This is a genomic window from Clostridium gasigenes (genome assembly GCF_900104115.1).
GTDB classification, from domain to species: Bacteria; Bacillota; Clostridia; order Clostridiales; family Clostridiaceae; genus Clostridium; species Clostridium gasigenes.
In genome coordinates, this window is record NZ_FNJM01000004.1 from 115,344 (window position 1) to 173,014 (window position 57,671).

The following is a 57,671-nucleotide window of genomic DNA, read 5'->3' on the forward strand; positions in this document are numbered from 1 at the left end:
AAATGAGTGAAGGAAGGGTTGTAAAATATCGAATTTCAGATGAAGGTAAGAGTTATGTTGAGAAAAATGCTATAGTATACGAACAGCAAGAAGAACTTGAAAAAAATAAAAGAGTAAATGAACCACTATATAAGGCTGAAGAAATATTAGATGAAATAGGGGTAATGAAGAAAAATATAGAAAAACAAAAGGATGATTTTGATAATAAAATATTAAAATATGAAAAAGACATGGATAAATTAAAAGAAGGCATAGAAAAAGTAAAAGAGATGACAGAAAATTTTTATGGAAAAATAGGTGAAATAATAACATTATTAATAGCTTCAATATCAATTATCGTATTTAACATAAAGGTAATGGAGAGCACTAAAATAGATTTTACAAAAGGATATAAGGAAGCATTTTTAAATATAATGGCTATTGATTTACCCTTGATAGTATTGTTGGTAGTAGCAACTGTGTTGTTTCATTATATTATTGGTAAGGAATTAAAATTAAGAAGGTTAATAAGTGTAATTGTAATAATAATTGCATGTATGTTTATATTATTAATTTAAAGGAGATGGATAGGATGAAAAAATACATTTTTACTAACTTAAAGAATGGTGAAATGTCATTTATTAAGGCTGGAGATGAAGAGGAAGCAATTGAAAAGATGGCATTTAAACATATAAATATGGGGTTAGGTGGAATTACATATGGAATGATAAAAGACCATTATAAAATAGAAGAGAAATTATAAGGAAAAGCTTCATGATTTAAAACATAGAGCTTTTTCTTATTGGGATAAAATAAATTTAAAAGCTAAAGTTATTAAAAATATTCGGTTAGGGTTTAATTTTAAATTAATGAACAAATGTCTATATTATATGGTTAAATATGTTAAAATTAACTTGATAAGTATATAGTATCAATTAATTTTTTGATTTTAGAGGAGAAGTTTATGAATAGGAAAAAAGAGTATATGGGGTATTGGTATTTACCAGAGAACAAAGAAAATGAAATATATGGAAGTTTGGTCATTGATGATAAAAATAATATTAAATTAAATTTATGTGGGTATTTCAGTGAACTTACAGAAATATTTAAATCTAATAATATTAATATAATAAATGGTTTCACAAAATGTGGTAAAAAAATTACATTAGCTAATTGTTTATCTGGAGGTATAAGCATAAATATGCCGGGAATCCCAAGTGCAGAGTATATACCTTCATATGTAATTATTGGTGGAGCATATGATAGCTTAGATTTATGTATGGTTACTGAAGTAGAAGCAGATTTTACCGGTTTAGATAAATGGCTTAATATAGATTCATTTGAGTTTGAAATAAATGATACAGATAAAGAGTATAAAGTTTATTATAAATTGCCAGAGAGAAGAAGCTATAGTTGTGAAAAATTTGATTTTTCTATAGGTTTTGGTGGGAAAATAAATGAAGATAAATTAAAAAGTGTTGAAATAACACAAAGAACTTATATAGAATTTAAATTTAATGAAGAAGTATCTCTAATTAAAAGTTTAGAGTATATCAATGATTTTTCAAGATTTTTAACTTTATGTTTAGGAGAAGAAGTCAATCAAAGCAATATAAAACTAAAAAATGGTGAGAGTAAGGACATATCAGTATTTTGGAATAGAATGAATGAGGAATATATTTCTAAAAAGAAAACACATGAAATTTTGATACCGTATAACTTGATAGAAGATGATTTTGGACAAGTTATACAAAATTGGTATGACGTTAAGGATAGATTAGAACCAATAATAAACTACATTATAGATGGGTACGAGAAAGTATTTCATATTCCAATGACTTTTCTAAAGATAGTACAGGCTTTTGAAGCTTTTTCAAGGAAAATGAGGGAAAATTGTAAAGAAGAAGCAATTGTATATGATGAAAAAATAAAATATATATTAGAAGCAGTAGAGAATACTGAATATAAAAAATGGTTACAAGATACATTGAGATATTCAAATGAACCAACATTAAACAGTAGAATAAAAGATTTATATACTGAATTGGACTTTTTCTTGAAATTAACTGGTAGAGAAAGAAAAAGCATAGCAAATAAAATAAGTTTAACAAGAAACTATTACACACATTTTGATGAATCAAATAAAAAAAATGCGATGACAAGCGATGAAATATATTACTCAACAATTATAATGCAATTAGCATTAAGAGTTTTAGTAATGATGGAACTTGGAGTTGATAGAAAATTAATAGAGAGTCAAATCATAAATTGTGAGAGTTATAATTTAAGTAATTTTAAGAAGTATTTTAAAAGGAACAATCAAGATTAAATTCATAAATAGTAAGGAGAAAATTTACAAACTTATTGTAAATAGATAGTTTCAAAAACAAATGATTTAGGTACTTTTATAAGTACCTAAATTTTTTTGTATTTTTAAAGAATAATAGCACCAAAAGTATTACCTAAATCAAAATACCTAAACTACATATAATTTATGTTTTTGGTACAAAATAATGATGGAGGTGAAGAGTATGATTTTTGGATACTCAAGAAATAGCACTCACAAACAGGATTTACAAAAACAAAGAGAACAACTAACTAATGCAGGTTGTGAAAAAATATTTGAAGAGGTAATGTCGGGGGGGATATTAAATCGACCCATTCTGAATTCTATGTTAGAACAATTACGCCTCGGCGATGTGATAGTGGTGTGTGACTATAGTCGAATCAGTCGTGGAGGAATTAAGGATATGTTCTCTTTAATAGAAACTATTGAAAAGAAGGGGGCTAATATCAAATCGTTAAAGGAATCATGGATTGATACAATAAATCCACAGGGAAAATTTTTATTTACTGTTATTGCAGGGGTTAATGAACTTGAAAAAAATTTGGTCAGCCAAAGAACTAAAGAATCATTAATGGTTGCGAGGTCAAGGGGGAGGATAGGTGGACGTCCTAAGAAAGATAGTAAGAAAATAGAGATGGCAGTTAAAATGTATGAAAGTAAGGTACATAGTATAAAGGAAATAACAAATGCAACAGGAGTTAGTAAGACTACATTATATAGATATATGAATAATAAAATAAGAGATTTAAATAATAATAAATATAAAAGTTAATTCTAACTATATATGTTTGAATAAACACTGTAGGAATCTTTATAAGTATTGAACACCAAGTAGTAATTAGTATATAAAATTAATCAAAACATATATACTAAGAAGATATATTTGTTTTAAAAGAAATATTTACATATAAAATAGCAGATATTATTACTAAGTAGTTAAATTCAGCAGAGCGGGATAAACTAATAAAAATTTTAAATGATGGTAAATACAGCGTATAGGTCTAAATAGCAAATTAGGTTTATGTAGTGGGTTATATTTACAAAAAATGCATTAATATCTACTATTAATGCATTTTTTATAATATTTATTTGTTTTTGTAGAGCAAGTCCTTTTTTATTAGAATGGTAATAACATTATCATATAAAGGTAATTCTTTATAAATTGTATATGTCCATTTTTTATTAGCTAATTCATCTTTCTTACTGTTTCCACTCATTAAGAATTCAAAATTGAACTTTTTAAGTGAATAAACTACCTCATTAGTTTCGCATTCATTTACTTTAGCAACATGGTCTATTAAGTTATATAAATAATCTTCTGATAATTGACCTTTTTTTATAAGAAGTTGAATTCTTCCTATATGCTCAACATCATGGCATTTTCTACAAATCATCTCTAAACCAGTTAAATTAAGTACATAATTAGTCTTATCAATATCCCATTGCTCATGTAGATGAAAGTTTTTCTTGTCAGCATCATCTTTAGGAACAGCTCCACAAGTAATACAATTACATTCATTATTTAATAATACTTCTTTTCTTAGTTTGTTCCAAATATAAGGGCTTACACTTCTTAAGTTATTACCATGCATATAAACAGGTAGTGCACTAAAAGTTAATTTAAACTCTTTTATAAGTTCCTCATAATACTCATCCTCAGCAAATAACATCCAATTCATAACTAAGACCTCCTTTGTATTTCTAAATATAGTTTACCTTTAATTGTAATTATAGGCAATTGAATTAATCATTGAATATGGAATGGTTTAGATTTATGAACATAAAAATAGAATAAGTTCTTTAGTAAATAAAATAGATTTAGTAGTTAATTTAATAGAGTATAGCACTTTAATTACTATCTATTTTCATTTTATAACAAAATTTAGGGAGTTTATGTTAATATTAATTATATGATATGAAAGTTAATTGGTAATATAATTAGGGGAGTGAGAACGTGGAGAAAATTCAGATAGGTACATCGGGTGTTAAAAAGTCATTAAACAAGTATACTCCAACTAAGTCGTTAGTAGAGTACATATGGAATGGGTTTGATGCTAAGGCTACTATAATAAATATTGAATATGATTTAAATGAGATGGATACTGTTGTTGGTATTAGAATAAAGGATAATGGCTATGGAATATCAAAAACGAAATTAAGTGAAAAGTTTAAGCCGTTTTATGAATCACAAAAAGAAATAAACCCTGATGAAGTTAGAGATAGGTCAGCGGTGCATGGGAAAAATGGAATAGGAAGATTAACCTTCTTTAAGTTTGCAGAAAAAGCCATATGGACAACTGTATATGAGGAAGAAGGAAAAAAATATAAATATGATATAGAAATAGAAAAAAATAATCTTGAGGGGTATAGAGCAGATAAGGAAATAGAAACAGAAGAAGAAACTGGTACAATTGTTACATTTATAGGTATTGATGAATTTTCAACTGTAAATGAAATAAAGGATTGTATTGCAAAAGAGTTTTGTTGGTTCTTAGAGCTAAATGATAAAAGAGGATATGAAATATTAATACATAAAGAGATAATAGATTATTCGCATTTAATAGAAAAAACGGTGCTTGCTGAATATGAGTTTGGCAGTATAAATTTCTATGTAAAGTATGTTGTATGGAAAGAAAAGTTGAATAATGAATATTCTAAATATTATTTTATTAATTCAAGTTCACAAGAAACTATGAAAGAAAATACTTCATTAAACAATAAAGGGGACAAGTTCTATCATAGCGTATATATTACAAGTAATATATTTGATGAATTTCATAAAAATAAAGATAAGAATCAAATACCTTTGATTGGCTATAGTTATGTATCGTCTGAATTTATTTTTATTAAAGAAAAAGTTGAGAAACAACTAAAAAATATCAGAAGACCATTTATTGAAAGATATACTAATAAAATTATAGAAGAATTTGAAAAAGAAGATATATTTCCTCGTTATGATAGAACAAATATGTTAGATAATTTCAAAAAAACAGAAATAGAATCAATGGTTAAAAGCTTATATAAAGCTCAACCACAAATATTTAATGGATTAAATAAGCAACAAAAGAAAACTTTTGTAAGGTTTTTAGATTTAATTATGCAATCAGGGGAAACTGATAATTTATTTAATATATTAGACGAAATAATAGATTTAGATTGCGAAGAAAGAGCAGAATTAAGTGATATTCTTAAGAAAACTAAATTATCTAATGTAATAAAAACAATGAAACTAATAGAAGATAGATATAAGGCAGTTGAACAACTAAAGGAATTAGTATTCAACAAAGAATTAGGTGCAAATGAAGTAAAACATATACAAGGTTTTATTGAAAGTCATTATTGGTTATTTGGTGAGCAATATCATTTAGTAACTGCGGCCGAACCTAAATTTAAGGAAGCATTAAAAAGATATCATTATATGTTAACAGGAGAAGTAAAAGATTTTGAAATTGAGCATCCAGATAAGAATAGAGAAATGGATATATTTGCAGTGAGAGAAGAAATTAATACTGATACAAAAAAATGTATAGTGGTAGAATTGAAGCATCCAAGAATTAAATTAGGATATAAAGAAATTATACAAGTTAAAAAGTATATGAATGTAATTCAAAGCCAAGAGGAATTTATTGGAGATAATATTTTATGGGAATTTATTTTAGTAGGAAATAGTTTTGATACTTCTGGAGCTATAAAAGGTGAAATAGAAAGTAATAAATATCATGGTGAGCGTTCTCTTGTTCATAATGCTAATAGATGTAAAATATATGTTAAAACATGGTCAGAGATATTTACTGAATTTGAAATAAAGCATAATTTCTTAAATGAAAAATTGAAATTAGAGAGACAAGGTTTAATGTTAAATAATAATAGTGCAGATGATATATTAGAAGATGCTAAAAATAATAATACTGCTATTCAACCTAAAGAAATAATAGTAAAACAAGTTAATTAATGAGAGGTGAAATAATGAATGATAAAGTATATTATGGTCAACGAAAGAACTATGTAGGTGTGAAAAAATTAGAATTAGATGAAGCTTTAAGATTGTTTAGAAACAAGATAGACTTAATGATTAGTGAACTATACTTTCTTGAATCTACTGGATATCATTGTACTGATAAAGCGAGAGTAGTAGGAAAATGGGGAAGTGATATAGAAATATTTATATATGATAAGATATATTATGAACAAATATGGCCAATAAAGGAGTATTATTCAAGTTATACAGAGGAAATCTTATTTACTGTAATAGAGTTTTTATATGATTATGTTTCAGAGCCTATTGATAAATGGTATCATGAATGGAATAATTGTGGATGGCATTGTAGTAAGTTTGATAAAGAAGCAGGTCAAGAAAAATATAGAGTTGATATTAATAACATATTAAATAAATACGGTGAAGGATATATTTTATCAGAAGATGGAGAAGTTCAAAGATTAGCTGATACTGGTTTTGAAAGTTTGGTATATGAAAAAATTAATACTGAAGACAAAGATAATATTGATAATAGAGTTAATGGAGCTATAAATAAGTTTTTACACTATAAGTCTAATCTTGATGATAAAAAAGGAGCTTTGTTAGCCTTATTTGGAGTGTTAGAATATTTAAAAACTTGCAATAAGAAATTAGATGGAAAAGATAGCAGTGATTTGTTTAATATTATGAATGGGTTTGATTTAAGACATCATCAAAAGGTTCAACAAAAAGATTATCAAAAAGATGAATGGTATGAGTGGCTATTTTATACTTGCTTATCATCTATTAAATTATTAGTAAAATTAAAGGAAAGTTAATATTTAAGAGGTATTGAAATTAATTGTTTAGTTTCAATACCTTTTTTATTTATAAACATAAAATAAAAGGAAGTAATAAATAAATTTTAAATATATAAAACATTACATATATTTAATGAGAAAAATTTCCAGCAATTCCATAGTTTACTTTGGTGTTTAATTAACTATACTATTATCAGGAGGTGAAGAGAATGAATAATAAAATAAAAAAAGATAAAGAGGAATTATTGGAAAGTGCTATTATGCTATATTTAAGTGTAGTTGAAGATGCATGTGCATTAAGAGAGGTGGATGTAGTGAGTATAGCTCATGACTCAATACATAGAGACAATTATAAAACAGAAACGGATTACTATACAGCTCTTACAGAATATATTATTGCCAATTTATAAAACAATAATAAGTAGAGCATACACATTGAAAACTTTAGTATTCTATAGATTAGGTGGTGATATAAAATGACTTTAAAAGTAACTTCATTCAGTTCTAAAGGGCGTGTAACAAGAATTAGTAGCTCTAAATGTAAAGAAAAAATAGTTCATTTACAAAGTGATAATCAGCTTAGGTTGTTTCTAATGCTTGAATGGGATGAAGATGTTGTAGATATAAAGGTAAATGTAGAGCTAAACGATTTAGAAAAAAACTTATCTAATATAGATAATCTGAGATTAGATAAGTTTAAGGATAAAAAAACAGAAAAGCAATTTCTTTTACATACTAATTTTTTAGTAAGCTTTAAAAGGTATAGAGGAATAGAGGAGTTAACAGCTATTAGCGTTAAATCTACAAGTGAGTTGAAAAGGAAAACCGTAATTGAGAAGCTTGAAATAGAACGCAGATACTGGGAAGCAAAAGGAGTTAGATTTGCTATTATAACGGAGAAGGAAATAGATAGGCAAATGGCAGATAATATTCTGTGGGTTAGGGAGATGAGGAGCGACAAGTCTCTCAGAAATAAGGAGGAGTTGGCTGAAAAATTATATTACTTAATAGAAGAAAAAAGGATGAAAAGAGTAAATGAGATATTACAGGAGTTTGATAAAAGAGAAGATATTAAAGAAGGGACAGGATTATTTCTATTTAGATATTTAATAGCAGATAAGCAAATAGTAGTAAATATGAAAAAATGTATAGATTTAAGTGAAAAAATCAACAAATTAATAACTTTTTAAGCTTATTGAGGTGAAAACTATGCTTTTTAAAGAAAATATGATTTTTGAATTAAATGAAATACAATATAGAATTATTGGCTCAGATGAGAAGAATGAAGATATTTTTATAATAGAAATGAAGAGAGGGTCGCATTGGAATAATGTTATTAATAGAAGCAAATTAGAAGATTATTTCAATAAGAAATTAGCTAAAGAAGTTTTAACTGATAAATATTCAGTTGCATATGAAACTGAATTATCAGAGAAAGCATTGAAAAAACAGCGACTTTATAGAGAAATAATAGCATTTATACTCAAAAATAGCATGAATAATGAGATTTTCTATAGTAATTCAAGAAAATTGATAATAGATACAACTATATCTAAATTCAATATTAGTGAAAGTACAATAAAGAGAGTTTTTAGTAGATATTTAAAAAATGGAAAGGTGATAAGTAGATTAGTCAATTTAAATAATTGTGGAGGAAAAGGTAAGGAGAGAAAAATTACATATAAAGATGAAGATATAGTTGCAGTAGATGAACAGTTTAGAAAGGTGTTTAAGCAAGGTATTAATAAATATTATAATACTTCAAAAAAGAATAGTATTAGAGTTTGTTATGAATTAACTATAAGAGATTATTTAAGACAGAATAAAGATGCTAAGATACCGAGCTTGAAACAGTTTTACTATTGGCATAATAAACTAATAGAAAATGATAAGAAGAGTGTAATCACTAAAAGATACGGAGATAGAATCTATCAACAAACTGGAACTGCAATTGTTGGCAGTTCGATGCAAAACACATTAGCTCCAAGTGACCTATATGAAGTGGACTCCACCATATTGGATTTATATATCGTTAGTAGTATGAATAGGTCTCTTATTCTTGGACGCCCGGTTCTATACATGTGTATTAACGTGTACAGTAGATTAATAGTATCAGTTAACGTTACTATTGAGCCGTTCAATAGCTATACAGGTATGCAAACTTTATTGGTAAATGCTTTCACTGATAAAGTTAAGTACTGTAAAAGCTTCGGTATAGATATTAAGCAGGAAGAGTGGGATGTAAAATGTATTCCTAATCGTATCCTTACAGACCGGGGCGAATTGTTAAGTGGAAATATAGAAAATGCTATTACAAATTTAGGCATAATTATACAAAATACGCCACCATATTCTGGGCAGAAAAAAGGGATTATAGAAAAAAGCTTCGAAAGGATGCATTCTTTAATACGACCTTTCCTTGAAGGCTGGGTAGAGAATAAATTTAATAAAATAGAAAGAGGTAATGTTGACTATAGACTAAGAGCAAATGTAAATTTATCAGAGATAACTAAAATTATTATAAAATGCGTATTATTTAATAATAATCATCATGTTTTAAATTTTTATGAAAGCGACGGATTAGATATAGAAAATGATATTGCTAAGATACCAAGATTAATATGGGAATATGGCGTGAAACAGAAAAAGGGGTTATTAAGAGAATTGGCTGAGGACGTAGTTAAAATTAATTTGCTTCCGAATAGAGAAGTAACAGTAACTGCTAAAGGCGTGAGGTTTAATAAATTATATTATGTTTCTTCTTATTCATTAGAACAAGGATGGCATCAGAAGGCGAGACTTGATGGTAGTTTTAAAATTAGGATTAGTTATAATCCTAATGACTTGACAGAGATTTATTATATAAAAGAAGATGGAATGACTGTGGACACTTTAATTTTAGTAACACATCTAAGTCATTACAAAGGCTTATCAGAAGAGGAACTAAATAAAATAATGGAGTATGAAAAAACGTTAAATAAGAAGGCAGAAGAAGAGGAAGTAAATGCTAAAATAGAATTATATAACGAAATTGAAAATATAGCAGGAAAAGCTAAAATAGAGCAGGAAAGAACTAAGGACAAAAGTATAAGTAAAACTGCAAGGTTAAGAAATATAAGAGATAATATGGAGGTGGAGAGGGAGCATTATCGTAAAGATAATGCAGATTCAAGGGAGTGTAATATTGATGAAGATGATAATGAATTAGGATTATTTGAAGATATAGCTAATGAGTGGGGTGATGAGTATGAGTAAAGAAATAATATTGCCAAGTGGGGTCATTGGTGTAGAAGCAGAATATAAAGAACAGATATTAGATGAATTTAAAGGTAATCCTTTTATAGAAGCACTTCCAAATTTAATAATAGAAAGAGAGGAAATAGTAAAAAGGTTAGCTTTTAAAGTTCCTATAAAAAGGGAGGAGATATTATTACCTAAACAATTGAAATTGACAGCTTTAAATAGAGTTTATAAAGTATTCCAGCCATTACCTGTTCATGTTGAAGTATTTGAAATTTTTAATTCATTAATAACACAAGGATATATTCCTCGTAATCCATTTAATCCAAGTTATATACAGTATATAAATAAGACTGGAGAGGCTATTGTTAATAAAAATTTTAATGTTGATAGCAATGAAAATTTTAGAACAACAGTGCAATGTGGATTAATAATCGGAATTTCTGGAGCAGGTAAAACTTCAACGGTACAAAGATGTCTTTTGCAAGTCCCACAAATAATAGTACATAATAAGTACAAAGGAATACAATTTTCTAATATACAAGTGACTTGGCTAAAGTTAGAAGCTCCTGCAAATGGAAGTATTAAAGCACTTACGCTTCAGTTTTTTCACAAGTTAGACCAATTATTGGGGACAAACAATGTGGATAGATATGTATCAAAACATTTATCGGTGGATAGTATGATTCCAATAATGGGGCAAACAGCAAATTCAATTGGATTAGGATTGTTAGTAATTGATGAATTACAACATTTAGATAAGAATTTTAAACAAGTAATTAGTTATATGGTCATGCTAATGAATTCCTTCGGTGTAAGTTTATTGCTAATAGGCACAGGAGCTTGTTATGAGATGTTGCAACAAAATTTGAGAATAGCTCGTAGAGTAACAGGAGCAGGAGCAATATTTTTTAATCCGATGAAAAATGATAAAGAGTTTGAGATATTTTTAAAAGGAATTTGGAAGTATCAATTTTTAAATAAAAAAGTAAAGTTAACTAAAGAAATAATAGAAGTATTTTATGAAAAAACGCAAGGTATAGCAGATTTAGTGGTCAAATTATTTGTAAACACACAACGATTTTCTTTGAACAAAGGGGTTGATGATATAACAGTTGAAATGATAGAAAAAGTTTGGGAAAAAGAATTTAGTATGGTAAAACCAATGGTTGAAGCTATTAAGAGTAATAATAGAGTAAAGAAGATGCAGTTTGATGACATACAGGAGTTTGGTGTTGCTAAATCTAACGCAGAGTTAAAAGGAGGTACTAACAAAGTTAGTACAGATTCAAGGAACAGTGATAATACAGTTATCGTTAACAATAGTGAAGTAGTAAAGCAAGGAAAAGATACTAAGATAAAGGTTTCAGGTTTAAAGGATAATGATATAAGAAAAATTGTTATTAAAGGTAATAAACATGGCATGAATAATTATGAAAGTTTAAAAGAAGCAGGGTTAATAACTACATTAGAAGATTTATTATTAGATATTAGAAATGCTTAATTTCTTTCCGAGAATTTATGAGGGTGAACTTTTATATAGTGTTATTTCAAGATATAGAATTAAGGCAGTAATAGTTAATAAAAGAGCATTGATGAAAGATTTATATGGAGAAGAAGTAACGTTAAATAGTGTTTATTTCCCTGTACATATAAAGAAAGTGGTTAAAAGTCTACCTATAAATACCTTAGTAAATGCAGATGAGATAATAAAGAAGAATACTCTGTTCAAGGTATTTACAGCATTTTTAGATAAAGAGAGAAAAGATATTGTTTATAAAGGGATGTTAGAATGTAAAAAGTTTAATGCATATCAGCCGTTAGGTATTGTTACAGGAAATATTACAATGAAAGATAAACTGTATTTTTGTGAAGAATGTTTAAAAGAAGATATTTTGAAATATGGAGAAAGTTATTGGGGAGTTATTAATCAAGTACCCGGAGTCTATACTTGTAATAAACATAAAGTAGCGTTAATAGAATCAGAAGTTTCATCATCAAATAGTAGGGTTGAATATAGTTGCTTAAATAAAGATATAAAAGGTAAAAAAGTAGTAGAAAGATTTGAATTTATAAACATAAATTTAAAGTACACTAATATGGTTGAAGATTTATATAGGTTAGAGTTAGAAGTTAAGGATAAAGAATTTTTTGATTCATTTTATATAGATAGATTAAGGGAAAAAGGTTTTACAAGTAAAAATGGAAGTATAAAGTTGATAGAATTAGAAGAAGCTTTTATAGATTTTTACTCACAGGAGTATTTAAATATAATGCAAAGCTCTATTAAAGTAGGTAGTAGTTGGTTAAGGCTATTTATAAGAACTTCGAATAAACAGAAGCATGTATTAAGACACTTATTAATGATACATTTTTTAGGATTAACAATAGAAGGTGTATTTAATACTAAAGAAGTAAAAGGAAAAGTCGAGTATATTTATATTCCTAATCCGAGACTCGATAGAGATATACAGAGGGAAAGATGGTTGCAGGTTTTAAAAGATAATCCGGGACTAAATAAGAGTGGATATAAGAAAATAGGAAAAGGATTATATAGTTGGATGTACAAAAACGACAATATATGGTTCGAGAGAACTACTCCTAAAAAGTATACAAAATAAAAGAAATAGGCAATACTTATAAAGTAATAATACAAAGAGTAGAAGGATTATAGCATGAATAAAAATGAGAAATATATATTAGATATTTATGAATATCAAAATTCAAAGCTTATAGCACTTAAAAAGTATCCAGATGTTCTTTTAGATGTGGAATTCATAAGAGAAAAATATTGTATTACTTTTGATGAAGAAAGCTATAACTATGGAGATAAGATAAATTATTGGCATTATCAATCACAAACTTATTATGACGCAGTAAAAAACTATGATGAATTTATTATCAGCTTAAAGGAAGAATTACTTATAAATTTTGATACTATAAGTAAATATGATTACTTAGTAATAGTACATTTTTTAATATTTAATGATATTATATCTCCACATAAGTTAGTATTATATGTATCACCTGTATATATTAATAAATGTATAGTACCATTTTTAGACTATAGTAGATACAATCACGCTATATCAAAAATCGAAAAAATAAAAGAGAATACTTGTTTAATAGAGCATATTAAAGAGAAGTTTAATATTGAAAATTGTGATACTATAGAGAACATTATATATAATTATAATAACTTTGATAGATATTTAAGCTGTTATGAAAGTTTATATTTAGAAGAATTTTTAGTTGATATAAAATATATATTAGATAAATATGAAGTGTTGAGTAGTTCTAATGAATTAGACTACTATACAATTTTAGAGTATATATTAACAGATTCTGAATTAAGCTTAAAGGTAGATTCAAATGATTATGACATTGCTAAATTATGGGGAGGAAAGCTACAACAAATAAAGATAGGGTTATTTCCAAGTATTTGTGAAGTTTTAAATGATAACAAGAAAATTGATTATAAAAATAATTATTATATAAAAATAAATAGAAGCATACCAAGTAGGATTACAAAAAAAGCCGTTTTTAAATTAATAGATGAGATAAATAAAGAGAGCGATGAAAAAATAAATGCATTAGAAAATTTTTATAGAAATAAGTTTATTTATGAGACAAAGACTAAGAATAAAGAAATGAAAAATATAGATATATTAAAAAATATTGTTAGCAAGTATGAAGAAGTAGAAGAAGGGTTAGCAGATAAAGTTGATAGAAATTTAAAGTTGCTTCTAAATGAAGATAATAATGGGATTAAATCTTATGAAGATATAAATGATTTTTTAAAAAAAGCAATAAAATCATATAAAAGAAATAAAGATAAGTTTTTTAGGGGGAACTTTTAAATTAAAAGGTTACCCTATTTTTTATTGTAAAGTAAATGTTAAACTTTGTTTATAAAAATTTATGCGAGGAGGGTATATTATGTTTGATTTAAATGAGGTATTTAAAAAAGGAGGATATAAAGGTATTTCAGCAGGGGTTGGTATGGTAGTTGGATATCTGGTGACAGAAGGACTTATATATTTAGGAAAGGATGGAAACTTGTTGAGTGAATTAAGAAAAGATTGTGATGAATACGATAAAAAGAGAATAGCTGATATTGAAAATTACGAATTTATAGATGATGAATTATAAAAATAATGTATATATATTATTTTATAAGATTATGTAGACGTAAAAAGCTTAAGATTATAATATATATTACAATTTAAATTATATGGGGAAATTAATATAATTTAAACTGTAGTAATGAAATAATACAGTTTAATTTAAGTATTATTTATAAAGATAAGAAAAGAGGTTATACAAGTAGTGATTGAAAATAATAATCCAATAAAAAAAATATATTTAACAGAATTATTATCTATTGATAAAAATTCTGTTAATTATGAGTCAGATGTAAATAAACATATGAAATATTATAAAAAAATTTCTTGTGAAGTAAAGTTAGAGAGCTTTACAAGAGAGGCAGATATTATATATAAATGGTTGTATGATAGTAATAGATATTTATCTGAAATAGTTGCTAAGGGGAGAAAAATTGAAGAAATAGAAGAAGATTTAAAAATAATCTTTAATGAACAAAAAGATTATTATAATAACTTTATAAAAAAAGCTATATATGAAAAAGCTATGAGGGAATGCCATAGCATATCTGATGTACAGATTGTAATATCAGAAGGAGAATATGAAAATTCAATTAATACAGAAAACTTTATTTATAATATTAATGAAAAATTATTTCATGTTGAGGAGTTTACTAATAAGATAATTATGCTTTTTTCACAGAAGGTATTAGGTAAGTTAAATAGTATATCAACTAATATTGATAAGTTTGAGGTGATGATAGAAGAAGCCATCCATAATTATGAAGAGGTTAAAAAAAACTATTCTAATATGAAGGAACAAAGGCAATTAAATCCATACTTAAATTTATATATGTATATAATGGGATATTTATTAAAAAGAAAATATTCTATAGAAAAGTTAGAAAGTTATATTCAAATTAATAATATAATAGTAGAACAAAAGAAAACGTATGGCATTGAGGATGCAGTTTTATACTTATTAAAGTTAGATATTAAGTATAAAGATTATAAAAAAGTAAAGCAAAATATGTATAAATGTTTTGAAAATATAGAAGCTATGAAGAAATTTAAAAAAAGTAATATGTATGTATTTCCATATTTAAGTATACCAGTGGCATATTATTTATATTTTTCAAGAAAGAATATTGATTATACTATGATAAATATAAATAAAGCTGAAAGTAGAGTTGAGCCAATTATAAGGTGTTGCATGTATGGAAAATATAAAGAAATGAATACATTGTATAAGTTATTGAATTATATACAGGTAGAAGTTGATGGAATATTTAATTCAATTAATCATAGATATGAAGAATCCATGTTAGGATTTCTTTCAGAGATTCTTGTAAATGCATATTATAGAACATTTGGAATAGATGAAGATATTGTATATTGGAGTTTAAAGAAGTAGAATATTCTAATGAAAATATTTCCTCGAAAATATAATGGTATTCATATATCCTTATATTATAAGTTAAATTAAGGAGGAAAAATAATGTTGGACTTAATAAAAGAAACTAAAAAGTATCAAATTTATGAAAGAGAGGGATTTTTAATAAAAATACCTAAGGTTTATGATGGATATTGTTATGCTAATAATAGTTACTCAGACTTTAATCAATTTAGTACGTTAGTAATTGAAAGTAAAGAAAATGGAAAAAAATCTTCCCAAAGATACTATCAAGCAGATAATGAGATTATAGAAAGATTAGATAATGATATAGATTTACTTAATGAGGGAAACATAAGAGATTTACATTTTAAAAGAGCATTTTTAAGTATTCTGTATGATAATAATCAAAGATACAACTTTATAAATAATAATAATGAAGTTGTTGAAGGGATATTTTTAGGAAAGAATTCTTTTAATAATGATTTTTATATTAAGGTGGATAATGAAAAATGTATAATAAATAATTATAAGAGCGAAGTTTAATAATTGAATTAATAGAAATGTAAGAGTTGAGCAGAGAATTGCTTGACTCTTTTTTTGTTAATGTATGTTAAAATATAGGAGTGGAAATTTAATGAGGGTAGGTGTGGGTATTGACAGAAAAAGAAATAAAAGAAGAACTTATGTCATTGTATAAAAGAGTTTCAAGGGTCAATAAAGCATCCAAGTTCTATAAATGTGATTTGCATATTCATACTCCAGCATCTTTGGATTATCAAAGATGTTTTAATAAAGATGAAGAAGAACAGGAATATCATCTTTTCTTAGAACATTTTATAGAGAGTGATGTTGATGTAATAGCTATTACAGACCATAATACAGTGAATGGATATTATAGAATACAAGAAATTGTAGAAAAAGATAATGATTTGAAGATGAAATTAGGAAATAAGCTTATATTGCCGGGGGTTGAGATAACTTGTTATGGAAAGCATTTTTTAGCTATTTTTCCGAAAGAGTATAAGAAGAGCAAATTGGATGCGTTACTTATTGAAGCAGGTATAGATATGGATGAGCAAGGAACAGAAAATGTATCAGCAGATAGATTATCGCCATTAACGTTATGTGAAAAGGTAGAAGATTATGGTGGAATAGTGATAATAGCTCATGCTGATTCTGATAATGGATTATTACAGGAGTATTTTAAAAAGAGAAATGGAGACGTAACTGTTAGAGGAAAATCCATAGAAAAAACGCTAAAGTCACAAGCAGTACATGGTATTTGCTATAATTCAGAGAAAAATTTAGACAGATTAATAGATTTAAGAAAAAATTTTAATGTAGAGAATATATCTTTTTTAAGAGCATCAGATTCACACTCAGTTTCTGAAGAATATATGGCATCAGGTGTTCCTTTAGGAAGTAGATGTAGTTGGATAAGTATGGGGAAGCTATCATATAATGCTTTGAAGTTGGCACTAAAAGATGAAGGGTCAAGAGTAATTAATGAGTTGCCACCAAAAAAGACGTATCCTAATATCTTAGGTCTTTGTGTTAAAGATGGATTTATAAAGGATATTAATGGTAATGAGTGGGCAGTTGTTCCATTTTCGAATGCATTAAATTGCATTATTGGAGCAAGGGGCACAGGAAAGTCAACAATGATTGATATTTTAAAGTTTTTGCTTAATCCACAAAATGAAGATTTGGGAGATAGTATTATTGGCAGATTTGATAAGGCGATTGTATTTATTAATATTGATGACAACGTATATGTTATTAGAATGAATGCTCCAATATCGATGAACAGATTAAATATTACATACTATTATTTGAAAGGTAATAACTTCATAAAAATTTCTAAAACATCTAAGTTTAAAACCAACAAAGGAGCAGTAGTATTAATATCTGATTATTTAAATGCCTCAGAAATTCAAGGGTTCAGGCAAAAAGATATATTGGAAATATCAAAATTAGAATTAGGACCAACAATGATGGTAAGGAGCCTATTGAATTTAGAGCATAGAGAAAGAATGGCACAACTTAGAAAAGAAGAGGAAATAATTAAAAGCAGTATAAAACAACAATGTAAAGAAATAAGCAAGTATAAAAGTGTAGATAAAAATGCTGATTTAACTTCGGAATATTTGAAGCAACAATATAGTAGGTATATTGGAATACAAAAGGAGATAAATGGATATTTAGAGGGGATAGTAAAACGATTAAATAAAGAATTGAAAGATGAATTACAAATTGTATCTAAAACATATATAAAAGAAAGTGTATATGAAGAGATGATTGATAGATGGTTAAGGATACATAGAGATAGAACGTATGCGTCATATGATATTATTGTTAAGTATAAAAAATTATTAAAAATAGTATTTAATAATAATGATAATGATAATTATGAGTTGATGTATAATTTATTTGCATATGAAAGTGAAAAAATTGCAGAGAGATATAGTATTTCTTGTAGTGATGCAGGGCGTTTATGTGATTTTTGCAATGGTAAAATAAATGATGCAGAGTTACTTATAGTTCCTCAAATGATTATAGACTATGAGCTGAATGTAAATCATGGTATTTCAAATAAAAAAGTTTTTGTAAGAAGAAATAGACTTTCTTTTGGGCAAAAAGCAGTTGGAATGTTACTACTTATATTAGTAGGAGCAACTAAATTAGGTGAAATGAGACCTTTAGTTATAGACCAACCTGAAGATGATTTGGATAATTCGTATATTTATCATACACTTGTTAAACAATTTAGTTTAATTAAGCATTGTAGGCAGTTAATAATAGCAACCCATAATCCTAATATACCAATTGCAGGAGACTCAGAGAATATTTTAGTTATGAAGAGTGATGGTATAAATGGATGGGTAGACTTATCAGGAAATATAGATAACGAAAAGGTCGCTGAAAGAGTGTTGCAAATACTTGAAGGAGACATAGAGGCATTTGAGAAGAGAGCTGAGAAATTTGGGTACAAGCTTGTTAAAATAAATAATTAGTAGTATAACAGTATCGTTTAATAGACTAAATAAAGAATATAAAAGGTTGGTAGGGAGTATTTAGAATGAATAATGGAAATAGGCAGAAATTACGATGTCAAATATATTACCTTGAGAATTTAGGTAGAGATATAGATATTATAGAACTTGATAATATATTGGATGAAATAGAGAGGGTAAAAGAAGAAGAGGAAAATTGTTTCGAAAACTTAAAGGACGGATTAAAGGAATTTGAAACTGGAATTGAAATTCAAGATAATATAGACGTGTTTATAGAAATGTTTGAAATGGTAGAAAAGTTAAGAGAATATAGCGTTAACTTAAATGAAGCAATAGAATATATAAGGGAGTCAATTTAGGAGAGGATAAATAGTATGAATAAAGAAAGAAGAGAAGAGTTGAAAAATATATTAGATAGATTACAAGGTATTAATACTAAAATAAGTAATAGCGATTTTACTATAGTAGATGATGTTATTTGTGATTTAAATGACATTAAAGATGATGAAGAGAATAAATTAGATAATTTAACAGGAGGGCTAAGAGAAACAAACAATGCATATAATATGGAAAGAGCTATAGAAAATTTAGGCGAAGCTATAAATAAGTTAGAAGATTTTGATATGAATAGTGTAGAAGCTTTAATTTATAAATTAGAGGAAATTAAATAAATATATATTGAGAAATTGTGAATAATAACCCTGAATCTGTATGATAGCTAAGGCTATTATACTATGTAATCTCTCGCAATAAATTAACTCTCTCCGAATAAACACTGCCGATTCTAATAAACAATGACCGGGGGCATCTTTGATGCAGAGTTAAGGTTGAAGATTTAGAGGAAAGTGTCAACTAAAGTTGCAGAGTTAAGGGAGAAAGCTAAAGCAAGGTAAATACAGGGGTGATGGTTGTTTTTTCAACCGTTACTTCTTTTTTTATACCCTTGAATCTGTAATGCGTTAGCATTACCCCAGCATTACCCTTTAGTCAAACTTTAATCAGAATCCGAAGAAAGAGTGACTAACAAAATGGTATTAAATACGATTATTTTTCGGGAATTATGAGGGGCAAAGTTTAATCGGAATTTTTTAAGAATGGGGAGTTTAGGGTGGTTTGGAAAGTCGTTTTATTGTCGGAGAGTACAAAAATAGGCTGTTTATAAATGTCTATATTTATTTGAATTAATTCTTTTCCACCTTCCTTATACCCTTGGGTTTAAGTGGGTGGAATTTTTTAATTGCTTTTATTAATGGAAAATGGATTTATGATACAACTAATAATTGTTAAGTAATATATACTCTGAAAATTATTTAATATAATTCGTGTAATATTTACATGAATTATTAAGTTAGTAAAGGGAAATGATATAAGAGTAAAGATATATTGACTGGAGGGTTTATTAATGTTTGAACATAAAAAACAATTATTACATGAAGTAAAAGTAGAAAAAGCAAATCCACAATATGCAGTATTAATGCAAGAACAATTAGGTGGAGGTAATGGAGAATTAAAGGCAGCAATGCAATATATTTCTCAAAGTTTTAGGATAAAAGATCCTGAAATAAAAGATTTATTTTTAGATATTGGAGCAGAAGAACTAAGCCATATGGAAATGGTAGCTCAAACAATAAATCTATTGAATGGTCATGATGTAGATAATTGTAAAGTTACTAGTGGAGAAATCCAAACACACGTACAATGTGGATTGTCACCTGTATTAATTAATTCATCAGGAGCACCTTGGACAGCAGATTATGTCACTGTTACTGGAGATTTAGTTGCAGACTTATTATCTAACATAGCATCTGAGCAAAGAGCAAAGGTAGTATATCAGTATCTATACCGCCAAATTGAAGATAAGGAAGTAAGAGCAACAATTGACTTCTTGCTTAATAGAGAGGAAGCTCATAATGCTTTATTTAGAGAAGCACTTAACAAGGTACAAAAGACAGGTTCAAATAAAGATTTTGGAGTTACAGAGGACTCTAAACTGTACTTTGATTTATCCACACCAGGACCATCACATGAAGCCCCAAATCCAACACCACCATCATTTGAGAACACAAGAAGATAAGCATTAATTCATTAAATAATGACACGATTCACTTGTAAAATTGAATAAATCTTCACGGAAGGGTGTAATTCCCTACCGGCGGTAAAGCCCGCCAGCCTTAGTGGCAGATTCGGTTATATTCCGAGGCTGACAGTAAAGTCTGGATGAAAGAAGATAAAATATACAGTATAGTAATCTTAAAATAACTATATTTATTTAGTGTATTTAGCTTTGAAATATTATATATTTCAGAGCTTTTTTTACATTAAAATTACTATATTTAAATTGTATAATTATAATAAGTATATCTCTATTTAAGAATATTAATAAAAAATTAGGTAGTGTAAAAGATGTAAGATATCAAAGTTACATTACCTATAATCTAAAAAAATATTGCATTATATTTAGGCTATGATTCTTTAGAAAAAATACCTAACTATGATGCTATAAATAACTTTTTGAAAAACTTAGAGGTAATAAAATTAGAGATTATATGATAAGGGAATTATTCAAAAAAGATCATTAGAGAAGTATAGGATATTAGATAAATACTGGTGTATTGAAATTGATGGCGCGCAACTATTTTCTTTTAAAGAAAGGCATTGTGAACCTATGTATAAACTATAGGACGAAAATATAGGTTCAAAGAGAGAATGTAAATCCTCGTGTGTATGCTATTAATAACGGAGGAACATGTTGCTTTTGGCATTCGTATTGTTCCTGCAATCAATATATATATATATTGATTGCATAATAGGGCTTATATTGATTTAGGGAAATAATATATCAATATATATAATAAATTTATTGGTAAACAATAAAAAGTGTGATATTATATAATCAATAATTAATTAAGGAGGTTCAAATTGGAAAATATCGTTTAATGAAAAAATATCTTTTAGCATTAATACCATTTATTATAGGAATAGGTTGTATGATAACCTATTCCATCATCGGATCTGAGGTCGCTCCAGATGGTACTTTTGTGGAAGCATTTTTTAAAATGCCAATAGGTTACTTATTCTTGGCTATTGGTATAATTATTGGATTAGTAGTAAGTATAATGTCATTATATCGTAACACTAAAAAAAAATAACTAGTCATATTCTAGTTTATTCTGTGCTAGGTTTCATAATCACAACCTTTATATAGTTCGCTATAATCAGGTTATTGTTCTTGGCCTAGTGCAAATTAATACTTAAAAATAAGGAGGTTCAATATGGAAGCAAAAGCTATAGTACAAATCAAGAATGTCACAAAGAAAATTGGTAAGAAGGTAATAATAGATGATCTTACTTTTGATGTGTTTTCAGGGGAGGTTTTTGGATTCCTCGGACCAAACGGATCAGGTAAAACTACTACTATTAAAATGCTTTTAGGACTGATGTCTATTACTAAAGGCGAAATGTATATTGATGGATTCGATGTTGAGAAAAATTTTGAAAAGGCTGTTGCCAAAGTAGGTGGAATTATTGAAAACCCAGATTTATATAAATATTTAACTGGATATCAAAACCTTGTTCATTTTTGGAGAATGTATCCAGATATAAAAAAGGAACGTATTGATGAGGTTATAAAAATTGTGGGTCTTGAAAAAAGAATACATGACAAAATAAAGACATATTCTCTAGGTATGCGTCAAAGACTAGGGGTTGCACAAGCGTTACTTAATTCTCCAAAACTATTGGTACTAGACGAGCCTACCAATGGACTAGATCCAGCTGGTATTCATGAATTGCGTAATCATTTGAGGACTCTTGCAAAAGAAGAAAATATTGCAGTAGTTGTATCAAGTCATTTACTTTCAGAAATGGAGCTTATGTGTGATAGAGTAGGAATAATACAAAATGGGAAATTGGTTAGGATTCAAGATATGAAGGAAATGCTTGAGGATAACTCAGACTCAGTTATAGCTTTATCTGTTCAACCAATTGAAAAAGCAAAAGCATATTTAGAAAGTCTTAGTAGTGAATATAATTCTAAAATAAATAATAATGAAATTGAAATTATAGAAAATATAGAAAATGTTCCTGAGTTAGTTGAAAAGCTTGTGAAACAGGAAATTAAAATTTACGGAATTCGTAAAGTGCAACAAAGTTTAGAGGGCAAATTCTTGGAAATGACGGAGGGAAAAGAAATTGAATAAGATGATTAACTTAATTCGTAATGAAAATATGAAACTTGCGCATAGTATTAGTACATGGATAATGATGGGGCTGTTGGTTATTATAATAGTAATAATGGGGCTTATATCTAAATTTGGAGACAATACTCCACCTAAAAATGATTGGAAAGAAAATATAATCACCCGAAATCAGTCTATTAATGAAAGCTTAGCTAACATAGATAATATAGAAATGTCTAAAATGGAAAAGGATTCACTTAAAGATGAGGTTCAAACTAATGAATATCGTCTTAAAAATGATATACAACCTATACAATGGAACTCTTTATGGGGATTTGTAGAAGGAATAGCAAGTATGCTAATATCCTTAATTGCTCTTTTTGCCATTGTAATGGGTGGCGGAATAGTAGCAAATGAGTTTTCGGGGGGTACAATTAAACTATTATTAATTAGACCTTCAAAGAGGTGGAAAATTTTAGTGTCTAAATACATTTCTGTTATAACATATACTTTTTTTATGGTTTTGATACTTCTAGTAGTGTCATTTTTAATAGGAGGAATATTGTTTAGCTTCAAAGGGGCTAGTGCACCATTCCTTACAAATTCTAATGGGCAAATTAATGAAGTTAATATGATAGTGCATATTATACAGCTTTGTGGACTTAAGTGTATAAGTTTAGTTATGATGGTCACTTTAGCCTTTATGATTTCTACAGTTTTCCGTAATAGTGCAATGGCTATAGGAATCGGAGTTTTTCTTTTAACAGTAGGGAATGGTATAACAATGATACTTTCTAGATTTAATTGGTCAAAATATATTTTGTTTTCAAATACAGATTTGACTCAATATAGTACTGGTAAGCCATTAGTTGAAGGAATGACTATAGAATTTTCAATTATTGTGCTTATAGTTTATTTTGTAATTTTTAATGTTATTTCATATATCGGTTTTACAAAAAGAGATATAGTAGCCTAATGTTACAAATAAAAACTATAGATGGGGTAATTTAACCAGTTATTCTATTTTTAGAATAAATTTCAATGTTTGCAATATAATATGATTTGAAGCTATCTTCTAGTATAAGGATGTAACTGACCTGAAGAAATATAACTAATTGTTGACATATAGAAAAAAATAATGATACAATATAATTATAAAATTGAATAAATCTTCAGGGCAGGGTGTAATTCCCTACCGGCGGTAAAGCCCGCGAGCCTTAGTGGCAGATTCGGTTAGATTCCGAGGCCGACAGTAAAGTCTGGATGAAAGAAGATAAAATATACAGTATAGTAATCTTAAAATAACTATATTTATTTAGTGTATTTAGCTCTGAAATATTATATATTTCAGAGCTTTTTTTACATTAAAATTACTATACTTAAATTGTGTACTTATAATAAGTATATCTCTATTTAGGAATATGGAAAAATATACTAGAGTATTAGACTAGTTGTTTTTTAAAATTCCTTGAATAAAAAGGGATAGAAAACTTTATATAACAGTATACTAAAGCCCTGAGGTCTTTGACTCAGGGCTTTTATTTTTGAAAAAATACTGAAGGTTTTATTTGAAAAAATATTAGGATTGTGAGGTGTTTTGAGTGGATGAAAATTATATGAAATTAGCTTTAGAATTAGCTAAAAATGGGATGGGGAAAGTTAATCCTAATCCTATGGTTGGAGCAATTATTGTTAAAAATGGAAAGGTAATAGGTGAAGGATATCACGAGGCATTTGGGAAGGCGCATGCAGAAGTAAATGCTTTTAATAGTCTTATTGAAGATGCCGCTGGAGCTACTATCTATGTTACTTTAGAGCCTTGCTCTCATTATGGGAAAACACCACCTTGTGTAGATAAAATTATAGAAAATAAAATTTCAAGGGTTATAGTTGGAGCATTTGATCCAAATCCTGTAGTTTCAGGAAAAGGAGTTAAGAAGCTTAGAGATGTAGGAATAGAAGTTATAACAGGTGTTTTAGAAGATGAATGCACAAAAATTAATGAAGTATTTATGAAATATATAGTTTCGAAAAAACCTTTTGTAATTTTAAAGTCAGCTATGTCTTTAGATGGAAAGATAGCTACATCTAAAGGAGAGTCAAAGTGGATAACAGGAGAAAAATCAAGAGTAGAAGTTCATAAGTTAAGAAATGAAGTTTCTGCAATAATGGTTGGAGTTAATACAATTATTAATGATAATCCACAGCTTACATGCAGATTAGAAAATGGAAGAAATCCTATAAGAATAGTTGTAGATAGTACACTAAGAATTCCTATTGAGTCAAAAGTTATATCTGATATTGATGAAGCTAAAACAATTATTGCAACAACAGATAAGGGGAGTAGTGATAAGATTTTAGAACTTACAAATACAGGAGTAACAGTATTAATTATTAAATCAAAAAATGGAAGAGTAGATTTACAGGAATTAATGATTAAGTTAGGAAATCTAAATATAGATAGCATTCTTTTAGAGGGCGGTGGGATATTAAATTTTTCAGCCTTGGATCAGGGAATAGTAGATAAGATACAAATTTATATTTCACCAAAAATAATTGGAGGAGAAAAGTCTAAAACTCCAGTAGGTGGAAATGGAATAGAGATATTAAAAGATGCTTTTAAAATACAAGGGTTAACTTCAAGATCCGTAGGAGAAGATATATTGATTGAAGGATATATCAAAAAGGGGTGAAGATATAGGTGTTTACAGGGATAATTGAGGAGATAGGAATAGTTCAAGGAATAAAAAAAGGAGAAAAATCTTCAAAGCTTCTAATTAAAGCGAATAAGGTTTTAGAAAAAACAAGGTTAGGCGATAGTATTTGCACCAGTGGCGTATGTCTTACTGTAACAAATATAAGCGCAAATACATTTGAGGCAGATATTATGGCAGAAACACTACGAAGAAGTAATTTAGGAAACTGTAGTATTGGAAGTCAGGTTAATTTAGAAAGAGCTTTAAGTTTAGAAACTAGGCTTGGAGGTCATATAGTAAGCGGCCATATAGATGGGGTAGGAGAGATTGTTTCATTTGTTAAAGAGGACAATGCAACTTGGATAACTATAAAGGCTAAAGCAAAAATATTGAAGTATATTGTTGAAAAAGGATCTATTGCCATAGATGGAATAAGCTTAACAGTAGCTTATGTTGATAGTGAAGTTTTTAAAGTATCCATAATTCCACATACAGGAGAAGAAACAATATTACTTACTAAGATGATTAAAGATACAGTAAATCTTGAATGTGATGTAATAGGTAAGTATGTTGAAAAACTTTTAGGAATAAGAGTTGATACAGAGGAAAGTAATAAGACTTTAATAAGTGAAGATTTTCTTAGGAATAACGGATTTTTATAAAAGAGGAGGAATTTATATGATTAAATTTAATAGTATTGAAGAAGCAATAAATGATATTAGAGAAGGGAAAATAGTTATAGTTATTGATGATCCAGATAGAGAAAATGAAGGGGATTTATTAATGGCCGCGGAAAAGGTTACTGGTGAAGCTATAAATTTTATGGCTAAGTTTGGTAGAGGGCTTATATGTATGCCAATGGAAGAAAAAAGACTTAAGGAATTAAATATACATCCAATGGTAGAAAATAATACAGATAATCATGAAACAGCATTCACAGTATCCATTGATCATGTAGAAACTACAACTGGAATTTCAGCTTTTGATAGAGCAGTAACAATACAAAGAATTTTAGAAAACAGTTGTAAAGAAGACTTTAGAAGACCAGGTCATATTTTCCCATTAATAGCTAAAGAGGGAGGAGTTTTAAAAAGAATTGGTCATACTGAGGCAGCAGTAGATTTAGCTAAATTAGCTGGTTTAAAGCCAGCAGGGGTTATATGTGAAATTATGAGTGATGATGGTACAATGGCAAGAACTCCAGAATTGATAGGATTTGCAAAGGAACATGCTCTCAAAATTATAACTATTGCAGATTTGGTTTCCTATAGAAAAGAAAAAGAAAAAGAAAATAGCATTGAGCGAGTAGTTGAAATAAATATGCCAACAAAATATGGCGACTTTAAGATGTATGGTTTTGTTAATAAATTAAATGGCGAGCATCATGTTGCATTAGTTAAAGGTGAGATAAAAGAAGGGGAAGAAATACTGACTAGAGTTCATTCAGAGTGTTTAACTGGAGATGCATTAGGATCAAGAAGGTGTGATTGCGGTGAGCAATATGACGCAGCTATGAAAAAAATTGCAGAAGAAGGCTCTGGCATATTGTTATATATGAGGCAAGAAGGTAGAGGAATAGGTCTTATAAATAAATTAAAAGCCTATGCATTACAAGATGAAGGTCTTGACACAGTAGAAGCAAATATTAAATTAGGATTTCCAGCAGATATGAGAGAGTATAAAACAGCAGCAGATATACTTAAGGATTTAGGAGCAAAAAAAATTAAACTTATGACAAATAATCCAAGTAAAATAACTGGATTAGAAGAATATAATATTGAAATAGTTAAGAGAGTTCCTATAGAAATTAGTCATAATGAAAATAATAAATTTTATTTAGAAACTAAGAAAAAAAAATTAAGTCATATGTTATCTAATTAAAATAAATAATAGCTAAAGATACAGTGTATATTGAATAGTTAGTTTAAAAGATTATTAAATAATAAAAATACAGGAGGAATTAAAATGAAAATAATTGAAGGAAATTTAATCGCAGAAGGTATTAAGGTTGGAATTGTGGTAGGGAGATTTAATGAATTTATAGTTTCTAAATTATTAGGGGGAGCATTAGATGGGTTGAAAAGACATGGTGTTGAAGATGATAATATCGAAGTTGCTTGGGTACCCGGAGCTTTTGAACTCCCTTTAGTAGCTAAAAAAATGGTGAAGAGTAATAAGTATGATGCTGTAATATGCTTAGGGGCAGTTATTAAAGGATCAACTCCACATTTTGATTATGTATGTGCAGAAGCCGCTAAAGGAATTGGATCAGTTTCATTAGAAACTGAGAAACCTGTAATATTCGGAGTATTAACAACAGATTCAATTGAGCAAGCTATTGAAAGGGCTGGAACTAAGTCAGGAAATAAAGGTTATGATGCAGCTGTAACTGCTATTGAAATGGTAAATTTATTAAAGCAATTTTAATATTAAAAGATGTTTAAAATAAACTAGTGGATATAATAATTTGATTTATAGAATGTTTTATTTATGAAGCTCACTGATGGTAGCACTATTAGTGAGTTTTATATTTTTGTTCTGACTAGAGAAATATAAATATATTGGAGTGTTATCGTTTATATAATTAAAGTAATTATAAGTTTGTTCGATAATATAAGTAGTAAAAATAAAAAAATAATATTGTATAATATTATTTGGGGGGATTCTATGAAACTTATAAATTTAAGAAGTAACACATTAAAAAAAAGAACTTTAATAACAATACTTCCAATAGTTATAATATCAATGGTGATTTTAACAGGTTTAAGTATTAGAGAGTCTAGAAATATAATCGATTCAGAAATTAAGAGCAAGATTGATAATAAATTAGGTGAAAGTAGTGAATCAATTCAAAAAAACTTAATGAAACATAGTCAATTAACGCAGTCCTTATCAAAAAATATTGAATCGTCTTATAAATTAGTTAAGAAAGATAATTATATCTCAATGGTGAGTAAGAGTATTTCAACTAATGAAGAAACATTAGGCGCTGGAGTGTGGTTTGATCCATATAAATTTGATGCTAATAAAAAATGTTTTGCGATATATGAATATAGAGAAGGTGGACAAATTAAATATGCTCCAGAATATAGTGACGACAGTAATAAATATCATGAAGAAAGCTGGTATAAGGTAGGTATAGATAGTAAAAAGGCAATAGAATGGAGTGACCCATATATAGATAAAGTAACAAAGATATCTATGGTAACCTCTACAAGTCCATTTTATGATGAAAATAAAAAGTTTTTAGGGGTGACAACTGCAGATATTGGATTAGCAACTATGCAAAAAATGGTCCAAGAAATAAAGGTTGGTAAAGATGGAAATGCATTTTTAATTGAGAAAAATGGTATATATATATCTGATAAAGATCAAGAAAAAATATTAGAACAAAAGATAACAGAAGATAGTAATAAAAGCCTAGCAGAATTAGGCAAAGAGATGATAGATAAAAAGAATGGACAAAAAACTTATGATGAAAATGGAGAAGAAAACCTTGTATTTTACAAGAGTATTCCAGACGTAGATTGGATAATAGCAATTAGAATACCAACAAAAGAATTATATCAACCTATTACACAATTAATGATTAAATCTATAGTAATTAGTTTAATAGCTATAGTATTAATTATTATAGCTGTACTAATATTAGCTAAATACCTTACTGTTAATATAGGGAAAGTTAATAAAATTTCAATGGCAGTAGCAGAAGGGGATTTAACTAATTATTTAGAGATTAATTCAGAGGATGAAATTGGACAAATGTCTACACATATAAACAAAATGACTGATAACTTAAGGACTGTAGTAAAAATGATTTCAGATAATTCAAAGTTAATAAGTTCAGGGAGTAATGAATTAGCTGTAGCTATGAATATAATGAATTCTAAAGCTCAAAATATTAGTTCTACAGTAAATGAAATATCAAGTGATGCACAGGAATCTAGTGCAGTTACAGAAGAAATTAGTGCTTCAGTTGAAGAGGTTAATGCAAGTCTTGAAGAACTTGCATCTAGAGCTCTTAATGGCAGTGAGAAATCTAATATAATAAGCCAGAGGGCTATAGGCGTAAAAGAAAGAGCTCAAAAATCAAGTAGTGATACTAATGAATTATATAAAGAAAAAGAAATTAGTATTGTAAATGCAATAAAAGAAGGAAAAGTAGTTACGGAGATAGTTGCTATGGCAGATGCTATTGCTAATATTTCTAAACAAACAAATCTTCTGGCATTAAATGCGGCTATTGAAGCGGCTAGGGCAGGAGAAGAAGGAAAAGGATTTGCTGTTGTAGCTGATGAAGTAAGAAAGCTTGCAGAAGAAACTTCTATGGTGGTAGTTAAAATTCAAGATACAATAAAGAAAGTTCAAGTATCCTTTGATAATTTAGCTATGAACGCTTCAGGAGTATTAGAATTTATTGATGGAAAGGTAATAAAGGATTATGAACTTTTAGTTAATATTGGAGAAGAATATAATAATGACGCTATATTTGTAAATAGTATGTCAGAGGATATTTCATCAATGGCAGAAGAAATTAACGCTACATTTGTAGAAGTAAGCGGAGCAATACAAAACATGGCTGAAAATTCACAAAAAACCGCTGATAATACAGGGAATATATTAGAAAATATAAATGAAGTAGCAGATAGTATAGAACAAGTAAGTAGAAAAGTTAATGGTCAAGCTGAAATTGCTGAAAAGTTAGATTTGGTGATAACAGGATTCAAAATATAAAGAAATATAAGCTTTATTATAAGACTACAGGTTATATAATTTATGTTATTATGGATGTTAAGAAGCTTAGAGTAATCTAAGCTTCTTTTATATTTATTGATAGTGAAATTATGGATATAATATAGGGATATATTACAATAATACTATCAATGAATTTTATTTCATTGTAGGGCAAAACATATATGGCAACGTGAACTGTTATTTTTTATGACCTAAGTGTTATTTATATTAAAGCAAAGGTAGAGAGGTGTTTATAAGTATGTTAATAGAAAGTAAAAAAAATATAAGTAAATTTATAAATATTATTTTAGGATTATGTATAACTTTATTTTCAATATGTTTTTCAGTAATATTAGTTTTAAATTTAACATTTATTTATAAAGTTTCTATAGAGAAATTTAATTTAGTAAAGGATACAGGCGTATCAGCAGAAGATTTAATGATTAATTATAAAAGTATGATAAATTACATTAGAAATCCATTTATAGAAGAGTTGAAATTTAAGGATTTTGCCATGAGTTCATCTGGACAAATACATTTTGAAGAAGTAAAAGATATTTTTATGAATTTATATATTATGATGTTTATTTCAATGGTTATATTAATATTGTTTAAAGTAATAAAAAAAGTTTTAGTTAATATTAGTTTAATAAAAGCTTTAAATTATTCATCTAATATGATATTTATATTGTTTGGAGTTATAACCACAATGATAGTAGTAGATTTTTCTAAAACGTTTGTTATATTTCATAATATATTTTTCGATAATAGTTATTGGATTTTTGATCCAATAACAGACCCTATAATAAATGCATTACCTGAAATGGTATTTATGATATATGCATTAATAATAATTATGTTTTTATTAGTAGAGGCTATATTATTTAAGGTTATTTATTATAAAAAAAGATGAAAAATAGTAGTAAGGGGGGATATATTATAAAACTAATGAGAAAAATTGCACTAATATTTATTACTGTAACAATAATAAGCTCCATATTATACTATGCTTTAGGGAAAAAAATAATTAATGTAGCTAGTTCAGGAGAATTAGATCGTGGGCCGGGTAGAACAAATGCAGTTATTAAACAAATTGAGGGAGAAATAAAAAAAATAACATCTCAAGCGAGGGAATTTGGTGAAAATTTTGAAATAACGGATAAAATAGATAATGAATATGGAGTTGAAGAGAGAAAAAGAATAATAAATATTGAAAAGAAAATAGAAAAAGCTTCAATAACAAATATGTTAATAGTAAATAATAATTTTGAAGTAAATGATATAATAAAGGGAACTAATTTAGATATAAATAATATTGATACTCAAGATATATTAAATCAAGCTAAAGATATAATGAATAAAAAAGAAAATAAGGGAAAAGGATTTTTTGGTGGCGTAATTACTACAAAAGAATTGTCTAATATAGTTGGAGTAAAAAGAATTAATACAGAAAATAGTAAAGATAATACATACACAGTAATAATAAATCCTATTAATGAAGTATTTATGGAAAATATAAATGAAATTACAGGAAGAAATATTGAGATAATTAAAGATAATGAAAGTATTAAAAATGATAAAAAAATAAAGAAAGTAACCTTATATGGAAGAGATTTTTATTGTAAGCTTAATGAAGAGTCTATAGACATATTTACCAAATTTGAAAGTTTAGGAAATGGACCAGAGTATTATATAAAATTAAGAGATGATAGACAGGTAAGAAATAATGCAACAAAAAACATAAGTACACTTATTGGTATTATAATGATTTTAACTATAATATGTAATGTATTATTATACATATTTATAAAAATAAAAGTTTTAGCAAGAATTATAAATATAAATAATGTAGTGAATAAAGTTACTAAAGGAACAGATTTAGAAATAGAGCTTCAAAATGATATATATAATGATGAAATTTCAGTCTTAACTGGAGATTTAAACAAGATGTTTGGTAGATTAAAAAAATATGCTAATAACCTAGAATATATAGGAAGTCATGATTTATTAACATCATTAATAAATAGAAATAAATTAACTGAGTATATAAGTGAATTGAAAAATAATAATGAAGAATTTGCATTATTTTTCATTGATTTAGATAACTTTAAAAATATTAATGATACCTTAGGCCATAATGTTGGAGATGAACTATTATGCCAGGTAGCTAAAGAGTTAAAAGAATATACTGAAAATGAAAATGTAATAATTAGTAGAATTGGTGGAGATGAATTCATAGTTGTTAGAAAAGGAAAAAACAATAATGATGAAATTGAAAGGTTTGCAAATTCTATGCTAATTAAATTAAATAAAATTTATTCAATTAAGAACTATTCATATGAAATAAAGGCTAGTATGGGTATAAGTTTATATCCACAACATTCAGCTGATGAAGTTAGTCTAATGCAATATTCAGATATTGCTATGTATCATAGTAAGAAGAATGGTGGAAATAAATATAATATCTTTAACAAGAAAATGTTAGAATCTCTAGAAATTGAAAATAAGCTAAAGAATGCAATAAGAAATGAAGAATTTGAAGTATATTATCAACCTATATATTGTATTAGTAATAACAAAATAATAGGAGCAGAAGCATTAGTAAGATGGAAAACAGAAGATGGAATGCTTTATCCAGATAAATTTATACCGTTAGCTAAGAAAACAGGTGACATTGTTGATATTGATATGTTTGTATTAAGACAAGCTATAAGCTTATGTAGAGAGTGGATTGATAAGGGCAAAGATCAATTCTATGTTTCTATAAATGCTTCAAAGAGATTTTTAAAACAAAATAATTTTATAGAAATTATAGAAAAGGAATTAAAATATCAAAATGTACCAACCTCTGCATTAAAGTTAGAAATAACTGAAGATGAAATTATAGATGATGCTGAATATACTGAAAAACTTTTAAAAGAAATAAGAAAAATTGGAATTGGTGTATATTTAGATGACTTTGGAACTGGTTATTCTTCATTTAATCACATTAAAACTTTACCAATAGATGTAGTCAAAATTGATAGGAGCCTTTTAATAAATATTGAAGAAGACATTGAAGCTAAATCTATTGTAGAAACAATGATAAGTTTATGCCACAAATTAAAGTTAAAGGTTGTATGTGAAGGTGTGGAAGAATTAGCACAAGTTGAAATATTAAAGCAGATAAACTGTGATGATATTCAAGGGTATTATTTTAGTAAGCCACTTCCAAAACAACTGTTTAATAAGTTCTTAGAAGAATTCTAAATAATTTACTTTTTGAAGCTATCTCACTTAGAAAAAATACTATGCTTATTAGTGTAGTATTTTTTGAAGATGATTTAAATTTATAAAAAAATATTTAAGAATAATAATAGTAATAAATATTTAGTATTTAATGTAAAATAGATATATTAATATATAAAAAGGGGGATACTAATATGATAGAGTTAATAAATGTATTTGATATAGGTGTTATTGAGTTTATACAAAATAATTTGCATAATCCTACTATGGATAAAATTATGATTTTAATTACTGGACTTGGGGATGCTGGTCTTATATGGATATTAATCGGGTTAGCCCTATTAATAAGCAAGAAATATAGAAAGGTAGGATTTATGGTTTTAGGAGCACTAGTGTTAGGGGCAATACTTGGAGAAGGACTATTAAAAAATATTATTCAAAGAGATAGACCCTTTGTAAGTATAGAAGGTATAGATATGCTAATTAAAGCACCGACATCATATTCCTTCCCATCAGGGCATACAACCTCATCATTTGCAGCAGCAGGAGTACTTTCAATCAATTTTAAGAATAAATCAATTTATATATTTACACTAGCAGCGTTAATAGGATTTTCAAGAATTTATTTAGGGGTACATTTTCCAACAGATATATTTGCCGCAATTATATTAGGGCTAAGTTGTAGTTATTTATCTGTATTAATAGGTAGAAAAATTTCAGGTGAAAAATTTAATAAATATTTTAAAAAAAATTCTAAAGAAGCTTAAAAAAAATAATAATTATAATTATAGTGCTAGATATATATATGTTTATTTAATATATTAAAACTAATAACTCCTACTTTTATATTTTAAAGAGTAGGAGTTTATTATTTATTTTTCAGTTCGCTTATTTCTGAAATTTGAAAGCGTAGAATCATCAGCAATTTTAATTGATTTACTTTTACTTCTACCAATTTTTTGAGAAATATAGATACCGCTATGTCCGGAAAAGATGTAACTAATTATACAAGTCATAAACATAAATTCAATACCTTGAGAACCAAAAAGTTCTACACCAAGGACAAATGATGTAATAGGGGTATTTGTTGCACCGGAAAATACGCCTATAAGACCAAGTGCAGCTAAAAATGAAGGTGAAATGTTAAGTATGCTAGATAAAGTATTTCCAAAGGTTGATCCTACTACAAATAAAGGCGTAACCTCCCCTCCCTGAAAACCAGTACCTAGAGTAATTGATGTAAATAATAGTTTACCTATGAATGCAAATGGACTGACCTCTTTAGTAAATGAATCTGTAATTAATGGAAGGCTAAGCCCTAAATAATCTCTACTATTTATAATATATGTGAGAAATATTATTATAAAGCCACCAATTATACTTTTTATTACTGGATTTTGAAAATGTGATGAAAAAATTTCTTTTAGTTTATGTGTTAATTCACTAAATATCTTACTTAATAAACCAAATAGAATAGCAGCAATAATAACTTTTATTATTGTATAATATGTGAAACTAGGTACTTCTAATATTTTATAATGTGTGTGATGAACACCAAAAAAAACTGTTGTGAAATTTCCAATAAAAGCTGCTGTGAAACATGGGATTAATGCTTCATAACTCATAATTCCTAGCACAGCTACCTCTAATCCAAATATAGTGCCTGCAAGTGGAGTGCCAAACACTGAAGCAAAACCACTGCTAATTCCACACATCAAAATAATTTTAGTATCTATCTTATCTAATTTTAATATAGTACCTACACCGTCTGCAATAGTTGAGCCTATTTGAACTCCAGTACCTTCCCTTCCAGCAGAACCTCCAAATAAATGAGTAATAAATGTGCCTATAAAGACTAAAGGTACCATACGCAAAGGTATAATACTGTTACCATTATTAATTTTATCTAAGATTAAATTATTACCCTTTAACGAATTTTTTCCATATTTTAAATATATAAAACTTACAAATGCGCCCCCAAAGGGTAGTAAAAATAGCAACCATGCATTTTGTAGTCTTAAATTTGTTGCAATGTCTAGACTTTTTAAAAATAATGAAGCTACAGAACCAGTTAAAACACCAACAATTGTGCCTAGAAGAACCCATTTTAAAAATGATATACCAATAGTTGTAATACTGTTTGCATTATTAATAATTGCAAATTTATTCTTTTGTTTTGAGTTTATCGAACTCATTTATTACTACCCCCTTAAATTTTTTTTTATCTTATGATGTATTAAGTTAAATAGAAAGACTCCTACAAAACTACAGTTTCCTATTGTTTTGTAGGAGTCATTAGCATTAGACATCTCTAAATAAATAACAAGTTAGTATTTTTGTTATTTATTTAGAAATGCCTTACGCAATTAATGGCGAACTCCATCACCTAAAATTATATTCATAATATTACCATAATAAATGAAGAGTAGCAATAATAATTTCGATTAGCAAGTGCCTAAAATCTTATATTTAATTTGTTAATAAATAATTCTATTGAAAGATAAAAATATTTGTATTAATATCTGTATTAAATAGTATATGAATCTTAAATTAGATATTTAATTTTTAATAATTATTAAAGAAAAGTTTTAAGTCTATTATTTTATAAAGTAATTTAAATATATAATAAGGTAAGGGAGATTTTGAATTGAATATATTAATTGCAGATGATGAAGCGCAAATGGTTAAAATTCTTTCAGCTTATTTTAATAAAGAAGGATTTAATACTATTCTAGCTAAAGATGGAGAAGAAGCTTTAAATTTATTTTCTTCGAGTAAAATAGATTTAGCCATATTAGATTGGATGATGCCAAAGGTAAATGGAATAGATGTTTGCAGGTATATAAAAGATAATAGTAATACAAAAGTATTAATATTAACTGCAAAGGGAGAAAATGAAGATGAATTAGAAGCGCTAAATTGTGGCGCTGATGAATATGTGAAAAAACCATTTGATCCAAGAATCCTAATTATGAGAGCTAAAAAGTTGCTAGAGTTTAAAGATCTACTAAAAATTAGTAATTTGAATATAGATATAGCTTCGAAAAAGGTATATAAAAATGAGGAGCTATTAACTTTAACTAAAATAGAATTTGAACTTATAAAATGTTTTACAATAAATAAAGGAATTATTTTATCAAGAGAAAAGCTTTTGGACTTAGTATGGGGTTTAGAATATGAAGGAGATTATAGAACTGTAGATACACATATAAGAAGGTTAAGAAGCAAAATTGGAGAAGAAATTATAAAAACTCATAGGGGTCTTGGATATAGTTTGGATGGTGATTTTAATTAAGATAAATAAGAAACTTTCTATAAGTATATCTTTAATAATAGTTTTAGTAGCTATAATCTCTATATTAATAAATAATCTTTTTATAAGTAATTATTACTTACATCAAAAAAAGAAGTCATTAGATGAAATAGCTATAGAACTTAAAAATGGTGGATTAGAAAGTATTGAAAAAATAGAAAATATAAATGATTTAACAATTGCCTATGCAAGATTAGATGGAAGTGTTGAAGAAGTAAATGAACAAATAATTCGCCAATTTGAGATTAAGAAAATAAAGTTAAATAAATTTTGGGTTACAGAAGAAACTATAGAAAGCCTACAGTATAAAAGTGTAAATAAAATATTTGATCAAGGTAAAAACAAATATAGTTTTTTAACAAAATTTATAATTATGGATGAACATGTGGTTGCAATTGGTATGTCTATACCACATTTAGATGAAACCATAAATATAATAAATCAATTTAATATATACCTTATGATTTTTTCATTAATATTAATAGGCATTTTAGTATTAATATTCTCTAGAAGAATTATAAAACCTATAGAAAAATTAAGAGTATTATCACAAGATATAGCATCACTTAACTTTAGAACAGAAAGTATAAAAACAAATGATGAAATAGAAGAATTATCTAAAAGTATAAATAGTATGAGTATAAGTTTAGAAAAAGCTCATAGTGAACTTAATTTAAAAAACGAAAATCTTAAAACAATGATTTCGGATACATCTCATGAGTTAAAAACTCCAGTTGCGTTAATAAAGGTTTATGCTAGGGGTATAGAAGATGGATTAGATGATGGTAGTTATATAGAAACTATATTGGAGCAAACAGAAAATATGGAAAATTTAATAGAGAGGCTTTTATACTGGGCAAAGTTTCAAAAAAATATATTGAATAAGTGTAAATTTGACCTGAAAGATGAATTGTTTAGTATATTGGAAAAGTATAAATTAATTATAGAAGAAAATAATATAGAACTATTATTAAATTTAGATCATGAAAATAACTATGAAATTTATGGAGATAAAAACAGTATAGATATAGTGCTTAATAATTTAATAACTAATGCCATAAAGTACACAAATAATAAAAAAATAAAAATAACAGTACTTAAGGAAAATAATAAAGTTAAATTATTGATAAGTAATGGTGCAGATAATATTACTAAGGAAAATATAGAAAAAATTTGGAAACCATTTTATGTAATTGAAAAGTCAAGAAGTAAGGAATTATCAGGTACAGGACTTGGCTTGCCTATAGTTAAGACAATACTAGAAAATCATAAATTTAATTTTGATGTTGAAACAAAACATGGAAATATAGAATTTTATATATTATTTAAAGAATCCTATTAATAGATAGGGTTCTTATTTTTTTGTAACATTCATGTAACAATGATAAGTTAATTTATTATATGAGGTGAGTGAGAATGAAAAAAATAATAGTGTTACTTATAACTATAGGACTTGCTAGTAATATGATGGTAGGTTGCAAAAATAAAGAGTTAAAAGCTAAATCAGATGTAAAAGTTAAAAATTTAGAGTTTAATTTTGAAGTAGATCCTGAAACATTCGAAATAACTACAGAATCAAATGGAGTTAAAGAAAATGCAGCGCAACCTTTAGAAAAAAGGGAAGTATCTAATTTGAAAAAAAGTAAGGAAGAAGTAACGTGGACATATCCAAATGATAATATTGATGTAAAAGTACAAAAAAAAGATAATTATTTAGATGTTAAAATAAAATCTAATACTAAAGAAGAATCAGAATTTAGCTGGCCTAAGGTAAATGCAGAAAGCTATATGCTTCCTATAAATGAAGGTAAATATATACCTAGCGATGATGAATATTGGAAAGAGCATTTAACGGGCTCAGAATATAATGTAATAGAATCATTTTCAATGCAATTTTTTGCTTTAAATAAAAAGGCTTATTCAATTATGTATATAATAGATAATCCATTTAATAATAAAATAAAATTTGAAGTTAAGGATAGAATAAGTTTGGGATTTATTCATGAGTATCCTAGTATAAATAAAAATAAAGAATATGGATTTAAAATATATTTAACAGAAAATAATCCTGTAGATATTGCTAAAACATATAAAAACTATGTTGTAGAAAAGGGAGATTTTAAAACTTTAGAAGAAAAAGAAAAAGATAATAAAGATATATCTAAGCTTTATGGGGCACCGTATATGTATTTTTGGGATAGATCTATTATTTCAGAAGAAAATATAAATTGGGATTTATTAAGAAAAAATTTATCTCCTAAGTTAAAAGAAAGGATAAAAGAATTATTAAAAACTAAGGTAGAAGGTGGAGAAGAATTTGTTCAAGCTTTTGATGATGTAACTACATTAGAGTTTGCAGATAAATATACTAAAAGTTTAATAGTAAGAAGCATAAATTCAATAGGGTTGCTAAAAGAACTTTATAGTCCAGATGTATTTAAAAATATAGATAAAGAAACAAATAATATTTTAAGCAAAGGAATAGATAATTTAAATAAAATGGAATTAATACAACTAAATAAAAGATTATTAAAATCTGAACTAGGAGATATAGCAGAGCCTATAGAAAATTGGGGAAATTCAAAAACTACAGATGTGTTAGAAGATATTAATAAATCTGGAATAGAAAAAATGTGGATAGGATTAGATGATTGGAATGAAGGGTTTATAAAACCAGAATTAGTTGAAAAAGCTAATGAACTAGGATATTTAATAGGAACATACGATTCATATCACTCTATCCATAAGCCGGGAGAAGAAGGTTGGGAAACAGCAACCTTTAAAGATAAATCATTATACGAAAATGCTACTGTTATAAATAAAGATGGAAAGATTAATGTAGGTTTCCAAGGTAAAGGAAGAAAATTAAACCCAACATTATCATTATCAAGTGTAAAAGAGCGGGTTACTGGGATTTTAGACACAGGAGTTAAATTTAATTCTTGGTTTATAGATTGTGATGCAACAGGAGAAATAGCTGATGATTATTCTCCAAAGCATACAACAACTCAAGAAGAGGATTTAAAGGCAAGACTTGAGAGGATGGAATATATAAGAGATGAAAAAAATATGGTAATAGGATCAGAAGGTGGAAATGATTTTGCCAGCAAAACAATAGCATTTGCTCATGGGATAGAGACTCCAGCATTTTCATGGATAGACCCTGATATGAATAAAAATAAAGAAAGTGAATACTATGTTGGTAGATATTATTCAGCAAAGGGAGGGGTTCCAGAGGTGTTTGCAAAACAAATACCAGTAAAAGATAAGTATAAACGTATATTTATGGACTCAACATATACAATTCCACTATATAAATTAGTTTATAATGATTCTGTTATAACCGCATATCACTGGTTATGGGGAACATTTAAAGTAGAAGATGAAGTGAAAAATAGAATGATGTATGAAGTTTTATATAATGTACCGCCGTTATATCATATTGATAAAAATGAATGGGAAAAGCATAAAGAAGAAATGATTTCGCATACAAAAGTTTGGTCAGATTTTAGTAAAAAAGCAATAACAAAAGAAATGACAGATTTTGAAATACTTTCAGAAGATAGACTAGTTCAAATGACTAAATATGGTGATGATTTAAAGGTAATAGCGAACTTCTCAGATAAGAGCGTAAATATAGAAGGAAATGAGATTAAAGGAAAGTCACTTATAATATTTGATGGAAATAATAAAACAATATATACTCCTTAAGATAGGAACGGTAGAGGTAAAGATAATAGATGATTATAAAAATTATGATATAGTAATAATAATTGGAGAAAATAAAAAGGATGATTTTAGAATAAAACAAGATATAAGGGGCTAATATAATGAAAAAAGTAAGGAAGATAATAGTAGGATTGATGTTGTTAGGAGTAATAATAGGAGTATATTCAACATACATAGAAGGAAAATTATTAACATCTAAAAAATATGGAATTGAAGTAAATAAAAATTGGAAAGAGAATATTAAAGTTGTACAATTTACAGATACTCAATTAGGAGAATTTTTTTCTTTGGAGCAATTACAAAAGGTAGTAGATAGAATAAATAGTGAAAAAGCAGACATAGTTGTTTTTTCAGGAGACCTAATAGATAACGCATCAAAATATGAAGATTTATATAAAATATCAGAAGTGTTAGCTCAAATACAAGCAAGTAAAGGTAAGTATGCAATATACGGAAATCATGATTACGGTGGTGGAGCAGTAAGATATTACAATGAAATTATGGAGGAATCTGGTTTTAAAATTTTAGTAAATAAAAGTGATAAAATAGAGCTTGAAAACACTACAATAAATATATTTGGATTGGATGATGCTCTTATGGGTGATTATAATAAAGAAGAAACTATGGGTGGTATTAGTAATAAAGATGTGAATTTACTTCTTATTCATGAGCCTGATTTAATAGATGATTTTAAGGAATATCCAATAGATTTAGCACTTGCTGGACATAGTCATGGTGGACAAGTCTATATACCTTTTTATGGACCTATAAAAACAACTGCTTTAGCAGAAAAATATACAAAAGGATTTTATAAAATACATAATGAAAATAAGGGCAAATTATATGTTAATAGTGGACTTGGTAACACAAAAGTTCCGTTTAGATTATTTAACATACCTCAAATTACTGTTATTAATCTTAAAATTTAGAGTGGCAAAAATAGATTAGTGGATTGTTATTTTTGAATATGCATTATAGAGATTTGTATAAGGTATATATTTTAACTAGAGTAATATAAAATTGAATAATATAGAAAAATATGAGAATACTAATATTAGATTAGGCATTTTAAAAAACAAGTAAAGGTGATAGGTATAGTATAAAACAGACATAATCTACTAGTTATTTTTTGAAAATGCCTTATAATAATAGGAGGTGTTGTTATGGGAATGGATGAATTAGAGTTGAAAATGAAAAGATTATATAATGATATTAAATCAGGAGAAGTTACCAAAGAAATTGCACAAGAAGCTACAGAAGCAATGCATGGCATTGAAAAAATGGGTGGAGAAGCAAAAGAAAAATTTGGCGGTATGATGGATGATATGAAAGATGGACTTAAAAAAATTAAAAATAAATTTTAATTAAATATAACTATTAAATAAGCTTATTTTTTTAGATAGGCTTATTTATTTTTTAGGGGACTGAAAGAAAATAACAAGTAAAAGATTAAATACAAGACAAAAGGAGGATAAAATTATTAAAATATTATTAATAAAAGTTACATTAAGAGCGTCTTGGGTACATTCTTTAAAAGAAAAAAGAATGGTTGTAAAAAGCATAATACAAAAGCTGAAAAATAAATTTAATTTATCCGTAGGTGAAGTTGACAAGCAGGATATACATCAAACTATTGTAATAGGAATATCAGCAGTTTGCGGAAGTAGTGCACAGGTAGATTCCACTATGGAAAATGTAATTACTTTTATAGAACAGAATACAGATGCAGAAATCATTAATATAGAAAATGAAGAACATATTTTTTCATAGTAATAAGTATTTTCGAAAGAATATATAAAGGAAAAAAAGTAATTTTAGGGAGATGAAAAAATCTGACTAGTTAATTTTTGAAGATCCCTTAGTTATGTAGAAAAATGGAAAAATAGGTGATATAATTATAAAAACAAGGTATCTTTTTATGTTAAATATAGAAGTATTAAATATGATTGGGGAAAGAGTTATGAGAAGAAGTGCATTAATGCAATTTAAAAGGTTTGAAGTAAATGGTGAGTATAGAGATATACAAATTGAATTAGATGCTATTTTAGATGGGGATGTAGATGCAATTAAAATAAAAAGTAGAGGATCAGCAGAATTTACAGGTAATGTAATAGCTAAAGAAGCAAGATTTGGAGGATTATGCAAAATAGGTGGGAACTGCAATATTGATTTTCTTGAAATCTGTGGAGAAAGTAAAATAGATGGTAATATAATTGCAGATGAACTTATTGTTGATGGCAAACTTAAATGTAATGGTAAATTGTTAGAATGTAATAAGATTAAATTATCTGGAACTATAACTTCTGGAGGAGAACTTAAGGCTAGTGTAGCAACTGGAAAAGGTGGATTAGTTTTAGAAAAAATAGAAAGTGATAACATAGATTTAATCTTTAATAAAAAGACAACTTTAAAAGAAATTAAAGGTACAAAAATTAATATAATAGGGACTAAATCAAAAGGATTTATAAGTAAATGTTTATCTAAAGGGGGATCATTAGTTGAAATAAATAATATTGAGGGTAATGATATTACTTTAGAAAATATTGAAGCAAAATCAGTTAAGGGACACAATATAAAAATAGGGGGAAACTGTATTATTGAAAAAGTAGAATATACAGGTGAAATTAACATAAATGCTAATTCAAAGGTTACTAAGAAAATTAAATTATAAGTAAATATAGTGTGGATGAGGGAGTATATAAATAATGGAGTTTAGACTAGGAACTAATGAAGATATGAATAAAATTTGTGAAATTCTAAAGGACGTTGTAAAACATAAAGCCCATGGAATGAATTGGACAGATTTTTATCCGAATAGAGAGGTATTTCAAATAGACATAGACAATGAACATTTATATGTATTAGTAGATAAAGAAATTTTAGGTGTTGTAGTTTTAAATAATATAGAAGATCCTAATTATAAAACTATTACTTGGAAAAATAACGAAGAATATTTAGTGATACATAGAATTTTCACATCATATAATACTAGAGGCAAAGGATTTGGAAGAATACTAATAAATAAAAGTATAGAACTTGCAAAAAAAAATAATTTAAAATCAATTAGATTAGATACTTTTAGTGAAAATATTAGTGCTCAAGGATTTTATAAGAAACAAGGGTTTAAATACACTGGAACTGTTAATTTACAAGGAAAACCTGGAGAATTTTATTGCTATGAATTATTAATTTAAGATACTGTAAGAAAATATATTGTAAAAATTATAAAATAAGTATTGACAAAATTATCAGAAAATTATATATTAATAGCAACAACAAAAACTAAATAGTGTTTAAGATATTTCTTATCTAGAGTGGTGGAGGGACTGGCCCTGTGAAACCCAGCAACCAATGTTTATTAAAAACATTGCAAAAAAGCAAATAAACTTAGCTTTGCTAAATTTATTATGTTGTTAATTTTGTATTGTAGTTATTAACAAATTGGTGCTAATTCCTGTAGCTTTTTTTAAAAGCTAAAAGATGAGAGAGTAAATTAATAGGTGATATGCGCGCTCTAGAGATTTATTCTCTAGAGTGCTTTTTTATTTATAAAAATAAAAATGGGAAAATTTACACCCCAGGGGTGTTATAAGGAGGAGTAATGGTTCTATGATAAAAATTAATGGAGTAACTAAGAGTTTTGGAAAAGTAGAAGTGTTAAAAGGTATTTCAGTTAATATAAAACAAGGTGAAATTTATGGACTTATAGGACATAGTGGGGCTGGTAAATCAACTTTACTTAGATGCATAAATGGTTTAGAAAGCTATGATGGCGGATCAATTAAAGTAATGGGAAAAGAAGTTAAAGATTTAAATCAAAAGGAACTAAGAGAATTTAGAAAAGATTTAGGAATGATATTTCAAGGGTTTAATCTTTTAAAGAGAAAAAATGTGTTTGATAATATAGCATTACCTCTAGAAGTTTGGGGATATACAAAAGAAGATATAAATAAAAAAGTGAATGATTTATTAAGATTAGTTGGTCTTGAAGATAAAGCTAAAAGTAAGCCAGAAGAACTAAGCGGGGGACAAAAACAAAGAGTTGCAATAGCAAGGGCTCTAGCATTAGAGCCAAAGATATTACTTTGTGATGAAGCAACATCAGCTTTAGATCCTAAAATTACAAAGGATATTTTATCATTACTATATAAAATAAATAAAGAATTTGGAATAACAATTGTTATTGTTACCCACCAAATGGAAGTTGTTAAGGAGGTTTGTGAGAAGGTCGCTTTAATAGAAAGGGGCTTTTTAAAAGCAGAAGGCAAGTCAGAAGATCTTTTCTTAAAACCAGGAGTATATCTTAAGAAATTCTTAGGAGAGCAGGAAGATGAAACACTACCAGAAAGTGGGGTTAACATAAAGCTATTTTTCCCAAGTACATCCTCAGAAAATGCTTTAATCACAAAAATGGCTAGAGATTTAAATGTGGATTTTTCAATAGTTTGGGGCAAGCTAGAAAAATTTAGAGATAGTGTACTTGGGAGCTTAGTTATAAATATTTTAGAAAAAGATAAAGAAAAAGTAATGAACTATTTAGAAGATAAAAATATAATATTGGAGGTGATTAAGTAATGTTTAAAATAGTAAGTGAAGCTTTAGGTGACACACTTATAATGGTATTTTTCTCAACAGTATTCTCAGTAATGTTAGGATTTGTTATTGCAATAATATTAACAGTTACAGCACCAAAGGGATTAAAGGAAAATAAAATAATTTATAAATCGCTAGATGTAATAATAAATATTTTAAGAGGATTTCCATTTGTAATATTAATGGTATTTATGATTCCACTTACAAAAGCATTAGTTGGAACATATATAGGCATAATAGGTGCAATTGTACCATTAACAATAGCATCTGCACCATTTGTAGCTAGAGTAATAGAATCATCATTAAAAGAAGTAGATTCAGGAGTTGTAGAAGCTGCAAAGTCTTTTGGGGCAACAGATGCACAAATAATATTTAAAGTTATGATAAAAGAGGCAATCCCTTCAATAATATCAGGTTTAACTTTAATAATAATAAGTATTATAGGATACTCAGCAATGGCAGGTTCTGTAGGTGCTGGAGGTCTTGGACATGTAGCTATAACATATGGTTATCAAAGATTCCAAACAGATATTATGATTACTACAGTAATAATATTAATAGTTATAGTTCAAGGATTACAATCACTGGGAAATTATATATACAAAAAACTTTCATAATATAAGAACTATAGGATAAAAAAATAAGTTATGAAATAAAATTATAAGTAATGAAAAGTTAAAATGTTATAAAGAAAATAATAAAAAATAAAGATAAATGGAGGAGAATAATTATGAAAAGAAAATCAATAATTTCAGTTTTATTAACAGGGGTTTTAGCGTTATCATTAATAGGTTGTGGATCTAAAGGTAATACAGCTGGTGATGACAAAATAATTAAAATAGGAGTAACACCAGTCCCACATAAAGAAATAGTAGAACACATAAAACCACAATTAGAAGAAGCAGGATATACATTAGAGATAGTTGAGTTTACAGATTATGTAACTCCAAATGAAGCTTTAGCAGATGGAAGCTTAGATGCAAACTACTTCCAACACATTGCTTATTTAAATGAAACTAATAAAAGTAAAAACTTAGACTTAACATACACAGCAGAAATTCATTTGGAACCAATTGCATTATACTCAAAAAAATATAAAAAAGTTTCTGAGATAGCAGATGGAGCAACTATTGCAATTCCAAATGATCCATCAAATGAAGCTAGAGCATTAAAATTATTAGAAGCGCAAGGATTAATTAAGGTAAAAGATGGAGCGCTTATAACACCTATAGATATAACAGAAAACACTAAAAATTTAAAGTTTAAAGAACTAGAGGCAGCTCAATTACCAAGAGTATTAGATGATGTAGATGCTGCTATTATAAATGGTAACTATGCAATAGAGGCTGGATTAAATCCATCATCAGATGCTTTGGTTATAGAAGATAAAGATGCGGAAGCTGCTAAAATTTATAGAAATATATTAGCTGTTAAAAAAGGTAATGAAAAAATAGAAAAGATAGAAGCTTTAACAAAAGCATTAACTTCAGAAGAAACAAAGAAATTTATTGAAGAAAAATATAATGGAGCTGTAATTCCATCATTCTAAGATGAAAAATTAAAACTTAAAATCCCGGGATAAGATTTTAAATAGCAATCTTATTCCGGGATTTATTATTTATAGATATCGTATAAAGGCTTGTAGTTTAATAGGTAGATAAGAAAAAGCTATAAATTCTATGTTGAAAATAATATAAAAGTAAGAGACAATAGAATTAGTAAAGTAGAAGAGTTACTTTAGAAATAGTAAGTAAAATAAATTTTTTGGAGGAATAATCATGGAATTAGGAATTAATAGACAATATGTTTTAAATACTGCAAAGGAATTATTAGAGTTTAACAGTCCAAGTGGGTTTTGCTTTGATATTATGGATATAATAGAGAAAAAAGCAAAGGGTTTTGGGTATAACTTTGAAAAGACTAATAAAGGTTGTGGAATAATTACGCTGCCGGGAAAAAGTAATGAAAAGGTAATTGGATTATCTGCTCATGTAGATACTTTAGGAGCTATGGTTAGGTCAATAACGTCTAATGGAACTTTGAAATTTACTTTAATAGGTGGACCAATTGTTCCAACTTTAGACGGAGAATATTGCACAATCAGAACAAGGGATGGAAAATTATATTCAGGAACATTTTTAAGCACAAGTCCAGCAGCTCATGTTTTTGAAGATAGTTCTACAAAGAAAAGAGATCCTAAAAATATGGAAATAAGAATTGATGAAGTAGTATCATCAAAGGATGATGTGAAAAAATTGGGAATTTGTGCTGGAGATTTTATATTTATTGATCCAAAAACAACAATAACAGAAAGTGGTTTTATAAAATCAAGATTCATAGATGATAAAGCAAGTGTTGCAGCATTAATGGGATTGTTGGAACTTATGAGCCGAGAAAACATAACACCTTTATATAAGACAAAAATATTTATATCAACTTATGAAGAGGTTGGACATGGTAGTGCATATATTCCATCAGACATAACAGAAATGATAGCTGTAGACATGGGATGTATAGGAGATGATTTAAGTTGCACAGAATATGATGTTTCAATATGTGCAAAAGATTCATCAGGTCCTTATGACTATAATATGACAACAGCTTTAGTTAACCTAGCGAAAGAAAATAATATAGATTTTGCAGTAGATATTTATCCGATGTATGGTTCGGATGTGAGCTCTGCATTAAAGGCTGGAAATAATATTAGAGGGGCATTAATAGGACCTGGGGTTCATGCTTCACATGGTATGGAAAGAACACATTATAGAGGAATTGAGAATACAATTAAACTAGTATATCTATACTTAACAAAGTAAAATCTAAATAATAGGAAACAATAAATTAAGGCATCTTAAAAAAACAGACTAGTTTTTTGAAGATGCCTTAAAGTGAGAAAGAAGTTCTTTGGATCATTATAGATAAGGAGATGACTAATATGGGTGTTTTAAAAGTTGACAATTTAACAAAAGATTACGGTAATAATAAAGGCGTATTTGATGTATCCTTTGAGATTGAAGAAGGTGAAGTTTTTGGATTTTTAGGACCAAATGGAGCGGGGAAAACAACTACTATTAGGCATATATTAGGATTTTCAAAACCTAAAAAGGGTAACGTATCAGTTCTTGGGATCAATAGTTGGGATAAGCCAGAAGTTATTCAAAAGGAACTTGGATATCTACCTGGTGAAATTACTTTTCCTGGTGATATGACAGGTACTGCATTTATAAAGATGATTGCGAATATGCGTGAAATGACTAATATGAGTAGAGCAGAGGAACTTATAGAAATCTTTGAATTGGACCCAAGTGGCGACTTGAAAAGAATGTCAAAAGGTATGAAGCAAAAAATTGGTATTGTGTGTGCCTTTATGCATAGTCCTAAAATATTAATTTTAGATGAACCTACAAGTGGGCTTGATCCTTTGATGCAAAGCAAATTTATAAGTTTAATAGCATCTGAAAAAGCTAATGGGAAAACTATATTGATGTCTTCTCATATATTTGAAGAGGTAGAGAAAACCTGTGATAGAATTGCAATTATAAAAAGAGGAAGAATTATAGAAACAATTGATTCATCTAAGCTAAAACATGGAAAGCAAAAATTCTTTAAAATTGAATTTGAAAGTGAAGATCATTGCGAGAGATTCAGTAAAGAAGAACTTAAATTCATTAGTATTAATATTGATAAAAAGCAAGTTAATATAAATGTGCAAGACGAGGAAATTAATGAATTAATTCAAATATTATCAAGGTATAAAATTAAATATTTAAAGGAGATTAAGCATACATTAGAAGATTATTTTATGCATTTTTACGGAGGCGAAGAATATGATAAGTAAACCGCTACTTAAGCAAATAATAAAATCAAATTATAAATTGATGTTACTTTTCTCAGGGGTATTAAGTGTGTTTTTAACTGTTATGACAATAGTTTTTACTCCTTCAACTATAAAAGGCGTTGAAAATATCGCAGCAGATAGTGTAATTGCACAAATGTTTGCTGGAAATAATACGCTTATTGGATTCATGTCAAATTCTTTCTATGTAATGATGGCAATTATATTTCCTATGGTGTATTCAATAATAGTAGGTAATAGATTAATTGCAGGTCAGGTAGATAGGGGATCTATGGCATATTTACTATCAACTCCAACTAAGAGAAATAAAATTACTATTACTTCAGCATTATACTTTATCTGTTCTCTAGCATTTATGTGGATAATAGCATCTATTGTTGGTATTGTAGCAGGTGAAATATTTCAACCGGATGCTTTAGATGTAGAAAAATTTTTAATGCTGAATATGGGATGCTTTTTATATCACTTTGCAATTAGTAGTATATGTTTCTCTTCATCTTGTATATTCAATTTATCAAAGAATTCCTTAGCAATTGGAGCAGGAGTACCTCTAGGATTTTTTGTTATTAATCTTATGGCTACCCTTTCTGATGAACTAAGTTTTTTGAAATATTTCACACTAAATACTTTATTCGATACAAAGTCTATTATGAGTAAAGAAGGGTATGGGATAGATTTCATTGTGTTAACTATTATTGGAATTGTATTATATATGGTGGGAATTAAGGTATTTAAGGAAAAAGACTTACCACTATAAGAGATCTAAAAGAAAATACATCAGAATATGATTAGTTATTTCTTTGAAGCGCTCTAACACTAGAAAAAATATTAATAGATGATAGGGCATAGTTTAGTTTAATCTATGCCTTATTTATGTTTTAAGTAGTAACAAACAGACCCTCCATTTAATATAATATATAAAGGAATAATTATAACAAAGATATATAGCTTAGGTTGTATATGAGGAGGGGAGTTAATTGGCAAAGTGGGTATTAGATCCAGGGCATGGAGGAGATGATACTGGTGCAATAGGTGTAAATGGTAGGAAAGAATCAGATATTGTTTTAGAAGCGGTTTTAGAAGCAAAAAGACATTTAGAAAGAAATGGAGAGACTGTTTTATTAACAAGGGAATCAGATACATTTATTGATCCAAGGGGAAGATTTGACATAGCAAATAACTGGAAGGCAGATTACTTTGTAAGCTTTCATATGAACTCGTTATCAGATAATTTAATAACAGGAACAGAAATATTCTTATTTGGAAAAGAGAATAAGACAGAAAAATTAACGAAATTTATACGAGATGAAGTGTTATCTAATTTAAAATCAGATGATAGAGGAATCAAACAAGCTAATTTTAGTGTTCTAAAAGAAACAAAAATGCCAGCAGTATTAATTAAAGCAGATTTTCTATCAAATGAAGAAGTAGAGAAAACATTCAATAGTAAAAAATATGGGTACATGGTAGCTAAGGGATGCTTAGCTATGGTTGATAAAGTGATACTTGAAACTCCAATAACGAAACCAAAACCACTATCTAATAAAGCCTGGAGAATATGTGTAGGTTACTATAAAGATTATAATGATGCACATAATGCTCTAGAAGAAGCCAATAAAAATGGAGTTAAAGATGCATATATAATTCCATATGAAGGTTAAATAAAAGTCGATCACAAAAAAGTGATCGACTTTTATTTATTTAAAACAACTAGAATAGATATAAAAATAAGGGCACTAAGATTAGCGCCCTTCAAAATTATCTGTAAATTATTCAGTTATCTCATTAGCTATTGGTTCTAACTTATCATCACTATACACTACTGTATGAATAAATTTTTCTAATCGTGGCATAAAGAATTGTATTAATGGGCCTGTAAGTAGGGCTCCAATTATAGTTCCTATTCCAACTACTCCACCAAGTAAAAATCCAACAACAACAAAAGTTACATCAAGTCCTATACGAACTATACGATATTCAAGTTTTAATTTGTCAGATATAATAAATGGAATAATATCATTTGGAGCAACTCCAAGGTCTGTAGCCTTAAGTAATGAAAAACCTATAGCAATTATTACACAGCTAAGAACTAAAAATAACATTTTAACTATCATAGTATAACTATCAAGATGAATATCTTTAAAAAGACTTATCATTAAATCAATGAATGGTCCAGCAGATATCATTGCAAGAACTGTACCTATATTTATAGATTTTCTTGAAAATATTAATATTATAACTAAAAAAGTAAAGGTAATGGCCATGTTTCCTATACCAGGAGTTATACCAAGCATTTTAGCCAGTCCTTGAGTAAATACTGTAAAAGGATCAGAACCTATATTAGTTCCTATAAATATCGCAACACCTGTTTGAATTATCCATACACCAAGAAAAAAGAATACTAATTTCTTAGTTAATTGTTTACAATTAAGTTTTTTCATTACTTAAACCTCCATATTATATAAAATATATAGCACTCAAATACAATCAAGTATGAAATAAATAATAGCATAAAATGTTGAAAAAAGGAATAAAAAAATTAAAATGTTTATGTTTTCATATAATGTTTACATAAAACCGTCAAAAACATTCATTTTCTGTCATGGTTTTATATTTGCATAAAGTTAGACTTTTGCTAATTAGTTTAAAAAGAACAGGTGATTTCACAAAGAAAAAATATTACTGAAAATGAAAATTTTCAGTAATATTATAAACTTAGCTAACTAGTGATAGGATTTCATCATCTTCCAGCGTTTCTTTTTCAAGTAGAGCTGTTGCTAGCTTGTCTAGTATAGATTTATTATTTTGTAAGATTTCTAATGTCTCAGTATATAGTGAGTTTATAAGCTCTCTACATTCTTCAACTACAGGGTTTCCATAGCTTGAAGCTAAAGATCCAAGGCTTGATAGTTTTAATAATCCAAGGGTTTCACCCATTCCGTATTCTGTTATCATAGCCATAGCCATCTCTGTAGTTTGTGTAATATCTCCTTGTGCTCCTGTTGAAATTTTTTCTTTTCCAAAGTGGAGTTCTTCAGAGGCTCTTCCACCTAAAAGGACCATGATTTTATTCTTTAAGTAATCAGCTCTTTGATAAGATCTGTCCTTAGGTATTGTAATGGTATATCCACCTGCACCTTTTGTAGTAGGTATAATTGTTATTTTTGAAACATTATCTTCAGGTAACTTTAATAGTGATATCAGTGCATGTCCAGCTTCGTGATAAGAAGTTAAAAGCTTATCTTCATATAATAAATGGTCTCTATCTTTCTTTTCATTTCCAGCTAGAACTATTGAATAGGCACTATTTATATGTTCATTATTTATTGTATCTGCATTATCTTTTGCAGCAAGTATAGCAGCCTCATTAATTAAGTTTTCAAGTTTAGCACCAGAGAAGTATACTGTTTTCTTTGCTATATTATATACATTCAATGCGCCACAAGGTTTATTTTCTAAATATAATGAAATAATTTTTTCTCTTGCCTTAATATCAGGAAGAGAAATTTCTACATGTCTATCAAAACGACCAGGTCTTAATAAGGCTGGATCAAGTGTGTCCAATCTGTTTGTTGCGGCAATAACAACTATTCCTTCTTGCTCTGCAAAACCAGACATTTCTGTTAAAAGAGCATTTAGAGTCTGGTCTCTTTCATCGTTACCACCTTGAGATTGTGCACCACTGGCTCTTGTCTTACCTATTGCATCAATTTCATCTATAAATATAACTGCTTTGCCTTTAGCTTTAGCCTTTTTAAATAGGCTTCTTATTCTTGCAGCACCAACACCAACATAAACTTGTACAAAATCTGAACCACTTAGAGCATAGAAAGGAACTTTAGCTTCACCAGCTACAGCCTTTGCTAAAAGAGTTTTTCCGGTTCCTGGAGCGCCATAAAGAATAACTCCTTTAGGCATTCTTGCACCATATTTAGTATATTTATCAGGGTTTTTAAGGAAATCCACAACCTCCATTAAGCTTTCTTTAGCTTCTTCATTACCAGCCACAGTATGAAATCCAAAATTCTTATTATTATCTTCACTAAAATCCTGAACATCTAAGTTAGTCATAGATGAAGCTCCGGATCTACCTTTGTTTAAAGTCATAAATACTATAGCAAAAATTGAAATTACAAGAATTGATGAAGATACTGTTTTAGTTAAAGGTTCTGTATTTTCATCTAATACTTGAATATTTTTAAGTAGTAAATCTTCTTTTAAAGTAGATGTATTTGGATTATCTGTAATATACTTTGTACCATCTTTTAAAAATACAGTTAAATTTGCACTTTTATTTATTACTACCTTAGAAACAGTATCCACGCTTATATCTGATAAAAAGCTGGTATACTCTTTACTTAAGTTTGATTTTGTTTGTAAGCTAAAAAAGCCTAGAGTGCATAACGAAAGAACCGCAGTAACTATAGGTATTAGAATAAATTTATTTTTAATTTTATTCATGTTTGCCTCCTAAATGCAGATATTAGACTTTTTTAAAATTAATAAATTAGTTAATTGAAAATTGCCAAAATTCATAATCATTTGTCTTGCTAATAAAGATTATAACATTTTTAAAATTTTAGTCTATTCATAATCATATAATTTACCAATGTAAGTTATGGCTAAAATGTAAAAAAGGTAAATAGAATCTTTTAAATCTTAATTAAATAGAGTATACTTTATATATATTAGAAAGTACGTATGGTATAGAATAATCAAGAAAGCTATATAGATGTTTTTTAAAAGGCAATTTAGGTAAATGATAATAGGTAATATAATTGATGTGGAGTTAACTATTAAAAATATATAACATAAGACTAAACTAGATATAGAAGAAATTAAAGTTGTTATAAATGTAAGAATAGAAAAGAAGGGGATAAAGGTAGGGAGTTTTAAAAAAATAACTAGTAATACATACATAAGGGACAGGCTATTGAATATAGCATAAAAAGGTTAAAAGTGGATTATTAAAAAAGGGAGGAAATAATATGAATATTTCAGGAGCAAATGTAAATTTAACAGGCGATGATTTATTAAGTATATTAGATGAATTTGTTAAAGTTGAAGGTTTAAGTATATCAAAAATTGAAATAAATAAGGATATAAAGATTACAGGAGTATTTAAAAAAGGCATATCTATTAATTTTACAGGTGAAATTAAACTAGGAAAGGTAGAAGAGGATAAGATATATGGAGAAATAGTTAGATTCAAAATATTAAATATAGGAATTTTATCTGTGTTTAGAAAACTTGCCTTAAAGTATGCTATTAAATCATTTGAAGACAAGGGAATTCATTATGAAAAGGGAAAAACAATTATAAATATTAAAAAAGTATTAAAAGATGTTCCTTTTGTTGATTTTGATGTGGATGATATATATATAGGAAACTCAGTTTTAAATGTTAAAGTTAAGAACATAAATGTATCATTAAAAGGTAAATTAATAAAAGAAGCTATAGTAGATGAAAGTCAGCAAAAAATCATTGAAGAAAATAACGAAGTAACTGTTATTGAAAAAGTAGAGGATGGATATACGGTTGCAAGAGACTTTACTTGTGAAAAACTTCCGCAGAAAGTTAAGAAAGTTAGTGATTATATATTTATTCTTCCAGATTTAGTAGCTTTATTATACAGGTTATTAAAAGATAGTAGAGTACCTATTAAAACAAAATTAATTATATCAGCATCAGTTGCGTATATTGCATTTCCAACAGATATAATACCAAATAATATTCCTTTCATAGGAAAAATAGATGAGCTAGCTGTAACATTCTTTGCTTTAAATAGAATAGTAAATGATGTGCCGGTTCATATACTTTTAGAAAATTGGGAAGGTAAAACTGATATTATTAGTGCATTAAAGAGCATAATAGAATATGTAACAAACTTTACAGGCGCAAGAAATGTTGAAAAAATCTATAGTGTTATAGATGAATTAGCATCTTTATAAGGAGAAAAAATTAATGGGTAAAAAAGTTTATGCTATAAAAGAAGGATTTGATTCTAAAAGCAGTAAAAAAATAGAAAATGTAATAGTAAATACTTGGGCGGAGTGTTTGACATTTGTAAAAGGGGTAAAGGGAGCTAAGTATAAAAGCTTTGAAGATATTAATGAGGCTAAGAAGTTTTTAAATAATGGGGAAAAGTTATTAAGAAAAGAGAATAATGAATATCCTATGGAATGTCTTCATGTTTATGTTGATGGTAGCTATAATACTGCCACTGAAAAATATTCTTATGGAATGGTTGCTATAAAAAATAATGTGGTTTTACATATCGAAAGTGGAGCCTCTAAAAATGAATCAGAGAGAAATATAAGACAAATAGCAGGAGAACTTGAAGGTGCTGTTAAAGGTGTTGAGTATGCATTATTAAATGGTGAAAAATCTGTAGTAATATTCCATGATTATGCAGGGATTTGTTATCATGCAACAGGTTTTTGGGAAAGAAGAGAAGAGTCTTCTAAAAACTATTATGTTAAGATGAATGAATTAATGAGATCCGGGGTTGAAGTTATATTTGTTAAAGTAGATAGTCATACTGGAGATTTGTTTAATGAACTTGTGGATGAAAAATGTAAAGAAAAATTAGGAATAGATTCAGACAAAACAGTAGCAAAGTGGTTAGATAAAAATATTATACAAGTTGCAAGTGAGGAAGTAAAAGAAGAAATTATAAAAATTGCACCTGGTAGAGAAGTAAATATAGTAGTAGTTAAAGATAAGGGTTCAGTATTAAATGTTATAAATACAGAAACAAAATGTAATAATAAAAGTGTTGAAAATATAGTGGATAGAGCAGAGATAATTAGGAATATAAATGAGATATTGTTTAAATTATCAGTAGAAGATCAATTGAAGGTATTAAATTATTCTAAAACATTAGGGATATGAAGGAAAATAACAAGTGAAATTTTTGAAGATGCATTAGATCAATAATAGTTTGCCATAAATTTCTTGGAGTAACATTAGTTTTATTACACATAATAATTGTACCAAGTAAAAATAATTAAATGAGGTGTTTATTATGGCAAAAATGATTAAAGGTCTAGCAGCAGGAGCAATGATTGGAGCTGCAGTAGGTATTATGGCATTCCCACAATTAGATAGAAGAACACAAAGAGGAATTAAAAAGACTAAAAGAAAAGTGATGGGAATGGCTGAAGGCGCATATGGAAATATTTTAGACTATATGAAATAGGATGTTTTAAAAAATATTTAGATTAATAGTATTTTTATAAGAAAAAAGGTATCGATGAAAAAGTCATCGATACCTTTTTTCTTATGAAAACAAATGTATTGTTATAGAATGAGTTAAAAAAACCTTATACAAGGTGTTTTTTAAAAAATAATAGCATAGAGCTAGAAATAGTAATAGATAGTACTAAAGAATAGTTAATTATTAATGGAATGTATTTTATAGTTAGGAAAAAAATGACTGGTTTATTACCGTATTATAATGATATAATATAATAAATATAAAAAAAACATAGTAGAATAGAAAATATACTGTATTTTGACAAAAATAAGTTAGATTTTCAATTAAAAAACAATAATTTTATATTGTAATAGCTGTATATGTGATACAATTGAATAAATACACAAGATTTAGAAAATTATAACATTAAGATAAAGATAGCGAATAAAAAAGGATGAGTGAACAATGGAAATTCTTGCATTAGGTGAAAAAATTAAAAGAAGAAGAAAAGAATTGGGCATGACTCTTAAGGATCTTGCAGCAGATAGAATTACTCCAGGACAAATAAGTTTAGTAGAATCAGGAAGATCAAATCCTTCAATGGATTTATTGGAGTATCTAGCAGGGGCATTAGAGACATCTGTTGAGTATTTAATGGAATCAGAAGAAACTCAAGCAGAAAAAATAAGTGTTTATTATGAACAAGTAGCGGAATCATACATATTAGGTAGTGATTATACAACCGGAGAAAAATATATTGAAAATGCATTATATTATGCAGAAAAATATAATATAGAGTATAGAAAAGCTAAAAATCTTTATTTAAGGTCAAAAATTTACATGGCTAAAGAAGAATTAGTACTGGCCCAGCAATTTTTATTATCGGCGAATGTTATTTTTATAAAAAATAATAACTATGTAGAAATAGTAAATACATTTTTGAATTTAGGAAAAATTACTCTAAGTTTAAAAGCGTATCATTCTTCAAGTAGTTATTTGAGGCAAGCTGAAAAAGTTTATTTAGATAATGAGAGCGGAAGCGATGATTTATTGGGAGAAATATACTACTATATGGCACAAGCTTACTTTAAAACAGAACATATTGATAAAGCTATAAACTATTCATACTTAGCTAAAAGGAAGTTTGAACAAGTTCAAAATAGAGAAGAATATGCTAAAACATTATTATTATTATCGGAAGAATATAATAAAAAAGGTGATTTGATAAATGCTATTAAATATTCACATAAGACTTTAGAAGTTTATAAAGAACTTGATGAATTAAGCAATG

At 27.5% G+C, this 57,671-nt stretch carries 54 protein-coding genes and 4 riboswitches (2 of these 58 cut by a window edge); of the genes, 50 read left to right on the top strand and 4 right to left on the bottom strand.

Going from position 1 to position 57,671, the window contains the following annotated elements; translation table 11 throughout:
- The 4 genes from BLS77_RS09280 to BLS77_RS09295 all read left to right on the top strand — a co-directional run.
- Positions 1 to 557: the 3' portion of a zinc-binding metallopeptidase family protein gene (locus BLS77_RS09280; RefSeq protein ID WP_089968595.1), read on the top strand. The gene continues 157 nt to the left of window position 1, outside the view; only the last 557 of its 714 coding nucleotides appear in the window; its start codon lies off the left edge, out of view; the stop codon is at positions 555 to 557.
- A gap of 14 nt (positions 558 to 571) precedes the next feature.
- Positions 572 to 742, top strand: coding sequence for a hypothetical protein (locus tag BLS77_RS19885; protein WP_175490825.1), 171 nt, complete (start codon positions 572 to 574; stop codon positions 740 to 742).
- Positions 743 to 943: 201 nt separating this feature from the next.
- Positions 944 to 2,308: an ApeA N-terminal domain 1-containing protein gene (locus BLS77_RS09290; RefSeq protein ID WP_089968600.1), complete on the top strand. Its 1,365-nt coding sequence runs from the start codon at positions 944 to 946 to the stop codon at positions 2,306 to 2,308.
- A 202-nt stretch (positions 2,309 to 2,510) separates the two neighbouring features.
- Complete coding sequence (locus BLS77_RS09295) at positions 2,511 to 3,098, top strand: recombinase family protein (RefSeq protein ID WP_089968603.1); 588 nt, start codon at positions 2,511 to 2,513, stop codon at positions 3,096 to 3,098.
- A gap of 313 nt (positions 3,099 to 3,411) precedes the next feature.
- Here BLS77_RS09295 and BLS77_RS09300 read toward each other — a convergent pair whose 3' ends face one another.
- The gene (locus tag BLS77_RS09300) at positions 3,412 to 4,005 is read right to left on the bottom strand and encodes a hypothetical protein (protein ID WP_089968606.1); all 594 of its coding nucleotides are present in this window, start codon (positions 4,003 to 4,005) and stop codon (positions 3,412 to 3,414) included.
- A gap of 275 nt (positions 4,006 to 4,280) precedes the next feature.
- Between BLS77_RS09300 and BLS77_RS09305 the strand changes: the two genes are divergently transcribed.
- The 26 genes from BLS77_RS09305 (at position 4,281) to BLS77_RS09430 (ending at position 34,458) form a co-directional block, all read left to right on the top strand.
- Entirely contained in the window at positions 4,281 to 6,278 is a 1,998-nt protein-coding gene (locus BLS77_RS09305; protein ID WP_089968609.1) for an ATP-binding protein, read from the top strand.
- A gap of 14 nt (positions 6,279 to 6,292) precedes the next feature.
- Positions 6,293 to 7,120 carry a hypothetical protein gene (locus BLS77_RS09310; protein WP_089968613.1) on the top strand — a complete coding sequence of 276 codons (828 nt, stop codon included), beginning with the start codon at positions 6,293 to 6,295 and terminating at the stop codon, positions 7,118 to 7,120.
- A 191-nt stretch (positions 7,121 to 7,311) separates the two neighbouring features.
- Positions 7,312 to 7,512, top strand: a complete 201-nt coding sequence (locus BLS77_RS09315; protein ID WP_089968616.1) for a hypothetical protein — start codon at positions 7,312 to 7,314, stop codon at positions 7,510 to 7,512.
- Between the two features lie 66 nt (positions 7,513 to 7,578).
- On the top strand, positions 7,579 to 8,292 hold the full coding sequence (locus BLS77_RS09320; RefSeq protein WP_089968619.1) for a TnsA endonuclease C-terminal domain-containing protein: 714 nt from the start codon (positions 7,579 to 7,581) through the stop codon (positions 8,290 to 8,292).
- Between the two features lie 19 nt (positions 8,293 to 8,311).
- Positions 8,312 to 10,357, top strand: coding sequence for a Mu transposase C-terminal domain-containing protein (locus tag BLS77_RS09325; RefSeq protein ID WP_089968623.1), 2,046 nt, complete (start codon positions 8,312 to 8,314; stop codon positions 10,355 to 10,357).
- The gene (locus BLS77_RS09330; RefSeq protein ID WP_175490826.1) at positions 10,350 to 11,846 is read left to right on the top strand and encodes an AAA family ATPase; all 1,497 of its coding nucleotides are present in this window, start codon (positions 10,350 to 10,352) and stop codon (positions 11,844 to 11,846) included. The genes BLS77_RS09325 and BLS77_RS09330 overlap by 8 nt, the downstream gene beginning before the upstream one ends.
- A complete protein-coding gene (locus BLS77_RS09335; protein WP_089968629.1) occupies positions 11,839 to 12,963 on the top strand; it encodes a TnsD family Tn7-like transposition protein in 1,125 nt (374 codons plus the stop codon). The genes BLS77_RS09330 and BLS77_RS09335 overlap by 8 nt, the downstream gene beginning before the upstream one ends.
- Positions 12,964 to 13,017: 54 nt before the next feature.
- The gene (locus BLS77_RS09340) at positions 13,018 to 14,202 is read left to right on the top strand and encodes a hypothetical protein (protein WP_089968633.1); all 1,185 of its coding nucleotides are present in this window, start codon (positions 13,018 to 13,020) and stop codon (positions 14,200 to 14,202) included.
- A gap of 79 nt (positions 14,203 to 14,281) precedes the next feature.
- Entirely contained in the window at positions 14,282 to 14,494 is a 213-nt protein-coding gene (locus BLS77_RS09345; RefSeq protein ID WP_089968636.1) for a hypothetical protein, read from the top strand.
- 177 nt (positions 14,495 to 14,671) lie between these two features.
- Complete coding sequence (locus tag BLS77_RS09350) at positions 14,672 to 15,859, top strand: hypothetical protein (RefSeq protein WP_089968639.1); 1,188 nt, start codon at positions 14,672 to 14,674, stop codon at positions 15,857 to 15,859.
- 84 nt (positions 15,860 to 15,943) lie between these two features.
- Positions 15,944 to 16,384: a hypothetical protein gene (locus tag BLS77_RS09355; RefSeq protein ID WP_089968642.1), complete on the top strand. Its 441-nt coding sequence runs from the start codon at positions 15,944 to 15,946 to the stop codon at positions 16,382 to 16,384.
- A gap of 110 nt (positions 16,385 to 16,494) precedes the next feature.
- Entirely contained in the window at positions 16,495 to 18,855 is a 2,361-nt protein-coding gene (locus BLS77_RS09360; protein WP_139164835.1) for an AAA family ATPase, read from the top strand.
- A gap of 65 nt (positions 18,856 to 18,920) precedes the next feature.
- The gene (locus BLS77_RS09365; protein WP_089968648.1) at positions 18,921 to 19,214 is read left to right on the top strand and encodes a hypothetical protein; all 294 of its coding nucleotides are present in this window, start codon (positions 18,921 to 18,923) and stop codon (positions 19,212 to 19,214) included.
- A 15-nt stretch (positions 19,215 to 19,229) separates the two neighbouring features.
- Entirely contained in the window at positions 19,230 to 19,526 is a 297-nt protein-coding gene (locus BLS77_RS09370; RefSeq protein ID WP_089968651.1) for a hypothetical protein, read from the top strand.
- Positions 19,527 to 20,257: 731 nt separating this feature from the next.
- The gene (locus tag BLS77_RS09375; protein ID WP_089968654.1) at positions 20,258 to 20,929 is read left to right on the top strand and encodes a manganese catalase family protein; all 672 of its coding nucleotides are present in this window, start codon (positions 20,258 to 20,260) and stop codon (positions 20,927 to 20,929) included.
- 44 nt (positions 20,930 to 20,973) lie between these two features.
- A riboswitch (FMN riboswitch) is annotated at positions 20,974 to 21,088 on the top strand.
- Between the two features lie 703 nt (positions 21,089 to 21,791).
- Positions 21,792 to 22,004 (top strand): DUF3955 domain-containing protein, encoded by a 213-nt coding sequence (locus BLS77_RS09380; RefSeq protein WP_089968657.1) that lies wholly within the window; start codon positions 21,792 to 21,794, stop codon positions 22,002 to 22,004.
- A gap of 123 nt (positions 22,005 to 22,127) precedes the next feature.
- Positions 22,128 to 23,054 carry an ABC transporter ATP-binding protein gene (locus tag BLS77_RS09385; RefSeq protein WP_089968661.1) on the top strand — a complete coding sequence of 309 codons (927 nt, stop codon included), beginning with the start codon at positions 22,128 to 22,130 and terminating at the stop codon, positions 23,052 to 23,054.
- Between the two features lies 1 nt (position 23,055).
- Entirely contained in the window at positions 23,056 to 24,009 is a 954-nt protein-coding gene (locus tag BLS77_RS09390) for an ABC transporter permease subunit (protein ID WP_089968944.1), read from the top strand.
- A 188-nt stretch (positions 24,010 to 24,197) separates the two neighbouring features.
- Positions 24,198 to 24,312: riboswitch (FMN riboswitch) on the top strand.
- A gap of 322 nt (positions 24,313 to 24,634) precedes the next feature.
- The gene (gene ribD / locus BLS77_RS09395; RefSeq protein ID WP_089968669.1) at positions 24,635 to 25,726 is read left to right on the top strand and encodes a bifunctional diaminohydroxyphosphoribosylaminopyrimidine deaminase/5-amino-6-(5-phosphoribosylamino)uracil reductase RibD; all 1,092 of its coding nucleotides are present in this window, start codon (positions 24,635 to 24,637) and stop codon (positions 25,724 to 25,726) included.
- An 8-nt stretch (positions 25,727 to 25,734) separates the two neighbouring features.
- On the top strand, positions 25,735 to 26,391 hold the full coding sequence (locus BLS77_RS09400; protein ID WP_089968674.1) for a riboflavin synthase: 657 nt from the start codon (positions 25,735 to 25,737) through the stop codon (positions 26,389 to 26,391).
- A gap of 16 nt (positions 26,392 to 26,407) precedes the next feature.
- On the top strand, positions 26,408 to 27,610 hold the full coding sequence (locus BLS77_RS09405; protein WP_089968678.1) for a bifunctional 3,4-dihydroxy-2-butanone-4-phosphate synthase/GTP cyclohydrolase II: 1,203 nt from the start codon (positions 26,408 to 26,410) through the stop codon (positions 27,608 to 27,610).
- An 84-nt stretch (positions 27,611 to 27,694) separates the two neighbouring features.
- Complete coding sequence (gene ribH, locus BLS77_RS09410) at positions 27,695 to 28,156, top strand: 6,7-dimethyl-8-ribityllumazine synthase (protein ID WP_089968680.1); 462 nt, start codon at positions 27,695 to 27,697, stop codon at positions 28,154 to 28,156.
- Positions 28,157 to 28,396: 240 nt separating this feature from the next.
- Complete coding sequence (locus tag BLS77_RS09415) at positions 28,397 to 30,463, top strand: methyl-accepting chemotaxis protein (protein WP_089968683.1); 2,067 nt, start codon at positions 28,397 to 28,399, stop codon at positions 30,461 to 30,463.
- Positions 30,464 to 30,722: 259 nt separating this feature from the next.
- Positions 30,723 to 31,376, top strand: a complete 654-nt coding sequence (locus tag BLS77_RS09420; protein ID WP_089968686.1) for a TIGR01906 family membrane protein — start codon at positions 30,723 to 30,725, stop codon at positions 31,374 to 31,376.
- Positions 31,373 to 33,712, top strand: a complete 2,340-nt coding sequence (locus BLS77_RS09425; RefSeq protein WP_089968689.1) for a putative bifunctional diguanylate cyclase/phosphodiesterase — start codon at positions 31,373 to 31,375, stop codon at positions 33,710 to 33,712. The genes BLS77_RS09420 and BLS77_RS09425 overlap by 4 nt, the downstream gene beginning before the upstream one ends.
- A 173-nt stretch (positions 33,713 to 33,885) precedes the next feature.
- On the top strand, positions 33,886 to 34,458 hold the full coding sequence (locus tag BLS77_RS09430; RefSeq protein ID WP_089968693.1) for a phosphatase PAP2 family protein: 573 nt from the start codon (positions 33,886 to 33,888) through the stop codon (positions 34,456 to 34,458).
- A 105-nt stretch (positions 34,459 to 34,563) separates the two neighbouring features.
- Here BLS77_RS09430 and BLS77_RS09435 read toward each other — a convergent pair whose 3' ends face one another.
- Positions 34,564 to 35,886: a voltage-gated chloride channel family protein gene (locus BLS77_RS09435; RefSeq protein ID WP_089968695.1), complete on the bottom strand. Its 1,323-nt coding sequence runs from the start codon at positions 35,884 to 35,886 to the stop codon at positions 34,564 to 34,566.
- Positions 35,887 to 35,970: 84 nt separating this feature from the next.
- A riboswitch (Fluoride riboswitch) is annotated at positions 35,971 to 36,087 on the bottom strand.
- A 251-nt stretch (positions 36,088 to 36,338) separates the two neighbouring features.
- Between BLS77_RS09435 and BLS77_RS09440 the strand changes: the two genes are divergently transcribed.
- The 16 genes from BLS77_RS09440 (at position 36,339) to BLS77_RS09510 (ending at position 50,843) form a co-directional block, all read left to right on the top strand.
- Positions 36,339 to 36,986 (top strand): response regulator transcription factor, encoded by a 648-nt coding sequence (locus BLS77_RS09440; protein WP_089968698.1) that lies wholly within the window; start codon positions 36,339 to 36,341, stop codon positions 36,984 to 36,986.
- On the top strand, positions 36,955 to 38,346 hold the full coding sequence (locus BLS77_RS09445; protein ID WP_242873966.1) for a HAMP domain-containing sensor histidine kinase: 1,392 nt from the start codon (positions 36,955 to 36,957) through the stop codon (positions 38,344 to 38,346). Before BLS77_RS09440 ends, BLS77_RS09445 begins: the two co-directional genes overlap by 32 nt.
- 74 nt (positions 38,347 to 38,420) lie before the next feature.
- Complete coding sequence (locus BLS77_RS09450; RefSeq protein ID WP_089968701.1) at positions 38,421 to 40,715, top strand: glycoside hydrolase; 2,295 nt, start codon at positions 38,421 to 38,423, stop codon at positions 40,713 to 40,715.
- On the top strand, positions 40,684 to 40,830 hold the full coding sequence (locus tag BLS77_RS19890) for a hypothetical protein (protein ID WP_167865728.1): 147 nt from the start codon (positions 40,684 to 40,686) through the stop codon (positions 40,828 to 40,830). Before BLS77_RS09450 ends, BLS77_RS19890 begins: the two co-directional genes overlap by 32 nt.
- A gap of 4 nt (positions 40,831 to 40,834) precedes the next feature.
- Positions 40,835 to 41,662 (top strand): metallophosphoesterase, encoded by an 828-nt coding sequence (locus BLS77_RS09455; RefSeq protein ID WP_089968704.1) that lies wholly within the window; start codon positions 40,835 to 40,837, stop codon positions 41,660 to 41,662.
- A 234-nt stretch (positions 41,663 to 41,896) separates the two neighbouring features.
- On the top strand, positions 41,897 to 42,097 hold the full coding sequence (locus BLS77_RS09460; RefSeq protein WP_089968707.1) for a hypothetical protein: 201 nt from the start codon (positions 41,897 to 41,899) through the stop codon (positions 42,095 to 42,097).
- Between the two features lie 115 nt (positions 42,098 to 42,212).
- Positions 42,213 to 42,503 carry a DUF503 domain-containing protein gene (locus BLS77_RS09465; RefSeq protein WP_089968710.1) on the top strand — a complete coding sequence of 97 codons (291 nt, stop codon included), beginning with the start codon at positions 42,213 to 42,215 and terminating at the stop codon, positions 42,501 to 42,503.
- Positions 42,504 to 42,651: 148 nt separating this feature from the next.
- Positions 42,652 to 43,404, top strand: coding sequence for a hypothetical protein (locus tag BLS77_RS09470; protein ID WP_089968714.1), 753 nt, complete (start codon positions 42,652 to 42,654; stop codon positions 43,402 to 43,404).
- Positions 43,405 to 43,438: 34 nt separating this feature from the next.
- Positions 43,439 to 43,927 (top strand): GNAT family N-acetyltransferase, encoded by a 489-nt coding sequence (locus BLS77_RS09475; protein ID WP_089968718.1) that lies wholly within the window; start codon positions 43,439 to 43,441, stop codon positions 43,925 to 43,927.
- 108 nt (positions 43,928 to 44,035) lie between these two features.
- A riboswitch (SAM riboswitch) is annotated at positions 44,036 to 44,220 on the top strand.
- A gap of 122 nt (positions 44,221 to 44,342) precedes the next feature.
- Positions 44,343 to 45,308 (top strand): methionine ABC transporter ATP-binding protein, encoded by a 966-nt coding sequence (locus BLS77_RS09480; RefSeq protein WP_089968721.1) that lies wholly within the window; start codon positions 44,343 to 44,345, stop codon positions 45,306 to 45,308.
- Positions 45,308 to 45,943 carry a methionine ABC transporter permease gene (locus tag BLS77_RS09485; protein WP_089968725.1) on the top strand — a complete coding sequence of 212 codons (636 nt, stop codon included), beginning with the start codon at positions 45,308 to 45,310 and terminating at the stop codon, positions 45,941 to 45,943. The genes BLS77_RS09480 and BLS77_RS09485 overlap by 1 nt, the downstream gene beginning before the upstream one ends.
- 113 nt (positions 45,944 to 46,056) lie before the next feature.
- Positions 46,057 to 46,875: a MetQ/NlpA family ABC transporter substrate-binding protein gene (locus BLS77_RS09490; protein ID WP_089968728.1), complete on the top strand. Its 819-nt coding sequence runs from the start codon at positions 46,057 to 46,059 to the stop codon at positions 46,873 to 46,875.
- A gap of 229 nt (positions 46,876 to 47,104) precedes the next feature.
- Positions 47,105 to 48,142, top strand: a complete 1,038-nt coding sequence (locus BLS77_RS09495) for a M42 family metallopeptidase (RefSeq protein WP_089968731.1) — start codon at positions 47,105 to 47,107, stop codon at positions 48,140 to 48,142.
- 119 nt (positions 48,143 to 48,261) lie between these two features.
- Positions 48,262 to 49,164 (top strand): ABC transporter ATP-binding protein, encoded by a 903-nt coding sequence (locus BLS77_RS09500; RefSeq protein WP_089968735.1) that lies wholly within the window; start codon positions 48,262 to 48,264, stop codon positions 49,162 to 49,164.
- Positions 49,154 to 49,939, top strand: a complete 786-nt coding sequence (locus BLS77_RS09505; RefSeq protein WP_089968738.1) for an ABC transporter permease subunit — start codon at positions 49,154 to 49,156, stop codon at positions 49,937 to 49,939. Before BLS77_RS09500 ends, BLS77_RS09505 begins: the two co-directional genes overlap by 11 nt.
- 220 nt (positions 49,940 to 50,159) lie before the next feature.
- Positions 50,160 to 50,843: an N-acetylmuramoyl-L-alanine amidase family protein gene (locus BLS77_RS09510; RefSeq protein WP_089968741.1), complete on the top strand. Its 684-nt coding sequence runs from the start codon at positions 50,160 to 50,162 to the stop codon at positions 50,841 to 50,843.
- Positions 50,844 to 50,951: 108 nt separating this feature from the next.
- On the opposite strand, the gene BLS77_RS09515 is transcribed toward BLS77_RS09510, so the two are convergent.
- On the bottom strand, positions 50,952 to 51,623 hold the full coding sequence (locus tag BLS77_RS09515) for a YczE/YyaS/YitT family protein (RefSeq protein ID WP_089968745.1): 672 nt from the start codon (positions 51,621 to 51,623) through the stop codon (positions 50,952 to 50,954).
- 274 nt (positions 51,624 to 51,897) lie between these two features.
- Positions 51,898 to 53,643: an ATP-dependent metallopeptidase FtsH/Yme1/Tma family protein gene (locus tag BLS77_RS09520; protein WP_089968748.1), complete on the bottom strand. Its 1,746-nt coding sequence runs from the start codon at positions 53,641 to 53,643 to the stop codon at positions 51,898 to 51,900.
- Between the two features lie 527 nt (positions 53,644 to 54,170).
- Between BLS77_RS09520 and BLS77_RS09525 the strand changes: the two genes are divergently transcribed.
- The 4 genes from BLS77_RS09525 to BLS77_RS09535 form a co-directional block, all read left to right on the top strand.
- The gene (locus tag BLS77_RS09525) at positions 54,171 to 55,133 is read left to right on the top strand and encodes a YkvA family protein (RefSeq protein ID WP_089968752.1); all 963 of its coding nucleotides are present in this window, start codon (positions 54,171 to 54,173) and stop codon (positions 55,131 to 55,133) included.
- A 13-nt stretch (positions 55,134 to 55,146) separates the two neighbouring features.
- On the top strand, positions 55,147 to 56,076 hold the full coding sequence (locus BLS77_RS09530; protein WP_089968756.1) for a ribonuclease H1 domain-containing protein: 930 nt from the start codon (positions 55,147 to 55,149) through the stop codon (positions 56,074 to 56,076).
- 133 nt (positions 56,077 to 56,209) lie between these two features.
- On the top strand, positions 56,210 to 56,383 hold the full coding sequence (locus BLS77_RS19505; RefSeq protein ID WP_139164837.1) for a YtxH domain-containing protein: 174 nt from the start codon (positions 56,210 to 56,212) through the stop codon (positions 56,381 to 56,383).
- Between the two features lie 462 nt (positions 56,384 to 56,845).
- Positions 56,846 to 57,671, top strand: partial view of a helix-turn-helix domain-containing protein gene (locus BLS77_RS09535; protein ID WP_089968759.1) — the 5' portion only. 476 nt of this gene lie beyond the right edge of the window; 826 of the gene's 1,302 nt are visible here — the first part of the coding sequence; it begins with the start codon at positions 56,846 to 56,848; its stop codon lies beyond the right edge, outside the window.

Excerpts from the sequence above, each read along its gene's own strand:
- BLS77_RS09365 (WP_089968648.1), top strand. The coding sequence starts at position 18,921 with ATGAATAATGGAAATAGGCAGAAATTACGATGTCAAATATATTACCTT.
- BLS77_RS09505 (WP_089968738.1), top strand. The coding sequence starts at position 49,154 with ATGATAAGTAAACCGCTACTTAAGCAAATAATAAAATCAAATTATAAA.
- BLS77_RS09385 (WP_089968661.1), top strand. The coding sequence starts at position 22,128 with ATGGAAGCAAAAGCTATAGTACAAATCAAGAATGTCACAAAGAAAATT.
- BLS77_RS09405 (WP_089968678.1), top strand. The coding sequence starts at position 26,408 with ATGATTAAATTTAATAGTATTGAAGAAGCAATAAATGATATTAGAGAA.
- BLS77_RS09325 (WP_089968623.1), top strand. The coding sequence starts at position 8,312 with ATGCTTTTTAAAGAAAATATGATTTTTGAATTAAATGAAATACAATAT.
- BLS77_RS19890 (WP_167865728.1), top strand. The coding sequence starts at position 40,684 with ATGGAAATAATAAAACAATATATACTCCTTAAGATAGGAACGGTAGAG.
- BLS77_RS09425 (WP_089968689.1), top strand. The coding sequence starts at position 31,373 with ATGAAAAATAGTAGTAAGGGGGGATATATTATAAAACTAATGAGAAAA.
- BLS77_RS09480 (WP_089968721.1), top strand. The coding sequence starts at position 44,343 with ATGATAAAAATTAATGGAGTAACTAAGAGTTTTGGAAAAGTAGAAGTG.
- BLS77_RS09475 (WP_089968718.1), top strand. The coding sequence starts at position 43,439 with ATGGAGTTTAGACTAGGAACTAATGAAGATATGAATAAAATTTGTGAA.
- BLS77_RS09355 (WP_089968642.1), top strand. The coding sequence starts at position 15,944 with ATGTTGGACTTAATAAAAGAAACTAAAAAGTATCAAATTTATGAAAGA.
- BLS77_RS09460 (WP_089968707.1), top strand. The coding sequence starts at position 41,897 with ATGGGAATGGATGAATTAGAGTTGAAAATGAAAAGATTATATAATGAT.
- BLS77_RS09450 (WP_089968701.1), top strand. The coding sequence starts at position 38,421 with ATGAAAAAAATAATAGTGTTACTTATAACTATAGGACTTGCTAGTAAT.
- BLS77_RS09520 (WP_089968748.1), bottom strand. The coding sequence starts at position 53,643 with ATGAATAAAATTAAAAATAAATTTATTCTAATACCTATAGTTACTGCG.
- BLS77_RS09490 (WP_089968728.1), top strand. The coding sequence starts at position 46,057 with ATGAAAAGAAAATCAATAATTTCAGTTTTATTAACAGGGGTTTTAGCG.
- BLS77_RS09435 (WP_089968695.1), bottom strand. The coding sequence starts at position 35,886 with ATGAGTTCGATAAACTCAAAACAAAAGAATAAATTTGCAATTATTAAT.
- BLS77_RS09495 (WP_089968731.1), top strand. The coding sequence starts at position 47,105 with ATGGAATTAGGAATTAATAGACAATATGTTTTAAATACTGCAAAGGAA.
- BLS77_RS09310 (WP_089968613.1), top strand. The coding sequence starts at position 6,293 with ATGAATGATAAAGTATATTATGGTCAACGAAAGAACTATGTAGGTGTG.
- BLS77_RS09345 (WP_089968636.1), top strand. The coding sequence starts at position 14,282 with ATGTTTGATTTAAATGAGGTATTTAAAAAAGGAGGATATAAAGGTATT.
- BLS77_RS09375 (WP_089968654.1), top strand. The coding sequence starts at position 20,258 with ATGTTTGAACATAAAAAACAATTATTACATGAAGTAAAAGTAGAAAAA.
- BLS77_RS09485 (WP_089968725.1), top strand. The coding sequence starts at position 45,308 with ATGTTTAAAATAGTAAGTGAAGCTTTAGGTGACACACTTATAATGGTA.
- BLS77_RS09370 (WP_089968651.1), top strand. The coding sequence starts at position 19,230 with ATGAATAAAGAAAGAAGAGAAGAGTTGAAAAATATATTAGATAGATTA.
- BLS77_RS09295 (WP_089968603.1), top strand. The coding sequence starts at position 2,511 with ATGATTTTTGGATACTCAAGAAATAGCACTCACAAACAGGATTTACAA.
- BLS77_RS09300 (WP_089968606.1), bottom strand. The coding sequence starts at position 4,005 with ATGAATTGGATGTTATTTGCTGAGGATGAGTATTATGAGGAACTTATA.
- BLS77_RS09320 (WP_089968619.1), top strand. The coding sequence starts at position 7,579 with ATGACTTTAAAAGTAACTTCATTCAGTTCTAAAGGGCGTGTAACAAGA.
- BLS77_RS09525 (WP_089968752.1), top strand. The coding sequence starts at position 54,171 with ATGAATATTTCAGGAGCAAATGTAAATTTAACAGGCGATGATTTATTA.
- BLS77_RS09315 (WP_089968616.1), top strand. The coding sequence starts at position 7,312 with ATGAATAATAAAATAAAAAAAGATAAAGAGGAATTATTGGAAAGTGCT.
- BLS77_RS09420 (WP_089968686.1), top strand. The coding sequence starts at position 30,723 with ATGTTAATAGAAAGTAAAAAAAATATAAGTAAATTTATAAATATTATT.
- BLS77_RS19505 (WP_139164837.1), top strand. The coding sequence starts at position 56,210 with ATGGCAAAAATGATTAAAGGTCTAGCAGCAGGAGCAATGATTGGAGCT.
- BLS77_RS09340 (WP_089968633.1), top strand. The coding sequence starts at position 13,018 with ATGAATAAAAATGAGAAATATATATTAGATATTTATGAATATCAAAAT.
- BLS77_RS09415 (WP_089968683.1), top strand. The coding sequence starts at position 28,397 with ATGAAACTTATAAATTTAAGAAGTAACACATTAAAAAAAAGAACTTTA.
- BLS77_RS09335 (WP_089968629.1), top strand. The coding sequence starts at position 11,839 with ATGCTTAATTTCTTTCCGAGAATTTATGAGGGTGAACTTTTATATAGT.
- ribH (WP_089968680.1), top strand. The coding sequence starts at position 27,695 with ATGAAAATAATTGAAGGAAATTTAATCGCAGAAGGTATTAAGGTTGGA.
- BLS77_RS09290 (WP_089968600.1), top strand. The coding sequence starts at position 944 with ATGAATAGGAAAAAAGAGTATATGGGGTATTGGTATTTACCAGAGAAC.
- BLS77_RS09430 (WP_089968693.1), top strand. The coding sequence starts at position 33,886 with ATGATAGAGTTAATAAATGTATTTGATATAGGTGTTATTGAGTTTATA.
- BLS77_RS09390 (WP_089968944.1), top strand. The coding sequence starts at position 23,056 with ATGATTAACTTAATTCGTAATGAAAATATGAAACTTGCGCATAGTATT.
- BLS77_RS09455 (WP_089968704.1), top strand. The coding sequence starts at position 40,835 with ATGAAAAAAGTAAGGAAGATAATAGTAGGATTGATGTTGTTAGGAGTA.
- BLS77_RS09500 (WP_089968735.1), top strand. The coding sequence starts at position 48,262 with ATGGGTGTTTTAAAAGTTGACAATTTAACAAAAGATTACGGTAATAAT.
- BLS77_RS09470 (WP_089968714.1), top strand. The coding sequence starts at position 42,652 with ATGTTAAATATAGAAGTATTAAATATGATTGGGGAAAGAGTTATGAGA.
- BLS77_RS09330 (WP_175490826.1), top strand. The coding sequence starts at position 10,350 with ATGAGTAAAGAAATAATATTGCCAAGTGGGGTCATTGGTGTAGAAGCA.
- BLS77_RS09515 (WP_089968745.1), bottom strand. The coding sequence starts at position 51,623 with ATGAAAAAACTTAATTGTAAACAATTAACTAAGAAATTAGTATTCTTT.
- BLS77_RS09380 (WP_089968657.1), top strand. The coding sequence starts at position 21,792 with ATGAAAAAATATCTTTTAGCATTAATACCATTTATTATAGGAATAGGT.
- BLS77_RS19885 (WP_175490825.1), top strand. The coding sequence starts at position 572 with ATGAAAAAATACATTTTTACTAACTTAAAGAATGGTGAAATGTCATTT.
- BLS77_RS09530 (WP_089968756.1), top strand. The coding sequence starts at position 55,147 with ATGGGTAAAAAAGTTTATGCTATAAAAGAAGGATTTGATTCTAAAAGC.